Source organism: Mucilaginibacter celer, assembly GCF_003576455.2.
Lineage (GTDB): Bacteria > Bacteroidota > Bacteroidia > Sphingobacteriales > Sphingobacteriaceae > Mucilaginibacter > Mucilaginibacter celer.
The window spans coordinates 576,714-634,384 of sequence record NZ_CP032869.1 but is presented as its reverse complement, the minus strand read 5'-3'; the positions used below and the strand labels follow the sequence as shown (position 1 = coordinate 634,384).

Below are 57,671 nucleotides of genomic sequence, written 5' to 3'. Positions count from 1 at the left end.
CAGATATATATTAAACCCAAAAGCCTCTAAAATCCGTTTATAGCTCCTAAGGGTAACTTTACTGAAGAACGGCAGATTAAGCGGTTTGGTTGATGTTGTAATGATGCCAAACACGATACTGTATTCAGATGCAGTAGGCCTTTGCTTTGGGAACAATAAATCATAAGGCGCTTTTAGGGAAAATTTCTTTCTTACTGCCTCTCGGAAACCCTCGTCCGTTATAAATAATTCACCGGATACATATCCCTGTGCAAACAAATGGCTCAGGTTCGCGGAGCCGCCATACTTTTTTACATGAAAAAAGACAGCATCATCGCTGAGTACATCACAGACTTCTATTTTGCTCGCACCTCCTCCATACTGAATTGTTTTCGCATCCAGGCATAAAGCATTCAGCGTTCGGGCTAAATGATTATTGTAATCATTTTCATCCTGATGGACAAAATCAGGGAGTTTTTTAGGGTAATGTTTGACAGACCGGGTTTCCTCTTCTACCTGTTTAACAAACGAACTTTCAATTCTATACCATTTTCCCTTATCTAAAAAATACAATTCCTTATTATATCGAACCTCTGCATTTAAACATTGAAAAACACTCCAGCTATGGTTATAGTTATTTTTGGATTCCTTCCAACAACTGATCACGTCGTTCTCCAGCTGTTCGATGGTAACCGGGGTTCCGGCTTTCTCGGCAAGGTAATCTTCAATATCAAGATCTTCTATGAGGTCGTCTTTTTTCCTGGCAGAATACTTAAACCCGTTAAAATCGGCCCAATCGATGATCTCGGGGATAGCCAGCCAGGCATCAACACGGGTAGTTCCATTCAAACCACTGATCAGCAAACCGTTTAAAATCGAAAGTATCTGCTGATCTTTAACTTCCCGGATCTGATCGATCCATTTGAATTCTTTGGTATAGTCCTTCTTATTGTAAATATCAAATACCTTTTTTAAAAAATCCCCGATGTTCCTTACATCTGCTTTTGCCGTAACGCTCAGCGCGTCTTTCCCGGAAATTACCTTTCCAAAATCCTGATAAGCGCTCGCGCCGGCAATTGATTCTATCAGGTCCCGCTCAATATTTATTTGAAAATCATCTGTCCCGCTTGCCCTTGAAATCTGTTCAATGCTGATCTTAGGATTGGATGATATTGTTCGCTTACCTACGCTCCTGATCGCGCTTGCCTCTATCACATTTAACGTGGTGATAAGCCCAAACCGGCTTTCTACCGCCAGTTCCTTCATTAAATGTCGTCCCATTCCGAATGGAATACCGAAGATGCGGTCTGTTTTGCCAGCTTTGAGTTTGACCAATAAAACAGCTTGTGTATTCGCAACCTTAAATGCACTGGGATTTATAGCCTCGTGGTTGCAGAAAAAGTCACCGATCCAGGCAGGTGTTTGGGCATATGAATCTTTGTAATACAGGGTTCCCACTCCTGGAATAACCGCCCGGTGTAAGCCTGGTGAACTGGGATCTTTTACAACTGTATCAAACTCGTTATATTCATCTTTAATAAGATATAATTTGAGTTTGTTGGATACTTCTTCCGATCGTTTTGCCATGCCGGTATGTTCTATTTCTCAAATCCACAAAGTGTCCGGCCATCCTTTTCAGCATCGGATAAGCTCATTTTTAAAACGCGGTGCTGACAATGGCTCAAGCCCCGGCAATCATTCCGCAAATGGTATTTTTTACCCTTAGCTCCGCTACAGATGTAAACAGTGGTCGGAGGGTTAGGGATTGTATTCAACAGTAAAATCAGGGATAATAGTAGTGTTTTCATGTACTTTTAATAATTGATAAGTATTCAAAACTAATAGATAGTAATCGCCAATATTTCCGGGTAACCGTAAACTGGTCAGATCAGGCCCAAATCCTTGCAAAACCCAATCAACTGTTGATTTTTGGAAAAAGACATCGCCGTCCTCATGAATTTCAAACGCTTTTCAACACTGCTTAAACCATAAGGTGGCATATTATTGAGTTCCAGCCAATCCGCGATCTCTTGTTGTGTATAGCCCTCATTCAACAAGCGAACGATCGCTTTATCATGTTCAGTAAATTGGTGCTGGTTTTCCTGGGTCCCAAGCGATCTATATTCACGGGGATAGAACCGACGGTTTAGGGAGAACTGTTCAAGCGCATCCTTCAGTTCTTTGGCGTCACCACGAGCTTTGCGAACGTAACCGTCGATGCCCAGTTCATCGTACAACCGCCGAATGACCATCACTTTACTTTCCGCAGAAAATACCAAGATCTTCAGCCATGGCTGCAATTCCTTTGCCTTGCGTATCAATTGCATACCGTCAGGCAATTGTTTCGCGGTACGTTCATCTTCAAAATACAGATCCGTGATCAATAAATCGAATGGTCGTTTATCCGTAATTGCTTTAGTCAACAGCGCAATAGCATGATCAATGTGATAACTATGCAAGGGACGTGGAAGCTGCAAGCTTTCGAGCGTTATTCTGAGTGATAAATTCGCGACGTCCTGATCTTCGACAATAAGAATATTTTCAAACTGCATATTAGTGTGTAATCGGTAACCGGATTGAAACATGAAGGCCTTTAACCTCCCCAGCGCCAAAACTAATAGAACCATGCAATGCCTCAATACGGGAAACCGTACCCGACATCCCTTTACCCTTTTTTTGCTTTTCGCCAAGACCGATGCCATCGTCCTGATATTCTATATACAAGCTATCATCGACAGCAGAGAAATCAACATGCGCCTGTGTTGCCCGGCTATGTTTACTCATATTGACCATCAGTTCCTGTAATACAAGAGAGAGCTGTTCCTTTACTTCCCAACCTGCTTTTTCCCACAACTCCGGTTCGTTTCCGGTTACAGCGAGACGTGTCATTGGCTTCTTGAAAGCGTATAACATGGTGTTGATCCGTTCCGTAAAATCAATGGCCAATTCTGGTTCATCATGGGCGATATTCCTGGATACATCATAAATCTTCTCTAATTGATCGAGCAGGCTCATCCGGTCCATATCAGGCTGGTGTTCGACCTCACTCATCGTTCGATAGATACCATTAGCTACTTTATCATGTACGATCTGCGATAATCGCAGTTTGCTATCCTGGATATTGCGTTCCGCTTCTATTTGTAATCGTTGCTTACGCCTCCTATAGAACCAAATTCCCACGATTGCTCCAAGTAATGAAAGCGTAATGACCGCTATTAACTGGTAACGCCTTTCGCTATTTTTCTGCAGCAGGTCCAGGGTCTCCGCTTTTGCTTTTTCGACTTCGTAACGAATAACGGCGAATTGATTTCTGGCTACATTCCGCCGGGCTTGAACACTATCGCTGGTTCTTTGATACTGGAGAAAATAAGCTTTCGCTTCCAGACCCGGTGTAAGCGAGATTAGCTTTCCCAAGGCGTACAACTGGTCATCTGCATTGTGAAGTTTGTTCGCCGCCGCAAGCATTTGCAAGGCATACATCAAAGCAGAATCCGGTCGGCTCTCAGTATAGTAATCAGTAAGATGCGCATAACTGGAATTCTGTCCCGGAAGATCATTTTCATGAAGCCGAATTCTCAGCGCCCCCCGCAGTTCCGGACCCGGATCATACCGCTTGTCCAGCAACCATTTCGTGCTTGCCAGATTAGTGATCACCCGGGCGTACGACAATCCCTCATATCCAACGATTTTCAGGGCTGCCCGGTAACTCTCAATTGCATCACTGAACTTCTTTAAGTCCTTATAAGAGTTACCCTGATTGTTCAAGAAATACTGTTTAAGTTGAGAATCTTCGGTGTATTGCAGTGCGATCTTATAATAATCGATCGCGCGCTTATGATCATTCAGATTCGAAAATGTCATACCAAGCTGGTTATAATCCGTTGCCAGATAACTCTGATGTTTAGGATTATGTTCATCCAGGGATTTTAAAGATAATGTCAGACTTTCCTGCGCGCCATAGTTATCACCTGCGTCAACCTGTATGAAAGCCATATTCTGATAGGCCAGTGCGACTTGAAATTTATCGGTGGCATTAGTTGCGGAACGGTTAAAGTAGAAAAAAGCCGAATCCTGATTTTTACTTAACCAGTTGTATCCCTTACGGTAATCCGCCCAGGGATCAGCCAGCTGTTTTGATTTAGGCTGCTGGCACGCGGTAAAGGCAAGTAATAACAAAAGATAAAGTGATAGATTTTTCAAGGTTTTTTACCCCTAAAATAAAAAAAATAAGGCAAACCTGGTTTGCCTTATTTTTTTCATACTAACTTCCCGGAGGAGGGGGCGGCGGGGGCGGATGGCCGTTATCGCCGGTGGGATCAGTATTTGAAGTTGTAACTGTTTGATTATTATTTCCGTTATTACATTTATGTTGCGCCGGGCCGACACAAGCCAGCCATAACGCCAAAAGAATTTTCAGCATTGTCAAAAAATTTTAAGAGTTGATAAATCCTGCAGCGCCCCGGAATCAAATTCTGGTGCGGGCCTGCAAACCGCGTAAGAGGCGCCTCTTACATTTTTGGGGAAGTGAGAGCTTAAACAGCGGAAGCAGGTACCCGCTTCCCTGGCCGGTTAGCTACTGCCGCTGTCTTTACTCACAGAAACCGTTCGAATCGATTTCCTGGACAAATATGCTGTCAACCAACCGGCTTAATATCAACCGTTTCCGGTATTTCCGATATTTCCGGTGTGTTTCCAGTATTGCGGATCGATTTCCAGAAAATGTTTTAGATTTATCCTTAAAAAATTTGAAATGTCTGAGTCAGAATATAAGCTTTTGGTCCTGGCGGACTACGATGAAAAAGCATTGAAACAGCCTTTGCCTGCTGAATTATTGGTACCGACCCCGGGTAATATCAAGGCCGAGATCGTTAAAATCTGCGAGCAGGGCCTGACCGTCGGCGATGAGAAAATATTACGCTCATTTGTCGGTGAGAAACTTGATGCAGCAGGCTATCGGAACGCATTTTTAAACCGTAAGGCAGACCCGTTCAGGCCACTCGTGGGCGCACTGGAAAATAGGTCTGTAAAAACCCATATTAGAAATATAGACCTGCTCGCCTTACTCATTGATTACAGGCCCCGCCCTTATCATCCCGGACTGGAAGTACCCGAAAAAAAAACAATAACTGATACAGCTGCAACCGGATCCCAAAATGAGTCCGAAACAGGAACCGTACCCCTAGCCGGGAGCCAGGATGTACCATCTTTAGAAGATAATGGAATAATTACCGAACCACCTCCGGCAGAGCTTTCTAAAGAGATAACTGAAAAGCAGGGTGATGAAAAAGAAGAATCTGATTCAGAGCAAGGCCATAAGTATTATAACAAACGTATGCTGTTCTTCGTGTCAGTGCTCTTTTTAGTATTAAGCGCCGGTGGGTATATATACTGGCATACAGGCACCAAAGAATATACGGGCCATGAAAAATGTATGGTATGGAATGATGACCGTTATGAACCTGTCGAATGCGATAAAACGACGGCTTTACAATCCTATCCGATTAACCAGCAATGGGTAGAACATTTCAGACGGATCACTACCCCCGATACTTTGACTCCTTATTCCGTTGGAAAAGTCTGGTATGCCAATTATAAAGGCAGAATGGAGTTCTTCAATGACAGTGCAGCTTTTCCCCTGGATACCAACCGCCGTTTACTCCCAATGACAGATCATATATTAAAAAAATACGTTTATCATATCAGCAATTAATTTCCTTTACGGTTTCCCGTAAAAAACTCCTTTGCCGTTCCCTTAATTTTGGCTAACAATCACTCATAATGGTCAAAATTTCAAGAGATGGAAGTCATAGTTACATACGATATCAAAAGGAACCACACCGAAATTAAAAAGGAGCTTTTATCACTCGGTTACGTAGAAACAATCACCGGCGTCAGCCGGGGTACCAATACTTCCGTAATACAACAATTACCAAATACTACTTTATTAAAATACCATGCGGTAAGCACGAATGCCGTATTAGATCAGGTAGTAGGCGTCATCAGCAAGCATAACGGTGGCCTTGAACGGATTTTTTGTGCTCAGCTTGCTGATCCTTTAACTTGGAGCGGCCAATAAACCTAAACCTTATCATTATTACAATATGGAAGTGATCGATCAACAAGTCATCAATGACAATAAAGAAATCTACGCTAAGATCCAGACGGAGCTTCTTAGTGCCGAATTCGAAATACTGATTGCCACCGCCTGGTTTACAGATGAAGAGCTATTCAACATTCTGCTCAGAAAGCTTGGGGAAGGTGTACGCATAGAGGTAATCATTGCGGACAACCAGGAAAATGAGAAGCTCGATTTCGCCCTGCTCTCCTCAAAAGGAGCCAATGTTCAAAAAATCAAGAACAGCGGCTACGGCATCATGAACCAAAAGTTCTGCGTGATAGACCGGCGGCTCGCCCTTCATGGTTCCTATAACTGGACGGTAAATGCTAAAAAGAATAACCAGGAAAGCATTATCAGTACCAATCACCAGGAAACCATTGATTCGCTTATTGAGAACTTCGGCGCAATCAAAACGCGGATACTCGGAGACCCGATACCATTGAAGACCGAAAAACCTAAAGGTATTCCGGTAGAAATTCCTGTCAAAGTCGGTACCGATTTTGAAAAAGTTCTCGACACGATGATTGCTGCCGAAATCGGGAGCTTCGACCGGCAACTTTTGCGGGAACAGGGATTTGAGCGTTGCAAAGCCAATAAGGGTGATCACCAGGTTCTTTATAAAGCGTTCGACACCGTTTATTCTGTTTTCATCAATGACATTGATGTAATAGAAGACAAGAAGAAACGACTTGTAGCCAGGATTGAAGAGCATCGCGTCAGAACGATCGATTTACTCAACAGTAATAGTCAACAACACCTGGACCATTTGGAACGCGAACACGAACTGAATAAAACCAAACTGCTGACCCGCCGTACTAATTTAGCCGCAGAAATCGACATCGTTTACAAGAATGTCTCTGACATCAGATCGGAAAAAGTACCGGCCGCGGTTAAAAACAAAGTTCTTGTTGAAGAACAAATAAAAGCAGCGGAGCGGGAGTTCATAACTCCCCGGGTCAAATGGTTTGAACTTATTCCGACCAGCGTATTTTGTCTGGCCTTGCTTATCTATTTGTTTGTCTTTTATTCTTCAGCCGCATACATCCTGCTTTTCAGTGTGGCAGACGCCAAAGCCGCCCAAATGGCCGGCTCCATGACGGGCGCTTCCGTCCAGGTATTTAACCCCGCTGCGCTCGGAAAAGCACTGCATAAAGGAGGAACTGCCTCTTTGTTCATATTCCTGTTCGTATTTATCCCGCTTGCATTCGCCGTCATTGAGGCTTTTGTCCGTGAAGTGTGGAAGCAGGTCGCCTGTTTTATTTTGGGTATAATAGTTTTGGACGGCGCGGTTGCCTTTAAAGTGACCGAAGCAGTACATGAAGTAAATTACCTCAGCGGTAACACCACAGAGAAATGGCATCCGGGTCTGGCCTTCACAGACACTAACTTTTACCTGGTGTTTGTCTTCGGGGCCTTTGGTTTATTTTTATTCAAGATCGTTTTCAAGAAATTGATGCAAGGGTTTGAAGACCGGAACCCGGACATCCTCATGCAACGCAATCAGGTACTGATCAAGCAACTGCGCGAAGAGACCGGACGCTATGAGCTTGATATTTCCCAACTCAAGCAGGAAGCCAGTGATTTAGAAAAACAGGCGATTCAACTCAAAGCTGACGATACGCATGCTGAAAATGAGCTAACAGATTTGCCGATCGCCCTGAACCGCGAGGTTAAACGAAATAAGGACCATTTGTCAACGGATATCAATACCATCGAAAAGACCGCCGCCATTTACACGGTGCATGTTCAGTCCGATAACCTGCCTATTTCTGTGGATGCATTAAAAGACCGGATCAACGTTTTTCTGGAGGGATGGAATGACTATTTATTCGCGGAATTCGCTGTAGCAAGGGCTACCCTGAAAACCACAGAAGCTTATGATACCGCCATGGCTTGGCAAAACGAAAAATTACAAACTAACAAAATTGATAAACGCGTAAAATTCAATACCGGTGTATAAGTTATTCATTGCAATTCTCCTGACCCTCATCGGTTCAACAACAGGCAGTCCTGTCCGTTTTTCAAAAGCCGAGGGAAAGTTAACCATTACCCATTTCAATATTACCTTCGCCCCTGATCTCTCCAACCGTGTGAATCCAAAACTGTATAAACGGCCGCTTAATGACCTGGAACTGTTGCAGATAATCAGTGGCAAGTTACACCCCGATATCTTAAATTACAGACGATCGCAAAACCAACATGACCGGTTATTGGTAGATTTTATCAATAAAGGTTTAATCAGCCAGTACGGGGTTCACACAGATAAGCTTCTCATTGATTTAGGTGATCCGGGCAAATTCCCTAACCAATTGGCCAGAATTAATTATATCATGATGGATAAGCCACCAAAGCGTACCCTTGCTCAGGATATAGCGGGTATGAACCGGGAATTTGACCGTGTTTATAACAAAGCGATTAAAGATAATGTCGGCGCGGATATCTGGACTTACCTGGATCAGGGAATTGACGATAAGAATGTATTCGCGGATGAAAAACCAGTTCAAGATGCGGACAACGACATCGTCTATGTCAATCATTTTCGCAATGTGTTGATCCTGCCTACAGACGGCTATATCGAGGCTGGCATTTTTGGAAAAGGGTTTGATCTTGGCCAACAAACCATCAATCGTTTCCGGAATGCGTTTCTCGCATCCGGCGGTACAGACCTCCAAAAGTTTTTCAGGAAGAACCCCTCCTATCATATTAAACCTGTTCATAATGAGCGGTTAAAACACCTGGAAATTCTTATACTGGAGATGTACGATCGTTCCCTTACGGCCGCAGGATCTGCGACAGTGCACCCCACGGATGTGGAAATTATGAAGTTATTCTGGAGCGATTGGTTACAACAATCCGGAGTTAAACACTTTGAGTTACACCCCTGCGCGAATTCAAAAGATGAGGCCCAGAAAACGGTTATCAACTTCTTAGGGGTTAACAAATAGAAACTTAACGTTTACACCCTATTATCTCTGTTTAACATTTACAATTTGTACAGAAAAAGTCAACACACACGCATTTGAAGCGTGTATGTTGACCTTGAAAAACAATTTTGATAGTTGAAACTTCGTAAGCTTTCCCTACTTAAACCGCGTTAAGGATTGTCGTGAAAAGCCCGCAGCGCGCGAAGCAAGCGAAGACTTGCAACAAAAGCCTGCGCCGGAGGCAACGTCATAAATACTTAGTATCTTCCTTATTTTCCATGAAATCATGAACATTTCCCCTCCTCCCACAAAATATCACCCAACAAACCTACCTACCCGATTACCATCCAATCATCAATATCCCCAAAAGAAAGTTTCCCATCTAAAAAAATACAACCCCATAATCTCTTAACCGTTCCATATCCTTCTTCTACCATATCCAAAACCCTTTAAAATTCTTCCCTACCCCCTGATTCCTTCCGCCAGGCGGCACTTAAAACAACATCAACAAAGCATTGTTCAAATCCCCGCTGATCACCGGACACCCGCTCAAAGAAATTCCCATATCATCAATCCGCAGGATTGATTCCCTGGAAGGCCCACAGCTGGAAGTCGTCCAGCAATTTTCTCGTGGCATTATCCAATTTGTAGATCTTCTGAACGTTGATAAAACACACGTAAAGGGATATCAGCATCAGGACGGATGACAGGACCAATAAGAAAAGGCGCATCCCGGAGATCGTGGAGATCTGGTGTACTTTCCCTGTAACGGTGGATTCGATAATGGTAAAGGTCAATATCCTGGTCAACAGAATGAATCCTAAAGAAATCAGCGGGGTCATGACCAGCACTTTGATCACCATACGGCGCGTGCGGTGTGCCCAGGTGAGCGAATTGATGCCCTGCATGGAGACCAACGGATTGCCTAAATGCGAGATTTGGGTATCATAGGGCACGACATTGAAAACCGTGTACCCTATCAAGTTATGATAAACCTCCTGGCAAAAAATGATGATCTTCGGATCCGTGGTTTCCCCCAAATTTTTCTGAGTATAATAGACATCACCCAACAGGCGCCCAACCGTGAAATGCTCCCTCCTGACCTCATAATACAGCCAGGTGGAAGCGACCATTAATATCAGCGGCCCGAAAACCTGTATATCACTGGCCATTACCTTGATGCCGACAATCGGCAGCTGGTACGTCTGGGTGGATATCCATTCTTTGATGATGCCGTCCCTGATCAGGTTGACATCCCCCTTATTCCTCATATACTGTAAGGCGAAGTCCCTGTTCCAGGAATAGAAATAGGAAAATAAGGACATGATGAAACCGGAGGAAACCAGGGCCAGGAAGATCAGGCTGTACCTTGACCTGCTGGAGGTATCGTTCGCTGTTTTTATACGGGTCCGAACAGACTCTTTCCAATTTGAAAATTCTTTTTCGATATAGATATAATCCCGTAAGTCCGCCATTACAGATAATATTGGTGAATTGCATTTTCAGATCATCAGTGTCCTTCAAACCATGACACCGCCTGTTAAATAAAAGATTGGCCGGCTCTCGAGGATATGATCATCACCGGGAAATATTTCAGCCATGATAGATTGTTACCAGAAGTTTAGCAAGCCTGATCCCCGACAAAACCACCCGTTTTTCACCAAGCGGCGAGGCATCCTTTAAATACTGGACATGTACTGTCGTTGGGTGGCTTTGTGTGCCGGCGACGGTCCCGTCCAGATAGGCGAACTGTTTGGCGGCCAGAAAACTTTCTTTCAGGATCCAGTCTGCTATTTTGGGGTTGGCGCTGAGCTCGGGCAGGTTGCTTTCCTTATACTTATCCATGGCCAGGAGCCGGCTGGCATTAGCCGGATAGGTTTTGACCTTGCCTTTCACCAGTTCATCCCACACGCCGTGCAATTCCCTCGGGCTTCCCGTATCGATCCTGATAAAAGTTTTCAGTCCGCCACTGTCCCCGCCAGGGTTATCCGCATCAAATAACTGGGCCGTATGCAAGGGCTGATGGATATCCTCGATCAGGTGGAACAGCCAGGCCAGATTTACCGCTTTGGCTGAAGAGTTGCCAGCTGCTGGCAGGTCACGGACCAGTTCATTTAGTTTTTCCTGCGCGTTCGGGCTTTTGGGCTGCTGTGGAATCGCCGATGAGCCCGGCGCAACGAAGGGGTAATCGATATAGTGCCATAGTTTATGCGTGCGGTCGCCATCAATGAAATGGGGTATTTTCTTGGCATCATCGGGATAGGTCGATGCCAACATAAACAGGCCTGCATCCTGTTCATCCGGCTTTAACAGGGCGAGCGTATCCTTCCAATGCTGCTGGTTATACCAGGGGTGCAGCCTGAGTGTCGCCAGTACTTTGCTCAGCACGGCAGGGTTATGTACTTTTAAATAATAATAGGCGATCGCCCCAGCAGTCATATGGCCGCTGCCGTCCCAGGCCCATACGCCGGAAGGCATCAGCAGGACAATAATAAATACAGTGATTCTCTTCATAACAAACAGACTTAAGTACTGAATGTCAAGTTATTAAAATAAATAAACATTCCAAATAGCTCTAAAAAAATATAATATTTAAAATGGATTCTATAGGGTTAACTTTCAAGCGAGCGCTATACACTTAGGAAGCCTCTGGCTTTTATATCCCTCGTATTGTCTCATAATATTGCCAACTTTTACAGGTGTTATAAAAAATGCAATTTTGGTTTACTTTTGATCTTTTTTATCCGGTATGCAGCGCATTTTCGTCGAAAAACTATAGTCCGGCCTGCTTTCTTCCTTGCCGAACCATTTCCAAAATTGGTACCAGTGGCTTTTTTGCTTAAAATTCACATCGATGGCTGCTAATACCGCAACGTTGGGATCATCGTTGGTGAAAAAATCGAAACCTTCATTTATTTCGCCATCCGGGTCATATGTGCTGGTAAGTGCCTGACTGCTTATGGTATCTATTGACGGCATCTTCAAATACTTTTCCCATTCAATATGTTTTTCATGGATCACCGAGTCGATTGGAATAAGCCACAACCTTACCATTGTGGGCCCATCTACCTCGAATTCAGATTTGCCCTTGTTTTTAATTGTTACAAAGTAATTAATATGAACTTTCTTGGCATCAACGGCTTCAATAGTCATTTCGCTATTTGTTGATGCCGTTCCTTTAAGTTCCGGGGCATCCTTTATGTAAAAGGTTAATATTGCCCAAACTGCTGCTATAAATAGCGCAATCGTTTCAAAAATATTCTTGACAGACTCTATTTCCTTTTCCTTGGTTTTTAAAAATTTGGCCATGATTTGAATGTGATAGGTTTGTTATAAATTTATAAAAACTTTTATCATATCCCATTACAAATGAGACATTTAAAAAAAGCATAAATTAGATAATAAATTAAAAAAATGATTTAACCCGTTAAGCATAGTACCTGATCATAGAACAAGCACGGTTCTAATTCTTTTTCAAAAAATATCAAAGGGGGCCAGCCTGCAAATGATCCGGGAGTCAGCTATAGCCTTTAATCCAATAAATTTTCCAACCGATGGTCTTTTGGAACGGCCATATGTAAAGTAAAACCTCAATTGTATCATAACGGGCTGTTTATCTATTTTTTTACCCGGTTCTAAATTCCATCGAGGGAACAGGTTCCCTCCTTCTCCCCGACTGTCCCTCGAATATGCATCTGCCAGGCTGGGTTATCAATGTAGGTTACTGCTGAAGACGTTTTATTTTCGGCAACCTCTATAATAATTAAAACCCCTGGACATAAAACCTCCAAATAGCCGGTTATTTAAGATTTCGATTTTTTTCCTCCAGCAGCCGATGTCGCTGCACCGGTTGTTGATGTAGCAGCTGAAGTGGATGCTGACGCGGCTGCAGCGGTGCTGGCCGGTTGAGTTGCTTTAGTGAGGCCAAATGTATAAGTCAAGCTAAAAAACTTCCCCCAAACAAATTTATTAGCGTAGGTAACAGCGGTAACAGATGCCGGCTGTTGAACAAATGTACCATCGTTATTTCTAAAAGCCATTGAGGGCGCCTTGATGCTTGTATAATTGACGCCGTAGGTAAGACCGATTTTATTCTGTCCTGACACATTGAATAATGCACTGATTCCGCCCAAAACTGTGTAATTCAAATCAAGTGATTTACCGACCCCAAAGCTTAGCGCGGGAGTAAAGCCATCGGCAAACCGGTAGTAAGCGTGCATCAGTCCATTTACACCAATTGTTCCGCCGTTATAATTATCCTCCATGATAATACTGCTCTTTGTGGTATCACCGCTACCAGCCTGGTTTTTCCGCAAAGTATAGGTTTGATTTTTCTTCGAAGTATAAAAGAACCCGGCGCTAAAGTCGAACTTCCATCCGCCGAGAATAGGTAAAGTTATCGGCCCGTTAATATTGAGGCCACCAGTTTTTACACCAGAAAACGCATTTGCCGTAGGAGCTACGGTCAGGTTAAATTGAAGCTGGTCGGCATTCTGAAGTTGAGGGACATCGTATTCATACGAAAATGGAGATAGTTGTAATGCACTTATTAACTTGAGCGTCTCTTTTACCAGCGAGTCAGGTGTAACTGTAAGCCTGTAGTCTTCTTTTAGGACGGTGTTGGCCTCCTTATTTGTATAGGGTTTAGTGGTTGCCGGATTAATTGTTGTCAAAAAAGTAGTCATCGCGGTGTTATAGGATTGTTGCAGGTCCCCGCCAAAATTGGCTGTCAGGTAGGTATTGACTTTATTTTTTGCATCATAAAAATTCCCGCAATCATGATTCAGCAAAGTTTTTAAAGAGGCGTTTAACTTTGCTAGCTCTGCCATTTTAAAGCCCCCCAAGGTGCTTGCGGGCGCTCCAACCGTCATAAGAGTTCCCACAGAAGAAAATACATCCGGTATAGCATAAGTGTTGTCTATAAATGAACTGGTAACCGTAACATCATATTTTACAGTATTGAAATTGTCTATCAAAAACACTACCCCTTGCAGTCCGGCATAAGGGGCACCGTGGAACCAAAGTGTATTTTTCTTTATCCCGTTTCGGTAAATTGTATAGGTTTTATTACAAGGGTCGAAGATGACCAGGTTTTTATATTTTTTGTTGATGATATCTGTTTGATCGTGTGGTGTGTTTGAAAAAAGTGCGTTATTGTCGATAGCATTTGCAGAAACTATTGGCGTATCGTTTTGGTAGGTCATGCCGCCGTCAGTACCGATTATAACCTTAAAGTGCTTTCCCGTCCGCAGTAAAGTGAAAGACATTGTGAAGCCCGTATTAGCGGCTACCAAAACGAATCCTGAACCTGGAGTGAGTGTAATGCCATCGATAACTGTAAATGTCTTTTGAGGCTGATTATAAACGTTATTGAAGTCAAAACTTAGACGGACATTTTTTTCCGTTCCTGCATTTATGAGACTTATTTTAAACGGTTTGGTTGGGTCAAGTTTTGCTGACTGGTTTTGCAGGTTTTCTGCTGCAACATCTACTATTACAGAATTCTGTGCTTTAGAAGCAAGGCAGATCGTCATCAGTATTGCTGTAAATAAACATGTTTTCATATCCAGGAGATTTGGGTTAAGTTTTTCTTTAATTGGGAGACAGGTATGCCGTAGGTTATTAAATCATCATCGATCAACACGACCATTCCAAGCACTGAACCTCCCATGTCTAAAATCAATGACCCTGAATCACCTCCATCTGCAAACAGGCCGCCGTCTCCATCAATTACCAGCAATTTATCAAAATGATGAATAAGGAGGTTTGGGGGATACGGGCATCCTTGCGTCGTGGAAATAGTCTGGAAGGTACCTTTCCGATATTCCGTGGTCAATCCATACTTCTGAACAGGCAATAAGCTACCATAAGTGTTTTCCAACCTGATATTGCCCGGCTTCCTCTGAAAAACCGGAATTTCAGGGATAATGTTAAAATTTGAGTCTACTTCCACCAGCGCAGCGTCCACTTCATGATTGATCTGCCCATAAATAATGGTCCCAAATTCTACCGGATGTCCCTCTGGATCAAAAGTACTCACCCGGTCTTTAGTTACTCCAGGTTTAAACTCATCATGCCCTTCCGTAGCCTGATAAACGCAATGATAGCAGGTTAGCAAATACTGTACATTATCTTTTCCTGTAAAAAAGCCCCCTATCGAACCGAGCGCAATTTCCCCGTCTTTTTTTGGCGGATCGGCAGAATTAAAGATTGGCATTCCTGGTTTGATATCCATATCATGCAAGCCTTATGTTTGACGAAAGGATGTTAAATGTCCCCATCCCAAGCGTGGCGGAAAGCGTTGCTTTATCGGCATCTGTTATCGGCGTATCTTTATCAAAAAAAATGCTTACCGTACCTCCTGAAGGATCTATACGATAGCCACTGAAGCCGGGTAATGTCCTTAACCAAGCTGACATTGCGTCAAGTTTGGCGACTGTACTTGCCTGCGTGTCCGAAGCCTGTTGTTGGACTGACTGCATAGCCTGGTCGGACTGGGATTTTTTCAAATTGGAAAACTGGAGTACGATATCGAGCATATCGTGCCAGAATTTAGATCCTAAGCTGATAAAGAACGCTGTTAAGATTGCCCCGCAAACATGCTGAGTGATGGATTCACCAGTGCTTGCAATAAACAGCCCAGAAAAAAACAACAATTGATTATGGTAGTTGATCATGTGGAACAGGTCCGCCCCCGCTACGAATGAAGTAATCATGCCTCCTAAAATAGCAATCCACAACACGTTGTTTTCGTGAGTTTTGCGTTGCTTTAAGGTTCCTACTGACATTTCTGCTTTTGTCCACCAAAGTTTAAAAACATTTGAAATCCGTTCGGAGATTAAACTTAGCGCGAATAAAATGGTGACGATCGCCTGCCAGGCGTCGGTTCCGGTTGCTGGTGCAATCGTAGGTGCTGTTGCTAACATAAGCTTGGTTTTTAATGAGATATTGGTCAATTTCAGACCTGTCAGCTTATTTAAGCTATCAAGCGGCTTCTGCCAATAGGTGTATTTATGCCCTTTCGAGGTGGGACTATTCGGCATTATCCATGCTGTCCATCGGCCATCTTTCCGAATTACTTTCCAAATAAACTTCGGAATATTTTCTCCGGCAGGCAGCTTTCCTAAGCTCCCGCTACCACCTGCAATGATGTGCAAAGACGAAGTTTTCGCCCATTTTTGTTCTTCGATCTCAAGGGACTTCCAATCACCTTTGTTAAAGGAGTCAAATTGCGGAAGCATATTTGAAAGATAAAAGCACTCAATCCTATCCGTTGAATCACACTGTGCTTCCTCAAAATTAAACAAGTGGCCTAAATCAATTTTTAATGATTGAGGTTTACCGGCGTTTACTTCATAGTCAGATTTAACCGCGCAATGCTCTATTTTAGGATCGGGACCAAAAAGATCAACACGAGTTTGTTTTCCGCAGGCGACCATCTTCGGCGTAAGGTTCCAAATAACGGAGTCCGGTTCTTTAATACGAGGGTTATAATAAGTAATATAGGCGTGATGGACAACTTTTTGGCCAAAGGAAGACAGACTCAGAAGAGAAAACAGAATTAAGGTAATATTCAGTTTCATTTCTATGGGTGATAAAGGTTGAACTAAAATAATAATTCACATCATAATATACAAATATTTAATAATCAAAATTTTACAATTAAAATAAGACTATTTCCTATAAGTTCATTTATAATATATCATTCCGAAAAAGGGATCTGAATCAATAATTTTGGATGCAAGATTAATTGACATTATTAAAGCGAGAATATCAGCTCATACATGAGTCCAAAGTATTTACAGCGATGTTGTGATGAATTACCTATAGGTATAGTATGAAAGAATCTAAAGATTGTAATAGCTTTGAGGAAGCTGTTAATAGAGCGGTCAACGCAAGACCAATACCCAAAAGAGACCTAAACAAAATTGAAATATGTTCCCTTACTTAAAACATCAAACTGAACTTTTTGTATTTGAAAATCATTTAGTTTATAACTATAAATCAGATGATAACGCAACTAACTTTTTGATGTGGAAATTTGATTTTAAAAAACACAATGATACTATAACTTTTGCCATATTGGGGATATACGAGATTTTCACTCAAGATACCGATGGTAAAAAAATTGAAACTCTTTATGTAATAAATGCAGGAAGAGTATTTGAAATTGAATTTCACAACCCTGATGAACCAACATCTTTTAAATTATTCGAGGATTGTTTAAATTTAGTTTATAACGATTTAAAAAGGTGTTCAAAAGAAGCGCTAACGGATAGCCATTTAAATCGATTCAACTTTCCGGGCGTTGACATTGAAGCTTTTCGTGGAAACCTTCATCTCTATCTATCTCAACTTGATTTGTAATTTTCTATCAATCTTTATTGTTTTTATAATGTATGGAATACTAAAATCACAGATTTTCCTTCTAACATTTCACGTAGCCATTTTTTCTTTTCGTTATCATTCATAGATAGTATCTTTTACCATAAATACTTTAATAAATCAAAATGACGCTAATCGGAACTTTCTCAAATAAAGCAAATAAGATAAAGATTACACTTAATGCTGATAAATCATATTCGATTACCGGATTGGAGGGGTTTAATACCGATTCTGGTGCATATTGGTTTGAAGAATCAAGGGTTATAGGCTACCCTATTTATTTAGTGTTAAAACATTAGCACTAAGCTTGAAATGCAATTATCATCAGGCATTTATAGATTACCAATAAAAGTTTTGAATAAAAATACTTTTGTAGCTATGGATAATTATTTCTGCGAGTATGATTTTAATGAAAATATCGTTGAAGCTACCTTTACTAAAACAATCGAGTAGATTAACTAAACTTTATATGACCACAGATTTTGAACAAGCCTAAATTCAATTTTCAGTACAAATTACATCACTGCATGCTAAAGTAAAAGCATTAAAAAATCTTTTAACAAAAGAACGATTAGAACTTTTTGAGGAAAGTGTTTTAAAAGACAAGGGAAGATTTCTGACTATTCATAAGGATATAACAGATGAAACTAAAGAAAAAATTGATAAAGCTTTTTCATAAAAATTAAAAAGAAGAGTCTGACAAAATATCAGACTCTTTTTTTTCAGGAATTTACCCCAACTGCTATATTGTTACCTATTTTCTATGCACCACGGGCATGACGCCTTTACCGGTAAAAAATCTCTTTACCCACCGCGTTAAGGATTGGCGTGAAAAGCCCGCAGCGCGAGAAGCGAGCGAGGTCTTGCAACAAAAGCCTGGGCCGGAGGCAACGCCATAAAGAATTAGACCGTCTCAATTTTAATGTACAATCATCCTCACCCAGAACACCCCATTTCCGTTTTTGACTACCCCCAAACCAAAGAACAATCCTCAACGGCCCATCAAAGAAAACATTACCTATACCCCATCTCTACCAAGACCAATGAAAATACAACCTTTCATATTTTTTTCGATTTGATCCCCCCTTTTATCTTCCCCCCCTCACCACCAAAACCAATAGAAATCCCCCCCACATATTTTTTCGATTTGATTCCCCCTTTACCTCCCCCTCCCCACCAAAACCAACAAAAACACAACCCCTCTTATTTTTTTCGATTCCCACTTATACTTTCCCCTTGTCTCCCCCTTCCCATCTTCTCCACAAACCCGCTCAAATCCGGCCCGTTTTTTAACTTTGGCCCGATGAATATGATCCGTACTTTTCTACTCCTATCCGTACTTACACTTTCCGCATGGCATAAACCGCAAACCGACGAGCTCCGGGAAGATTTCGGCAAGGGCAGTAAAACAGCTTATGCCCCCGGTGCCGTGACCTTCTCCAGCGGAACATGGTACCTGGCAGATGCGCTGACCGACAAAAACGCCGTCCGTATCAGGAACAACGGCAGACTTTCCATGACCTTTGATTTCAATGGCGAGGCCCGGACGCTTGAAGTAAGCTACGCGGCTTACGGGACCGATGAAAACTCCGGCTTCCAGGTCTGGTATTCCACAGATCAGGGTAAGAGCTACAGACAAACCGGTACCCTTCGGAGCACACAGGGCAGCACGAAGCGATCCACCACCTTTTCCACGAACATCAAAGGGCCGGTCAGGTTTGAATTACGCAAAGTTTCCGGCGGCAAGAACAGGATCCTGATCAGCAAATTCGCCATCAACGCGCATGCGCAGACCTCCGCACAAGCTTCAAGCAGCACCCTCCCGCTTAAAGGCAATTATAATTACGATAACAGCAACCTGCTGCTTGGCAACCCAAGCCATGCAAATACCGACTTAAATACCCCCGATAATTACCTCATCGACAGAAGCTACTATATCAGCAGCTACAACAAGAGCCGGGGCTGCCCGAATTGGGTGAGCTGGCATATCGGCAAAAATGATTTCGGCAGTGCAGACCGGCAGAACGATTTCCGCGCGGATGCCACCCTTCCCGCAGGCTGGTACCATGTGGATGATACGGACTATAAGAACTCCGGCTTTGACAAAGGGCACAACTGCCCCAGCGCCGACCGGACCAGCACAACAGCAGCCAACTCCGCCACCTTTTTAATGGACAACATGATGCCGCAGGCACCCAATAACAACCAGAAGACCTGGGAGCACCTGGAAGCCTATTGCCGCGACCAGGTCAAAGCTGGTATGGAGGTTTATGTCATCGCCGGGAGCTACGGCTCGGGCGGCTATGGCCGGAACGGCTATTTTAAAACGATCGCAGGCGGCAAGGTGACGGTACCTTCGAATATCTGGAAGGTCGTGGTGATTATCCCAGAAGGCGATCATGACCTGCAGCGCATCAATACGAAAACCAGGGTGATCGCCGTCAATACACCCAACGACAATATCATTACGCCGAACTGGATGAACTATACCTGTACTGTCAGGGACATCGAAAAAGCCACGGGTTATGACCTGCTGTCCGCCCTGCCCAAACCGGTACAGGACGTGGTGGAAACTGTAAAGTTTAAGGGCGGCAATTGATCTGCTGTCCCTTTGATTTATGGTTTGATGTGATCAGCTGATCCTATCAAACTTACCGGTCATCGATCAGCTTTCATGCCTGCGATACGGTTTCCCGTATTTACCGGCGTTGCCCAAACCCGATATTTGTAGCTTAAGCTCAAAAATAAAACAAGATGGAACACATTGAAATGATCAAACCCGGCCCAAAGCGTAAAACAGACGACGGAAAAGACGACAGGCGATGGCATGTAGACCCGCCAAATAAGCCTAAGCACCCCACGCTACCTACGCATAATCCGCCAAAACCCAAAAGTAAATAAGCCTTTTCCCATAGCCTGTCCGAAAATTATCGGACAGGCTGTAGATTTCGACATTACATGCTGTGAAATGGCATTGTTAAAGATGCTGCCTAACTCACTAACCGGTGAAATTGCACATATGAACTTCTTAGCAATGGCTTTTACAATGGCTATAAAGTTACTACTGTATCCCTAGATGTGCTATCATTACCCCTACTACATTGAGTTCAATGTGCCTGAACAAAGCCGTATATGCTACATGATTTAAGAGATCCTGAAGTCAAATCTAAGTTTGGTAAACATTTCGAACCAGTTAAAGCAACACAACTAATCAATGGTGTCCAAGGAAGCTTATTTAAATAAGCTTTATTATATTTGATGACTTAATAACTTAAACATATCATGAACCCATACCTAAATGCCGGAGTTGGCCGAAGCCGGAACTCCTTATCATTGTTAAAATCATTGGCTTTAACAATCTCTTTAACAGCTCTTTCATCAATCAGTAAAGCGCAAGTAGACACAATATTTTCCAACAATACAAAAATAGCCTGCACAGTTAAGGAAATAACTCCCGATGCAGTTAAATACTCCTACCCTGGCGAGGACTTGCTTAACTCTGTGTACAAAGGCACGATTCAAAAGATAGTCTTTAAGAGCGGCCGTGTACAAACATTTGCCGAAGCAACATCATATAAAACCGTTAGTGGAGTAATGGATTACGATAAAGTTACTATCACTGTTGTTGAAAGTGAAGTTAAGGGCTTGTATAAATTAACCGACGTAAGTTCTAAAGCTAAAGGCACGACAGTTTTCTCAAATCAAGAGAGAGTAAAAGACCGTGCATATCATAAAATGAAAATACAGGCGGCTATGTTTGGAGCAAATATCGTTTATCTCACTAATCAACGCACAGAGGGCAATAAGTATGGTGGCTATTGGCAAAGTGGTTCGACTGCCGAAACAAATCTAACCGGAGTAGGCTACTCGAATATACTGCCTGATTATGAAAAGTTTAAACAATTGATTGGTACGAAAACAGATTTCGTCGCTACAAAGAAGTTCGAGTTAGGTGCGAGCGATACCGACGTATCACAAGATATAATTGATAAGCCCTTTACGATTTCTAATGTGAATATTGAAAGTGGCATTGTGTTAATCACGGCTCAATTGAAGGGTGAAAATAACAACAGCATATTTCAATTGGCAAATTTCACGGATAACTCTTTCAGTGTGGCATATAAGCACAAAGGGACTGCATACAATATTGAGGTTAAAGTCAAGTAATGACTTATAAACCAAAGAGGGTAACAACAAACGCCAGGTTTAATCAGCCTGGCGTTTTGTTTATAGTGAGCGTTGCCATATGTTTGCTTAATGGATAAACAAACACAACGCGAAAACTTGCTACGAGAAGAAGGAAAGCTTTTGAAAGTCATAGAAGAGTACCAACAAGAAATAGATGGCTTTACCTCTGACCTCAACCATGTGCGAAGGCTATTGACAGAATTGGATGGCGGTGTAAACGACAATGCGTGGAAGGAATACACAAAGATCATACAAGCTGAAAGCGATGATTAGGATAAGCCCTGTTAAAGGTTATTGATTCCAATGCTTGCTAATAACGACGACATTTCTTCAACGCCCATTAATTGAGTAACGGATACCGACTCAATATCGAATCAAGTTGTAAAACAAGTTCATTGACATCAGATAACTGAATACTCATCTTAAATGTCAGCTCAGAACCTATGCCGGGAACATCGCAAGCTCTAACTTTTATTTCAGCGAAGCCTTCATACTTAACCTCAAATTCTAATTTCAGATAGCCCATGACACCATCAAAGGCTGCTGTCTTGTCGAGGCCATACATTAATGAAACAAGTTGCTGCCTAAAGCTATGGAAGCTTATTGGTAAAAATTCAGCATGGTAACTGCCACCCAAGGTACAGCCCTTAACTGTAATGTCTATATCTAACCATCCTTTATTGTTAACGACTTTGGTAGACTTTTTTGTAGGGCCTTTTACAGTTACACGCACAATGTCATAAGCATCTGTAATCTCAAAGTATAAAGGGCTCTTCTTCTTCATTATTGCAATATCAGTCAAAATATTTAAATTCACGGCACACTGGATAAGCGAATAGCTTGTTCAACTGTGATAAGGTTTAAAGTCTCTTGACAGCGAGTGTTGAGGGATTTTTTCAATATATCGTATTCAGTGAGCTTTTAAGGAGAATGGTTAAAGTTTGATTTTCCAAATTACTTTTTAAAGCTAGCTGATAGATTCTTTTTAATTTTATTCATATCGTTCGCCAGGATATCGTAAACAGTGTCATACTGACCGCATAAATCGAATATCGCTAAACTGTATTGACCAAACAGATGCTACTTATCTTCATCATTAGCAGCATTCTTTACCTTATCCTCAATATCTAACACGTTAAGATACAACTCATGCGATTTGTTATTAGCTACAATCAGTTCATCATAGGATAAGGCGACATCGAAATAGAGCCCAATCAAATTATGCCTCTTCATTTATCAATGTTCATTTGCTTTAACCGAGTATCGGCGTCTTTTAAACTATCTGACATTGATCTATAACTTGCTACGCTGTATATTTATACCTTTCCATAATTGCACACTTTTCTTAAGGATAGGCATCGTTTCGCCAGTCACATAATAATAGTTGTCTGCAATCTCGACCTTTTTAATCCTCTACTCTTTACTAAGTTCAATAGCTGCCTTTCGCTTATCTCCTATGTAAGCAAAGAAGCCGGTTAATGCTTGGGTGATTAAAGCGCCTGCAAGTCCAGAGAAAGCGCTACAATGAGAGTTGTGTTTTCGGCCATAAACTTATTATTATAACTACACTTCACACAATAAACGGTTTTAATATCATATTAAAGACCTCAGTTTTCGCACCCATCTTCACATCATAATTAAAAGTTAACCAAAATATTGTAATTTAACTATTAATGGGTGCTTAAACAGATTGTTATAACTAATAGGAATAATTACCTTGCGTTTTTATTTGCCGACCCTATCATGAACAACAACACCTCCCTCTCCTTTGTGCTGCTCATCAAGTCCCTTAGCGTAGGCTCACTGCTACAAAACATATTGTTTTACACCTTTATTTTATTACTCCTGTCGATTAACATCTTTTTAATAAGGCGAAAGCGTAGTGTATCAACCAATAAACTTTCAGATACTGATCATATTAAAACAGACCAAAATACTGCTGAAAAGGAACACCCCAGCTATGAAGATATATATGAGCGAAGTAAAGATTTAGAAGTGGAAAATGCTTTTTTAAAAGCCGAAGTGCTTGCTTTAGGCGAGGAGTTGGAATTATCATATCATAAATCTGACAAGCTCAATGAACAACTAGCCGACATATTAGGGTGCTTAGACTTAACCTTATCCTATGACGAACAATTGTGGGATTGGTCGATTGATCTTTCTACTAACGAACTTTGTTTATCTGAATATGGATTGCGAATTCGTGGATATAAACCTGGAACAAAGCTCACCTGGATTGAGGGCCTAAATATAGTCAGCGATGAACATAGAAAGCAGGTCGAAACAGCTTTAACTATATCGTTAAATACTGGAGCAGATTTCTCTATGGTCTATAAGATCAATCCAATCGATGGCGGCTATGAAAGATGGGTACGCTCATTCGGCAAAATAATATTCGGAACTGATGGAGCTCCACTAAGATTACAAGGTAAGTTCACATTTACATCGAATAATCAAATAAAAACTTGATTATTTACGCTTGAAGGTTCGTTGATGATATTTACCAATTAAACTATCCTTTAACGAGATAGCAGGACCAGGATCAACGCAACCGAAGCAGGAACAGATTGTATAAAAAATGTTTTCTTCAGACCTGTGGCAGCGCCATATATCCCTGCAATGATCACGCAACCCAAAAAGAATGACGCGATATTGGGATGCCATAAAGGATCACTGCTCAGGCACCAAATAAGCCTTGCGGCCAGGAAGCCGCTATAAAGCCCTTGATTAGCAGCGAATGCTTTGGTCTGGTAGAACACTTCCGGCGGAAAAATGCCGGCAAAGCTCTTTTTCCCTTTGGTCTCCAAACGAACATCTCGATCCACAATACGTAGAGACGGATAACGGCGACCAGGAAGATCAGGAAAAGCGAAATTGTTTTCATCTGGTTCTATCGAAGATCAATGCTGCGGTTGTATAGGGGATAGATCTTGATGAATGCGATCAGGGCTGGTAAGGCCTGGCCTGCAGCCAGTAAGTAGGCTTTGGTGGAACATGCGAGTACGATACCTGCACCCGTACCACAAAAGCAAAGAAATAAGATCAGCGCATAGCCTGAACTGTATTTACGCCGGGTGACCAGTGCCATTCCTGAGACACCCGCAAACATAATGAACAAGTTATAAAATCCCTGGTTGATGAAAAGGTTCCTGAGCGTGACCGCCTGCAACTCGAACGAGGAACTTACGGGGTTGTTCAATAACAATAACAGGGGCTCATTGACAAGGGGTTGCATCCATAACACCGCTTCCAGCAGAAAAAAAAGAAAGTGGACGATGATCACGATGGCGACAAGTATTTTGGTGGTTCTGTTCATGTGCATAGATCGGTTCATAGCAGTCTCGGGGGCTTACTTCAGCAGTTCATATCCTGAACAATTTTTCAGGGATCCGAACAAGCCAGTTTAAGCTCCAACCGACACTTGATATTCAAAGCTCGCGCCACAACGTAATACACTGTTTAAAAGCAAGATACAATTACAAAAATCGAAAACCAATGCGATATTTCGTAATAAAACTACCTCCTTACGATATAGCACAACGATCTTGACTATATCGGGGTGAGTTCTGGTTCCATCAATTTCAGGTCTCTTAACCGGATTAATATGGTCGTACCATCCCATTACAAATGCCAAGATCTCCCTGGATCTGCCCGGAAAGCCTCCGCATAAGACCCATCCCAAGTAAATTGTGGCCTCCAAGATCGAATTCTTCCGGCATTCCTATACCATTATTAGCGATCAGCAATGTATCATACGGGGCTGCATCCTCCGCCACAGTATGGTTCCGGAATGAAATTATCATCTGCCCCAAAAGGCTCGCAGCCTTTCGCCTCCAAAAAAAAGCCAGGAATAACGCCTGGCTTTTTCAATATCATCATTTTTTAATTGGTACCGGCAACGGAAACGCTAATGGTGTTCCCGGACCGGAGGCCACTTACGCCTCCGCCAACATATTTGACCGTATATTTACCGGTCTGGATGGAGTAGTTCTTTGCCAGGTTGACCGAGGTGTTAACGCTGTCATGTGCGGCAACCACGATATAGGCTTCTGCTGGTGGGGGCATGACCCTTCGGGCCATGGCTCCTTTAAAAGCAGCTTCATTGCCTTTATCGTCAGATACCTCGAAATATTTGCCAAGGCGGGGTTCAAATGGTGTTTCCCATTTACAAAAACGCACCGGGCTATCGGTGTTATTGGAGACAGTGAAGGAAACGCCTACGGAATCGGCAGTGTTCCGAACCGAAGTTGATCCCAGCCGGACGGATAGTATTTCAGCGCCGCTCAAGGCATTATTTCCGCTGTTGCCCTGAACAACAATCGGTTTTTGACTGTGGCAGCCGGCGGCCAGGACCGCTGCAGCTGTCATAAGCATATAAAATGAACGCATCATCGAATTTATTTTTAAGTAAGACATGCCAAGACCCCAAAGTTTAATCCTTGTTAATCATCAATTACGGGAGAAGCGGCACTTTCGTAACATCTCCGTCTACGCATCCAGCCTTGATCTTTTCAGGAAACAGGTTAAAACACTGACAGTCTTTGGTTTAAATGGATAAAAAAAAAAACGGATCGCTGATTGGCCGAAACGCTTACCGGCATGGTTATCGGGTAAGATGAGATCAAATTTTAAATGTCTGGCTCAGACAGATAGCATGGTCAAAGTGTTGCCGGAATAATTGCCCCCTAATTTATAAAATCAAAGGGCAGAGGCCTCGGTACCTTCCAGGACGACATCGAAAGCAAAAGACATTTATCGGCCAGCAGTAATCCGCGCATTCCACAATCTGACGCTATAGCATGGATATACTTATGGCTGTGGGTCAGTTCATCGTAAACCTGATTGATCAGCAGAATTTCAAAGTGGGGTATAATCATGGCGGGATCCGAGAGCGGAGAAATTACATTCAGCCGATCGCTGAAACAAAAATCTTCGGTGTAACCGTGCTCATGAAGATAAATGATCATCTTCGTCAACAAGCCGTTTTGATATTTGTCACTTATTTCTTCATCTCCACTTTTTTCTAAACTATCCATCTGAACCTCCTTTTCGATCTGGTTGATTTCAGCGCACCCCAGGGGTGCGCCGAAATCAGGCTATTTTTTGATCAGCAGTAATGATCACGCCGTGATGGGCGTTATTCACGGCACCCGCAAACGTCTCTTCATCTACATAAAGGTGCTCATTGTCGATAGAGATGTACCCCTCACCGACTTTAATATTTCCCTTGATGGTAAGGGCGATATCAGGATCTTGAACCATCAGCTCACTATTGATTATGGTACCGAAGCTCCCAAACTCATGGCGGTCCAGCTGAAAAATATCCAGCACGGGTACTTCGTGCCCGACATGGTATATTTTTACACGATCCGGCTCACAGACCATATTGACGTTGATCCCCGTGACGATCTTATTGTGAACGACCTTAACCGGCTCGTTGTTCGTCAGTGAAAAGTCCGCATCTACTATGAGCTCCCTGATACCATCCTTTTGTTGCGGATCGAAAAAAGACCGGATGACTAAAAACTCACGTAAATCGCCGTTACGGCCATAGCTGACCGTATTTTTTTCGCTGATATAAATATTGGTTCCAAAAATAAATGCGTGTTTCATGCTCTTGAATTTAATTCCCTTATTGCTTTTGAGGATACCAAACGAATACCAAACCATAATCAAATGATTAACAGAGTTTTAAACAAGAAACAGATCTGATGATGGTACTTTATTTCGTTGATACACCGCTGCTGAACGATTTTAAACAAGAATCAGGACACCGCTGTGAGTGCGAATCCTGACCATGACGACTTTTTTAAAACTTTACGCTCCCGCCCTTTGCCGATATCAAAAACGTGGATCAAATCAAACAAGCTCAGTGAGAACCGCTGATAAAGCAATCAAAAAAAGTATTGATTCTGCAATAAACGTTCAAGGGGCTGGTCAATTTAACTACCCGGCGATATAATGCTTAACTGCGATCTCACCCGTTCCCCGCTTCCGGTCATAAACGCGCTGATGATATATCCCCATAACAAACGGGAGACGCCCACGGTATTGTCGGACGGACAAGTACCGAAACTCCACCATATTACTCCCGCCGGTTGATGCCGACAGGTCCGGAATATAGGAGGTTAACAGCATTATTTCGTCGCCCAATAAAACGATTTACGAAATAAAATAAAAAACAAAACAGCCTGCACAACATAAACAATTGATTTAAAGCAAAATGCCACACGGCACAGGTCTTGATTCGCCATAAAAGCGCGGCTTGATAATTCCAGCGGGAAGCATCCCTGCTTTACCTCCGGATTAAAAGCACATTTCCGGACCGGGGACTCCCCGGTCAAAAACATGTTTTCATTTACAATTTAACATATCGCAACATGCCACAAAAAGTAGCAGAACAATTGGTAAAGATGCTGGTAGAAGCAGGAATTAAGCGTATTTATGCGGTTACCGGAGACAGCCTTAATGAATTGAATGACGCGGTCAGAAAAGAACCGGGTTTACAATGGATCCACGTTCGTCATGAAGAAGCCGGGGCATTTGCTGCGGCAGCTGAAGCAGAACTTACAGGTCTTGCATGCTGTGCAGGAAGCAGCGGTCCGGGCCATGTGCACCTGATCAATGGACTTTATGATGCGCACCGGTCCGGCTCTCCCGTCCTGGCCATAGCCTCCACCTGCGCTACGCATGAATTCGGCAGCGGCTATTTCCAGGAAACCAATACGATCCGGCTTTTTGACGATTGCAGTCATTACAATCAGATCGCCGCCACCCCTGGTCAACTGCCGAGGATGACGCAGGCCGCTATCCAGCATGCCGTGCATAAAAAGGGCGTTGCGGTATTAGGTTTGCCTGGGGACGTAAGCGCGATGCCTGCAGTACCCAATATATCCGCAGACACGAACTACTTTTCCAAATCAATGATCATCCCCGCGGCGGAAGAACTGGAACAACTGGCGCAATTAATCAACCGGCATCCGAAGATCTGCATTTTTTGTGGTATCGGTGCTGCGGAAGCACACGACGAAGTTATTGAACTTGCCGCAAAACTGAAGGCCCCTGTAGGCTACTCCTTCCGTGGTAAAATGGGTATACAATACGATAACCCCTATGAAGTAGGAATGACCGGCCTGCTGGGACTGCCTTCTGCCTATCACAGTATGCATGAGAGCGATGTTGTTCTTTTGCTGGGCACTGATTTCCCTTATGTTCCATTTATTCCGCAGGATAAGATCCTGGTGCAGATCGACACAAAGCCCGAAAAACTCGGCCGCAGGGCAAAACTAAAAACCGGTCTGCATGGCGACATCAGATCTTCGGTGAAGGCACTCCTTCCTCTCTTAAATACAAAAACCGATGCCAGCTTTCTGAATGCGCAGCTTCATATCTATGAAAAGGTAAAGGAGCATCTGGCGATCTACGTAAAGGACAAAGGTAAGCCAGACGCCATCCACCCTGAAGCGGTAGCAGCGGAACTTGACCGCCTGGCTGCAGAGGATGCTATATTTACCGTGGACACGGGTATGTGCTGTGTATGGGGCTCCCGATACATCAGGTCAACAGGAAAGCGGGATATGCTCGGCTCTTTTATCCACGGTTCAATGGCCAATGCATTACCGCATGCCATTGGTGCCGCGCTGTCCTGTCCGGAACGTCAGGTGATCGCTATGTGCGGTGATGGAGGGATATCCATGCTGCTTGGCGACCTGGCCACCATTAAGCAATATGAGTTACCCATAAAAATCATTGTTTTCAACAACCGCTCTCTTGGGATGGTGAAACTTGAAATGGAAGTACAGGGGCTGATGGATTTCCAAACGGACATGATCAACCCGGATTTTGCGATGGTAGCTGAGTCAATGGGAATCAAAAATATATCAGTACATGGCCCTGACCAGTTAACGGCCGGTCTTGAAGAAGCATTCAATTTCAAAGGCCCGGTGCTTGTCAATGTATTTACCGACCCGAATGCGCTGGCGATGCCGCCTAAAATAGAGTTAAAAATGGTGGAAGGTATGGTATTGTCCATGACTAAAATGATGCTCGGCGGAAAGCTGGTTGAAGTGCTTGACACCGTAAAATCCAATTATAAACACTTACAGGACCTAAGGGACTAAACCGGGATCTAAAAAGACGCTGCTAAAAAACATATCCATGAACACTACTCCTAATTCCACAGTTCAAAGATCAACCGAAAAGGCGTTTATAATCGCATGGGTATTCGGTTTGATATTTTATTTCCTCGAATATGTCATCAGGTCTTCGCCGGCAGTTATGATCGCTGAGCTCAGTAAAGCATTCGGGGTAAACGCGCTCGGGGTCAGTACCATTCTCGGGACCTATTACTATACCTACTCGGCGACCAGCCTGATCGCCGGTGTAGCGTTGGACCGTTACGGTGCGAAAGCCCCCATAGCGATCGGAATTGGGATTCTGGCAGTAGGCTGCACCTTATTTGCACTGCCTGTTATCATCGCCGGGGACGCCGGCAGGATGCTGCAGGGGGCAGGATCTGCTTTTGCCTTTACCGGTTGTGTATACCTCGCCTCGCACGGCTTTGCTGCAAAATATATCGCAACTGCTATCGGCCTGACACAATGCGTGGGTATGCTTGGCGGATCTGCAGGGCAATTTCTGGTAGGTCCGATCATCCATAACGGGTTGTCGGTCCACACATTCTGGGTGATCATGGGCATCACCTGTGCTGTCATCGCGCTCTTACTTTACTTTACAACTCCACATGAAGATAAAACGAAAGAGCGTCATTCCAGTATTCTCAGCATTGTTGATCCGTATAAGATTGTTTTCACCAACCTGCAATCTTATCTGAGCGGTGCGTTGTCGGGGCTGCTGTTTGCCCCTACAACAATTTTTGCCATGACCTGGGGAGTCGCCTTCTTACAGCAGGACCGTTCCTATAATTATCACGACGCGGTTTTAACCTGTTCCATGGTTCTGCTTGGTTGGGTTATCGGGTGCCCGCTGCTTGGCTGGGTTTCGGACAGGATCCGTCGCCGTAAACCTGTTCTCTCGGGGGGCATTCTGGTGATGATGCTCAGCTTTGCACAAATCGTTTTTTTTCCAGGCCTGCTACCCGCGACGATCACCATGTTCATTTTCGGAACAGCATCCGGTGCGGCAATGATTCCTTACACCATTATTAAGGAAGCCAACCCCGACCAGGTTAAGGGCAGCGCAACGGGCGCAATCAACTTCCTAACGTTCAGCGTCACCGCATTTCTGGGGCCGGTTTTCGCATCCAGGTATGGGAAAAACCTGATGGCTGCGCCGGATCCTGCGCAGCATTTCAGGAATGCCGGAGTTTTTCTGCTGATGATCACAGCTGCAGCCCTGGTCATCAGCCTGATCATTAAAGAAACAGGCCCGGCCTCCAAGGAAAAATGATCCGAGTAGGTCCTATAATTAATATTATCCAAAAGAAGCTGAAGTGAAAATATTTAAACGTTTTTTGTGCCCGCTGCTCCTGCTTTTATTTAGCTGCCGGCTGGCCTATGCCCAGGGCGGTTCACCGGAATATAAAGAGGGCATGACGATCAGGCTCGATTCATCAGGCAAAAAATACATCCGTTTTTTCACCTGGGCTACTTTCTGGGCGAGGCAAACGAATGCCAATCCGGGAACAGCCATTAACGGTGTTCAAAAAAACAACTGGACAGATTTCAACCTGCGGCAGTTCCGTTTTGTTACCTATAGTCAGCTTTCCCCGCGCTACCTGATATTAGCAGATATCGGCATTGACAACCAGTCCTATTCCAGCGGAGGGGCTGCAGGCGGGGCGAATACCGGCAATGGGGGACAGACCTTTGGAGGCACCCTTGGCAAAAAGCCTGAATTATATCTTCACGACCTCTGGAATGAATATGCTGTAATTCCGGATAAAGATCCGGATAACGGCAAACCGAACAAGGCGTCTCTATATATAGGGACCGGCCTTCATTACTGGAATGGTATCAGCAGGATGACCTCCGCCGGCTCAGCAAATTACCTTGCGATAGATGTACCGCTTTACAACTGGCCCTTAGTGGATTTACAAGACCAGTTCGCACGGCAGCTCGGCGTTTATTTTAAAGGCAATATAGGTCCGGTAAGCTACCGCTGGGCAGTGAACAAACCTTTCACCGTTCTATCCAGCCCTGTTGCTTTTCAGAAAGGAAGCAGGGACAGCAGTTTCGCAGTCGACAATAACGCCACGGGCAAGCTGGCGACAACAGCCTATGCCGCATGGCAATTTTTCAGCAGGGAAAATAATCTGCTGCCCTATTACACGGGAACCTACGTAGGAACAATGAAAGTCTTCAATATCGGGGCGGGATATTACAACAGCGGAGAGGGTACAGCGACCCAGGCGACCAACAGCGCGTCTTCCGTCCTCATCCGGCATTCGATCACACTTTGGGCCATCGACGCTTTTGCCGACCTCCCGTTCGGCGCGAAAGAAAAAAACTGGGCTTTTACGGGCTACGGCGTATTTTATCATTATGATTTCGGACCGAATTATCTCCGGTACGGATCGATCATGAATGAGAACGTCAGTGCCGCCCCCGATTATAACGGTAAAGTTTCCCAGGCGGGTTTTGGCAATGCTGCTCCCATCATTGGCACAGGAAGCTCCTGGTTCACCCAGGTTGGCGTATTACTTCCCAAAACGATCTTAAAAGGTAAAACAAGGTTTCAGCCATTCGGAGAATACAGCCTGCAGAAATTTGAGCGTTTTGGGAACGCAAGCTTTACCTATTGGAGTGCAGGCGGAAATATTTACCTGGACGGGCACCATGCGCGGATCTCGCTTAAATATCAGACCAGGCCCATCGTTGTTAATGACAGGCAGGAATCATCGAAGGGCACATTTATCATCGCAACGCAGGTTTATCTTTAAACAGGTGGTACTGCAGCTTTAACTATACCTGATCCGGAATCAACTTAATTCCCGGGACCACTATCCTGAAACGCGATATTAATTATTGGGAGACTCAGCTACAGGCCTTGAAACGGCAGTAACGCTCGCGGTCATGGATAGCCGTTTCATGACCGCAGGACGGAGATCAGTTTAGACCGGGCTTCAGGGCGCTATGGGACCAGGCTGCCGGTTTCCTGCGGCATCAACTCTCGTCAAAAGACCTGTCTGAGCATGTTCAACTTTTCGGGGCATACAAAAGAAAGTAAGATAAGTTCAGGTGCATTGTTATAAAAACAAAAAGCGGTAGTATGGTATCCGGGAAGGTCAATCATCATGAACAGGGCGGCCGGACATAACGCCCATAAGTATCTTGTTTTTTTCAAAAAAAGGTAATGGCACTGTTGTTATTTTACTTGTTTCTTCAGCCAGGCCTCGATCGCGGCCACCGTATCATCAAAGAAAACCTTGTAAGTATCATTGGTAACATAGCCGATGTGTGGGGTAGCCAAAACATTATCCATGGTTCTGAACGGGTGCCCGGCCGGTAAGGGTTCAGTATCGAATACATCCAGGGCGGCGCCGGCAATCCTGCCTTCCGAGAGGACTTTGACCAATGCTTCCTCATTTATCAAAGGGCCCCTTGAAGTATTAATTAAAAAAGCGCCCGGTTTCATCAGCGACAGTTCCTTATCGCTGATGACTCCCCGGCTTCGCTCACTCAGCACAAGATGTACGGTAAGAAAATCCGATTCGCGAAAAAGGTCCGCCTTACTGACATAAGTTACACCATACCGGGCAGCTTCTTCAGCCGTAAGACTATCACTCCAGGCAATCACACGCATATCGAATACCTGTCCGATCTGAGCAATTTTTCTCCCTATATTGCCCAAGCCAACAATGCCAAGGGTCTTTCCGCTGAGGTCGGAACCGACTCCGATTTGCCACCCTCCGTTCCTGAGTGACTGGTTCTCGTTGACAATTCCGCGGCCTGCCGCCATGATCAGCGCCCAGGTCAGCTCAGGTGCGCCGGAACCGACGTAACCTGTATTTGCCAACTCAATACCGTGCGCCTTCACAGCCTCCAGATCAATTGCGGCATTACGCGGCCCCGTTGAAACGATCAGCTTTAAATTGGGTAACGAACCCAGTAGTCCTGCCGTAATAAGGGTTCTCTCCCTCATGATACAAACAATTGAAAAAGGCTTTAAAGCTTCGGAGAGGGTCTTTTCATCACCGATGTACTCCGAAAAAACAGTCACTTCCGCATCTTGCCTTATAACAGACCAGTCGCCGAATGTTGAAGAGGCCTGCTGGTAATCATCTAAAATAGCGATTTTAATATCTTTCATACCGGGATTTTATCCAAATCCATACCATCAAACAATGCAATGACAATCAACGAATTAACATTTTTCATATTCTTATTTCATTACTTTAAATCATAAATCCACTCCTGATTTGGATTTCTGAATGTTATGATTACCCTGCTTTGATCAGATCCTGCTGAATGCAGGATATCGGGAAAGATCATCGACACTCCATTTTGCGGCTCTGATTGAAAAAATGATAATGATGGTCAATATCCGGAAAGATTTAAGACTTCCGCCATGCGCTTTCTCTCATAACCATCAAATACAGTGATTATAACTGACCAAATATGACTTTTAAGATTACGCATTCTGCAAACCACCTGCCAGGATGCTTTCTTTACCAATTCAAACCCATCCATCCTGCGGATCCTGCTGCCGTCCTCTTCAGACAAAACTCACTCCATGACGTATCGCAGCAGATGATTTACGAAATAACGAAAAAAACCAACTTAAGATCAAGACTTAATTTACTAAATACCAATAACTTATAACAATGGCATATAATTAGATATTGATATACAGGGACCAAACCCCGGATCTTCGCAACACTGTGTTTTATAAAAAGTGATTGCGCCGTTTTGGTGTCTGGCTCTATAAATTATTCTGAAAGTATCTTACCTATGAAAAACGCCGTACTTAATTACCCCGACTCTTATCATTACACCGCGATTGAGCATAAAAGTGACGATCATATTGGTTATTGGAAAATCGATACCGAAACAGAAAAACTGACCATTTGTCCCAGCCTTCGTAGAATACTGGAACTACAAAATAATCAACCCGTGGATATGGTTGATGTTATTTCTATCCTGCGCTTTCCTCAGTTACTTAACCTGTCCCGCGAATACCAGAAAGCGTTGATCTGCGGTCAGCAATTCGACATACGCCTGAAAGTATGCACACGGAAAGGTGAGGTTAAATGGTTCAGGGTAACCGGAACTCCTTATCACAGGCGATGGGGTAAACCAGACAAGATCATAGGGACGGCTGAAGATGTGACCCAGCAGGTTGTAGCAGAAAGGCTCGGTTTCGCGGTCATGAACCACGAACTTCGGAGCCCGCTTACGCTTATTAAACTGAACACACAATCAGCTATGAATATGCTGCCGTTTGAATTCAACAAACGTGTTTCCCAAACACTCAGCATTTTAGACATGCAAACGGACAGCATGATCCGGCTATTGGAGGAGTATAGGATAAGCACTCAGGATCAGTCATCCAGGCATAGGCTTACTGAATTCGAGCTCACAAAAATAATCGACGTAATTATCGGCGAGATACGGACGACCTATCCGTCACATAAATTTGAGCAATCCATTGACGGGCCGGCCTGGGTAAAAGCAGACAAACATCAAATCATCAGGGCGCTCATTAGCTATCTTATTAATTCTTTAAATCTTTCAGCACCGGCGTCAAAAATAACCATTGGCCTGATAAAAAAGGAGACCATGGTTGAGGTTGCCGTTTCAGGCACCGGTTCCATATTTGCACAGGATAAAGAGGGGGATCTTTTCAAACTGGCTGAGGCCCGGTGTGCGAGACTGGGAAAAGGATCAGCGTCTGGTTTGTCGCAGGCAAGAAATATAATTGAATCTCAAGGGGGGCAAGTTAAGGCAGGCTGTTATGAAAATCGCGGGTTCGTACTTTATTTTACCCTACCAATTCACCGAACTGCCGGGAAAAATCTTCAATAAAGCTACGTCCAGGCTTGCCCAGGCCTTTTGGGCCGTTCCGGATGAACCGGTACAATTATCGAACATTAATAAAATAACCCGTGACACTACCAAAAGGAAAAACAGCTCTTGTTACAGGTGGCAGCCCTGGGATCGGAGCATCAATTTTCATGTCCAACGATACTCTTCAAATTTTTGCATATTGTTTATCAAATCCGATGCTCCTCAGAAATAACTTCTATCGGTTTAAAATGGATACTTATTTGCGTACCATTGTTGTTTTCTATACGAATATCTCCGTTCAGCTGATAGGAAAGTCCTTTCATCAGGTTCATCCCTAATGTATTAGCCGACGTCAAATGAAAGCCAGCAGGCAAACCAACCCCGTCGTCAGTCATTAGGAGGTGATATTGATGATCTGCATCCTGATGGAACGATATGGCTATACTACCTCTTCTTCCATCTGGAAATGCATATTTCACGGCATTAGTGACGGCTTCATTGATGATCAATCCGACAGGAACAGCCTGGCTCACATCAATTTCCGCAGATTGTACATTTAAAACATAAGCAATGTTACTGTGCCCACTATAACTTTCTTTTAAGTAATTCATTAACTCATAAATGTAATCTGTGGAATTTATAAAAGTCATGCCTTGTGACTGATACAGTTTTTGATGAATTAATGACATTGAGTGCATACGCATTTGACTGTTTCGGATCGCCTCCAACGCGGATTCATTACTAATGTAGGCCGATTGAAGATTAAGTAAGCTTATCGTAATTTGAAGATTATTTTTGACCCTATGATGAATTTCACGGATCAACCACTCTTTTTCAGTGATTAAACTATCCTTCTCTGCAAGCAAGGCATCCTTTTCACTGATCAGGTTAATCAAAACCTTATTTTTACCATTAATTTCTTCACGACTGGTTCGCAGTTGATCGGTAAGCCGCTGTTTGAATTTAGATCGACCATAAAGTCCGCCAAGTAATAACAAGAGCACGACGATTGCTGCTACCGTGAGCTTCCTCGACGATTTAACATTCTGCAATTGTGTCTCCTTCAAAAGGGCCTGTTTTTTAAGCAATGCAATATCTTTCGCTTTTATCAAAATGTCTTTGTCTTTTCCCTTCACATTATACCTTAACTGAATGTCCGTGATCTGCTTGCTTTTGGCAATGTTGAATATTGAATCATTCAATATTTTATAATCCTGAAAATATTGCAGGGCACCTTTGAAATTTCCCGAAGCGGAATCAGCTACTGAAAGCAGATAGTTTATATTTCTCAGAAATACAACAGGCACAATTCCCTTATCCATTTTTAACACCTTATTCAAATATATTCTTCCTTTATCGTACCGCCCGGTGTGAACATAAAATTCCCCTAATGTATAATTGGCATTGTAAAAATGTTCCCTGTTATACGGGTCCATTTTTTGGTATTTAAGCATTTCCAGATAATAAAATTCTGCTTTTTCATATTGCTTAAGTGCGGTGTAGCAATCACCATATATCCTTGCTGCCAAACGATTATAATCTCCGGCAGTATCAGTAAAATTATAATGTGTTGCCTTAAAAAGGCGGAGAGCTTCGCCAGGCTTGTTTGTCTTTAATAACAAATTAGTGATAAGGCTGTGAAGAATGAAAAGCATTTCCTTATCGTGACATACCAACAATGCTTTTTTTGCCCAGAACAAACTGTTTTTATATTGGCTCAGATCCCTATAAATCATAGCCATTCGGTGATAGTAAAAATCCGCCCAGCCGGGATCGTATACTTCCTGAAAACTTTTTAGCATTTGTAAACCGCAGTCAAGCTCTTTGTCAGGATCCCCGTTCACCGCATGTAATGAAGCCAGCTTTTCGTAGGCGATATATTTCTTGTGTATTCCGTTGGCTTCATAAAACTCGATCAGCTTGTAAAGTTCTTTCTCAGAAAAATCAAGGTGACCTGTTGCGCTGCTGTTATCGATGATCTTGATCCGCAATTCCTCCTGCAGGTTCTTGTTCTTCGTTTTTTCAAATAACGAAAGCACATGCTGAAAATTCTTTAAATTTTCCTCATAGGGGATACTGTGATCTGCCCTGTCAGCATAATCATAAGCTACAAGAGCAGCTTTGTCTGGTCTCCCTGATTTCGTATATAGCTTAAAGACTTCATCATAAATCGTCTTTGCTTTTAAAACACGGCCGTATCTGAGATCAATCTTACCTTCGAGTAATTTCAAATCCGTATGGTCCTGAAAAGTGCCCGACTCTTTGACAGCATTCCTGGTTAAATTAAAATAAATACCTGTGCTATCCGGGGTACTTTCATTTCCTTCTGACTCGTCCAGATAGAAGGTGGTTAAAGATATCAGCGCTGCAATTCTGACTTCAGCTGTCTTGCATATTTTTAAACTATATAACAAAGAATCTTTTCTGCTCATTTGTCCGTGCACCCTTTCGGACAACCCACTCAAGATAATAACTGCATAAATTAATAAAACCCGGTTAAACATCACAGAATCAATAAGTTCTCAGCTTTTAATAATTATCTTTCTTACAATGGTGATTTCGTGCTAAAGCGTTTATCTGTGCTGTCATCGAACAAAAGTCAGGCTACGCATAGGCAAGCACAATGCCCACGAATCCTAATGAAATATAAACCCCAAAAAGCTTTGCGCACAAATTGATGAGTGCAGGAACAACAAAGATTTGGAAATCTTTTATTTAAACGTCAATGAACAGTCACTGCAGATGCCCGCTGAAATCATGAACTGTTAAATTAACACAAGAAGTATTTTACTAATTCTATACCAAATAACACCATATTGATTATCAGTATTTTAATAAAAAAATAACAAAATTCAGTTGCGAAATTTAGTAATAAAACAACCCATTGACGATATAGCGTAAGCCTATCAACAATCAAATGTATAAGTCAATCTGCCATTTTTTCGGATCACTGCTTCGCCCGTCAAGGTTGCTAACTTCAATCCTATGCTTCAGTTTTTTAAATAAAATCCAGCCTTTTTCAGGCGGCAGATTAGCAATTACTACATGCCTTACAATTTGCATCGAGAAAAAAACAGCGCCCCCTTCCAGTAGAGGGAACTAAAGCCTGGCCGTAGGCAATGCCATAAGTAATAATACCATCTTAATTTCAGCATATAGCCTCTATTTTCATTGTCCGAAAAAGACAACTTATTTCCTGTACTCGGTAAAACAGACCAAAGACCGTCTTCAAATATTTACCTCCATCCCCACTCTAACACCGTAAAAATACAGTACCGCTATATTTTTTTCATTTTCCTCTTATGGTTCCTATTCCCTTTCCCGTCATATCTTAAACCCGCTAAGAAACGGCTATGGAAAAGAAACAACTCAAAGGGCTGTTTAAAAAATATCACGAGGGCACCTGCACCGAGGAAGAAAAAACCTTGCTGGAGAACTGGTATTTGCAGTATAATGAACATGAGACAGGACTCTCCACCCGGAAAATTGGGGCTGTCGGCAGACGGATCTTTCGTGAACTTCCCGGGAATGAATCTTCCTTTTTAAGGATTGGCGTGGTGATCACCCTTGCTGCAGTACTGATCGGCCTGTTGATTTCCGTTACCGTAAAACTTATTTTCGATGATCCGTCCAAAAAAGGGATAGCCGCCGTCCATGATATATCACCTGGTTCGAACAAAGCAGTACTGACCTTAGCTGATGGTGAAAGGATCGACCTCAAAAAGGCGGTAAACGGAGAAATAGCCAGCCAGGGCAATATCCGGATCGTCAAAAATGCAGACGGGGAATTAACCTACAGGAACGGACGAAACATGCCACCGGGCGAAACCCTGTTCAATACGATCTCCACCCCGAACAGCGGGCAATGGTTCGTAGTGCTGCCCGACGGCACTAGGGTCTGGCTCAATAACACCTCCTCCTTTACCTACCCTGCTTCCTTTGTCGATCAGAAAGAGCGCGTCGTACAGTTGAGCGGTGAAGCCTACTTCGAGGTAGCCAAAGACAAAGCGCATCCCTTTATCGTCAGGACCAGCCAGCAGGAGATCAGGGTTTTGGGCACCCATTTTAACATCAACAGCTTTGCCGATGAACTGTCCGTAAAAACCACACTGCTGGAAGGCAGCGTCAAAGTCATGCTTTCAGCCAGACAGGTCACCAAAATATTACGACCCGGCCAGCAATCCGTTCTATCGGATAATAACCTCACCATACGAGCCGTGGACCCGCAGCAGGCGGTTGCCTGGAAAAACGGTTATTTCCGGTTCAACAACGAAACCATCAGGGGCATTATGCGGCAGCTGGCCCGGTGGTACGATATCGAGGTCGGTTATGAGGGGCCCGTTTCAACGGAAGGGCTGAACGGAAAAGTTTCACGCTATAAAAATATAAGCCAGGTGCTGAAGGCACTGGAGGCTACCGGAACAGTCCGCTTTAAAGTGGCAGGAAGGAGGGTAACCGTCATGAAGTAAGATAACGATCAGTTAGTTAATTAAAGCCAGGAAACCGGGTGCAACCGGTGACCTGGCTTAAGCTGACTCCCTAATTTATCAAATTAAGAAACCGCGGTGCACCTCACCCATCTCGACAATGTACAGGTGCAACGCATAACCATGCTCGAACGAATGTACAATTTTTACATTAAAAAATTGGTTCGGCCGCCCGGCCGCACCTCAAAACTATGGCAGATCATGCGCATAACAACCTTTTTATTGTTAACCGTGATCATGCAGGTCAGTGCAAGGACTCTCGCACAACAGATTACCCTTTCCGAAAAAAACGCCAGCCTGCTGGCTGTATTTGAAAAAATAAGCAACCAAACCGGCTACGATTTTATTTTACCGAGCGGAATATCTGACATGGCGCGTCCCGTGACCATCGAGGCGAGAAATGAAGATTTCAGAACAGTCATCCACCGTGTACTTGCCGGCCAGCCCTTCGATTATACCATTGAAAATAAGATCATCGTTATTTCCAGGAAAGTGCCTACAGGTACGCCGGCTCCCCAAAACGCTGTGCCCCTGACCAGGGTAAGCGGCAGGGTCACCGGCCAGAATGGCATCCCCCTGGCGGGTGCCACAGTAAGTATAAAAGATACCCGGCAGACCGCTGTTACCAATGAAAGAGGTGAATTTGTACTGGACAACATGACGCTCCCCTGTGTGATCAGGGTTTCGTTTATCGGTTATAAAAGCACAGAGATCCCCCTCGTCAAGGACACACCCTATTTAACGATCTCTCTGGCAGCGGCCGATTCCAGGCTGGAGGAAGTCCGGGTCGTCTCCACCGGCTACCAGTCTCTCCCCAAAGAACGGGCAACGGGTGCTTTTGTACAGCTGGACAGCACCCTGGTCAACAGGCGGATCAGCACTGACGTGCTGAGCAGGCTTGAGGGGATCGTTCCCGGCCTGCTGGTCAACAGGAACACGCTGAATTCAGTGACAGGCGGGACCGATATCAGCATCCGCGGGCACAGCACCCTATACGCCAACGACCAGCCGCTGATCGTCGTCGATAACTTCCCCTACGACGGGGATATCAACAATATCAACCCCAACGATGTCGCCGGCATAACAATATTGAAAGATGCGGCTGCCGCCTCCATATGGGGCGTCCGCTCCGGTAATGGCGTCATCGTCATTACGACCAAAAAAGGAAGGACGAACCGGCAGCTTTTAATCGACCTGACGGCGAACTTCACCTCGGGTAACCTCCCCGATGCGTTTTACAACCCGGCATTCCTGGACAGCAAGGATTTTATCGGCGTTGAAAAGACATTATTCGCCAGCGGTTTTTACAACACGCAGCTGACCAGCCAGCGGCGTCTGCCGGTATCGCCCGTCGTCCAGCTGCTCGCAGACCAGCGCGCGGGCAAGATCGATGCGGACCAGGTTAACAGCCAGATCGGGATCCTTGAAAAAACGGACATCAGGAACGATATCGAAAAATACCTGTACAGGAGAAGCCTGAACCAGCAATACAGCCTGAGCCTGAACGGTGGTGGCGAAAGGAACACTTATTATTTTTCCGCAGGATATGACCATAATACAGCGAACCTGACCGGGAACAAAAACGACCGCCTCACACTGACCAGCCAACAGACGTTCCGGCCTTTCCGGGATCTGGAAGTTACAGCCGGGATCAATTACGTGCAGGGTAATGCAATCAATAATGGAATCAGCAGCCTCGTTACCGGCGGAACCTACGGCAAAATATACCCTTATGCCCGGCTGGCGGACGCGGACGGCAACGCCCTTGCCATTGTAAAAGACTACAACTATTCCTGGGTCACCGATCCTGTAGCGCAGCGGGGCCTGTTGAACTGGCAATATAAACCCCTTGACGAAATCAGGAATTCCGATAACAGTACACGTTCCGAGGACATCCGGCTCAATGCCGGCCTGAACTACAGTTTCCTGCGGGCTTTTAACGCGGAAATCAAATACCAGTACCAGAACTCAGCTTCCGACGTCAACAATTATTACAGCAGGGACAGTTATTATACACGTAACCTGATCAACCAGTTCACCCTCGTTAACGGGAGCAGCATAACCCATAACATACCGCTCGGCGGAATCTTGCAAAAGTCCGACAGCCGACTGGTTTCGCAGCGTGTACGCGGGCAGCTTAATTTTAATAAAGCCTGGTCGGCGGACCATTCAGTGACCGTCCTCGCCGGGGCGGAGCTCAACGACGCCGTCACCAGCGCGAACAGCAATACGGTATATGGTTACGACAAAGACTTGCAGACCTCCCAGTTTGTCGACAATATCTCCTACTTTAAACAAAACCCTTCCGGAATATTCACCAGAATCCCGGGACAACTCGGCTTCAGCAAGCTGACTGACCGTTATATCTCCTATTTCGGCAATGCGGGCTATATTTATAAAAACCGGTATACTTTCTCGCTGAGCGGACGGATCGACAGGTCGAACCTTTTTGGTGTCAATACCAACCAGAAAGCCGTCCCGCTTTATTCTGCCGGGCTGGGATGGACCGCGAGCAAAGAACCCTTTTACAAAATTCCCTGGCTCCCCTACCTGAAGCTGCGGGCCACATTCGGGTACAACGGCAATGTTGATAAGAATGTGGTGGCCGTCACTACCATCCGGCAAAATACGAACAACTATTACAGCAACGGCCTGCTGTTCTCCAACATCGACAACCCGGCCAACCCGGACCTAAGGTGGGAAAAAATACGCATGGTCAATATGGGTATCGACTTCTCCACCGGGAACCGCAGGATATGGGGCAGCTTCGACTTTTACCTGAAAAAAGGGATCGATCTTTTCGGCGATTCTCCGCTGGCCCCTTCGGTAGGCTTCATTTCCTTCCGGGGCAACACCGCGAATACCTCAGGCAAAGGCCTGGATCTCGTCCTGAACTCACGTAATATAGCCGTCGGAAACTTCGGCTGGCAAAGCGTTTTCCAGTTGAGCTACGCGTTGGACAGGATCACGAAATACGATGTAAAGCAGACCGCCGCCGGAGCGCTGGCAGGGGGCGCCAACATAGTACCTGTTACCGGCAACCCGCTGTTCGCGGTTTACAGTTACAGCTTTGCGGGGCTCAGCCACGATAAAGGCGATCCGCAGGGCATCCTGAACGGGGTGGTCAGCACGGATTATACGGCGATCATCAACAGCACCGCTTTGAAGGACCTGGTCTTTAACGGGCCGTCCAGGCCGACGACATTCGGATCGTTGAACAACACGTTCAGTTACCGTGACTTCTCGTTGTCTGTCAATATCATCTACAAGCTGAATTATTATTTCAGGCGTTCGTCCATATCTTACAGCGGCCTGTATAACGGCTGGTACGGCCATGAGGATTATACGAAAAGATGGCAGAATCCAGGTGATGAATCAAAGACCACCGTACCATCGGCGCAGCTACCCCCAGTCGACAATAACCGGGAAACTTTTTACAGTTACTCATCCGTACTCGTGGACAAAGGTGATCATATACGCCTGCAGGACGTCAATGTCGCCTACGATATCAAAAAGCAGGCCTGGAAAAAAATGCCTTTCCGTTATCTCCAGGTTTACGGGTATGTCAACAACATCGCGATCCTTTGGCGCGCGAACCACGACCAACTCGACCCGGACCTGTATTCGGCCTCAGCTTATCCTTTACCAAGAACGTTTGCATTCGGCTTAAAAGCCGGGCTTTAAAATTTGATGAAATGAAAAACAGATATTACCGCCAGCCGGCCTTTGGCCGGAAAAATACGCCCCTGGTTCCCGCAGGGTCAAAGCGGCTACACTATGGCCTGTTACTGGCAATTCTGATGGCTTGCCTCGGCTGTAAAAAGCAGGATGATTTCCTGGATGCTAAAACAAACGCCGCATTGAGCGTCCCGAAGACGCTGGAGGATTACCAGTCCCTGCTGCATAATGAAGGTGTCTTTAATGCCCAGGACCCGGCGCTGGGTCAGATCGCATCGGATGACTATTACGTTTCCTCTGCTGACTGGGCCAGCCTGTATACGACACAGGAAATAAACGGCTACATCTGGGCGAAAAAGGTTTATGACGCCGGTGCCAACATCCTGGACTGGTCGAACCCGTATATCCAGGTATATTATGCGAACACCGTTCTCGATGCTCTGGCAAAAATGAAGGTTAACGCCACCGACCAGGCAAAGTTCAACACGGTCAGAGGGAACGCCCTTTTCTACCGCGCCAATGCCTTCTACAATCTTGTCCAGACCTTTGCGTTGCCATATGATCCCCAAACGTCGGCCACCGACCCGGGTATCCCGCTCCGTTTAAATTCGGACCTTACCGTTAAATCCACCCGGGCGACGGTCCGGGCCTGTTATGACCAGGTGATCACCGACCTGCAGGCAGCGGCCGCACTATTGCCGGACAAACCACTATACAGGACAGAAGCTTCAAAGGCTGCGGCATGCGGCATGCTGGCCAGGGTATATCTGGCCGTCACCGACTACCGGCAGGCTTATAAGTATGCAGACCAGAGCCTTGCCATACATGCAGACCTTGTCGATTACAATACGCTGAAGCCGAATGATTATACGATCAGCAACGATTTCCTGGCGGAAGACATCTATCATTCGGCACTGATCAGTTATAGTATTATATCGGTTAACTACAAAGCAGTCACCGACTCTGTTTTGTATGCTTCATACAATGATAACGACCTAAGAAAATCCGCATTCTTTATCCTGAACAAGGGGCTACCCTATTTCCGTGGCTCCTACGACTTTAAAGGGAACCTGTTCAGCGGGATCGCTACCGACGAGATGTACCTTATCCGTGCGGAATGCAGCGCGAGGCTGGGCGACAAAAACGCCGCGCTCACCGACCTGAACACGCTGATGGCCAAACGGTGGAAGACGGGTACTTTCATCCCTTTTGAGGCAGGGAGTTCCGCCGACGCACTGAACATCATCCTGACAGAACGCAGGAAGGAGCTGTTGTTCCGGGGCCTTCGCTGGACCGACCTGAGAAGGTTGAATAAAGAACCTGGTTTAGAGGTAACGCCGGTCAGGAACATCGAAGGCACGCAGTACAACCTTCCCCCGAACGATAAACGTTACGCCTGGCCTATTCCGGACAATGAAATTCAGGTCAGCGGAATCCCTCAAAACCCACGCTAATGAACTTTTCCATAAAAATAAAATTTTTGATGACCTGCCTGGCCCTGCTGGTCTGTCAGCTTGCGGAGGCCAGGCATTTTACCGTGAAGCAGAAAAACGAAGTGACCGTATCAGGCTATGCCGAGAGGCTCAACGATGGAGACACGATCGTGCTAAATCTTTATAAGTTTGGCGAGTTCGCACAACACCCTTTATCTAAAACTACGTTTACAACTGTCGCATCCCATCGCCGTTTTCATATTAGCTTTCCTGTAAGCGCCCGGGCGCGGTACGTTGATCTGATCCTACCGGCTGGGACGGGTTGCTATTTCGCGGGGTACCTTGTAACGGCCGGGGACCAGGTGAACATCAGCATGAAACAGCAGCAGGTGTTTTTTACCGGCCAAGGAAGTGCTTGCTGGAAAGTAAAGTTTAAAAGCGACAGTTTACAAAAAGTTTTTTTTAGGGAGCAAAAGGGTATACCTACATTGGAGAGCAAGACCCGTTTGATCAACGCACTAACCCAAGCGAGGCTGGCCACACTGAAAGCTGACAGTATCCGTTTACCTCCGGTAATCTATCATATCCTGAAGGCCGATATCCTGGGAGAGGAAATGTTACTGGCTTACAACTATACTAAGACGTTTTACCAGAACGGAGGTACCAGCCGGCCGGCTGCTTTCAACCAGTCGGTTAAATACGCGGAAGAGGCAATCGGTGAATCAGCAGTTTATGCCAACGATTTTATTGCCGGGCAGATTGCCCGGTACAAACTGGACTCCTGTATAATACCTGATCAACCTTTTTCATTGCCCAAGGCCTATGCCTTCTTTAAAACCGGAACGGGCTTCAGTAAATCGCTAAAAGAAAAGCTGATAACCTATCTTTTATTTATGGAACGGACCAGTAAAGAGATCGTGCCTTTGCTTGCTGATGCATCCGCTTTTGTGACCGGTGGCGATATGGCCAAAGTACTTGAAGAACTCAGCACATCAGTAATGCCGGGCGCCCGGGCTTACGATTTCAGCCTACCGGATACCGCGGGTAAGCTTGTACATTCCGGGGATTTTAAAGACAAGGTGGTGCTGATGGATTTTTGGTTTACCGGTTGCGGCGCCTGTCTGAAGATCAAGCCGGAGTTGGAAAAAATTGAAAAATTGTACCAGGGGAAAGATGTTGTGTTTATCAGTGTTGGACTGGACAAATCCAAAACACAGTGGCTGAGTTCGGTGCGGCAAAACAAATATAGCACGCGCCAGAGTAAGAATCTGTTTACGGAATCACAAGCCTTTAACCATCCCATAGCCAGGCATTACAATATTACGGGCTGCCCGACGCTAATCCTCGTCGACAGGAACGGCAACATTTTGCGGATCCCGGAAAGTCCCTTAGATGATGGCGGTAACGGATTGGTGAATGCTATCAACGAAACGCTCCGATAAGATCAGGGTAAGCTTCCATAGGAAGCTTACCCTTTTCAATTAATTGTGCAATTTTCCTGTTGAGGCGTTCTGCACGTTAGCACCAGGAGGAAGCTGATCAGCGTAAGCGCCGCCGGTTACATCATAGGTCGATGTAATGGTACAGGCAGCATTAGGTGTTGTAGTCGCATTACAACCCGGAGGAGCTGAAGTAAACCAGTCGAAGTGACCGGCACTGGTGATCCTGCCATAATAAAGTAAGCCCTGAGTTTTTTTAGGATGGTTAATCGCGTATGCGCTTCCCATACCGCTTAGTGCAGCAATGGCCATCAGGCCGATTCTGATCTTTTTCATGTTACGAAATTTAAGTTTAATAAATTGGCCAATTTTTTCAGGCATTGGCTTTGGCCTGCTTTCCCGCGCGTGAAATATTTTTGATGCCGGAGCTTTATCTGCCGTCTCCCGGCCTGCTTTCCGTTCCGGACTGTTTTATTAGAAAAATGAATGCGAGCGCTAGGCCGGTAAAGCATAAATTAAACAGGAGATGCTGGCCCCAGCTAAGTGCCTGGATTACCCCTCCGCAGGAGCAGGGTACCCTTGGAAACAGGTGCAATAAAATTGCGGCAATGTATAAAGAGAACAAACCCATCAGTATTAAATAAGCGTACGCTGCGTATTTCCTGGTTCTGTCGAAAAACAAGCCCAACGCGAATATGATTTCTGCCGGAGGTATCGTCCAGATCAGTGCATCAGCGAACCAGGACGGAAAGGGCTGGTTGTGCATGGCCCTGGTAAAAGCCGGCATATTCACCAGTTTACTGAAACCTGCGTATAGGAACAACAGTGCCAGGAGAGCTGCAATGACCTCGGTTAAAATCTTTTTATTCATGTCTGTCGTTATTATTGATCAAAGGAAAAGGAAAACCCAGCCTGCCGGGATGAACCACTCTCATCAGGAAATGAATAATACCGCAATTTCCGGACAGGTAACCTGCAGCCGGCTTCGAAAAATGATGGTGCAGCCAGTAAACACTCCCGTCGGCATTGGTATTAAAACAATGAACCAGGAAATCAGCGATGTGGCGCGCCCGCTCCGCCCATTCTTCTTCCCCAAAGACCCGGTACGCTTCGAGATAGACCTCCCCCAACCCGCTCATTCCGTCAGCGGAATCGACGGCATTGGCCGAAAGGGATTTCGGGTAAACTGATAAAGCCGTCCCGGCTATGGTTTTATATCCCGGTTCCCCGTATACCTCGAAGGCCTTAATAAATGTCAATGCGATACCGGCAGCGCCGTTTTCCAGCCATGGATCTCCCACCTGTCCATTATTGTTCGCCAACCACATTTGTTTTCCGTCGACCTGCCTGTACTGGCTGCTTAAATAACGGAGCCCCCTGATGATGCTATCATCCAGCCGGTGCGCATCGAAACGCAAACGGTAGGTCAGCAGAAAATAAAGGATGCCGCTGACACCACTGGCGAACCCGTTGATCTTGAAATCGCTGCGATAGCCCGGAGTCCCTTCGGTCTGCCAGGAACCGTCCGGTTCCTGTTCGCGGAGGAGAAAGGCCACGATGCCGGAGAGCTGCTTTTCCACTTCTCCGGACAGGACACTATAACAGGTGATCAGTGCCATTCCCTGACCTGTCAGCCCCGTGCAGAGGCTGAGATCAGTTGCAGCCGGCATTAACAGGCGCTGCATTAAACCCAACCTTGCGGCCTCCGCGTTCCAATGACCCGCTCCCTTCATTACCAACAGGGCCATCGCGATTCCGTAAGTACCATGCCAAAGGCCCGCGCCGACAGTTTCCGGATTTTCAACGGCCATCTCCAGCAGTACAACGTGACGATCTATGGTGCCCCGCAGCCCGCTAAGATCATATCCCAGGCCCCCGGCCTGTACAAGGCAGAGCAAGGTCCCTGCCGTACCTGAATACAGGCCGGGGTGCCATCCGTGCAAGACCAGTTCATTTGCCGTCAGGTTACCCTTCCCGTCGTGTTTAGCGCCCCAGCGCCCGTCCTGCTCCAGCATAACGGGGTTACCCAAAGCATTGAGAGCCCTTTGGGTAATACCAGCCAGGCCCTGCCTCGTGACCGCCGAAGGAACAGCATCCCGCTCACAGGCATCGCCGGTCAGTAGCAATGCGTCATAGACGTCCAAAGCTCTAAGGATGGTCTGTAAAGATGGCCTCCGGTCTTCATCAGCGTTTAAACAGTCACAGATCAGATCGGTTAGTGAGCCACTGCACAGATGATAGTACAGGTTTTGGTGTAACCACGCCCTGTCCCCCGTATCAAATTTTTTAGGCGAAAGCCCGGTAAATGCCTTAAGCAATAAGGCCCCCAGCGCATAAATATCGTCTCCGAATGACGGAGGCCTTTGATCCAACTGCCGGGGCGACATATAACCCGGGGTTCCCAGAATAAATGCAGGAGCCGGCTCGCCGGTTCTTATATCACAGCATAATTCTATATCAATTGCTATTACCTCTCCTGTTTGGGTTACCAGGAAATTTCCGGGGGTCACATCCCTGTGCACGATACCGTACTTGTGAAAAGTACCCACTACCGTTACCGTCTTCTTCAGACAGCTTATAATTTCACGCCTGATATCCGCCCTCAGGGACGGCCACATGACCCCCTGCTGTGTTGCGGCAAGTTTCTCGTTGAGCGTTAATCCTTCAATATGCTGCAGGACGAGATATGCATTGTCGTCCTTCCTGAAAATTTCGTAGGCTTGGGGCAAGATACATTCCGGGGCCAATAACCTGTGTATCTGGTATTGCCATTGCAGCCTGTCCCTGATATCCCTGCCGGCCTCGTCATGGCACTGAAACATCAGGCCCTGTTTTGCCACACAGAGCCGCAAATGATTTAGCGGGAACAGTTGTACACATTTCAGCACATTTCCCTTCGCATCACGCTTCAAAACCCCTGTCGGAACATATTTATGGTTCAACAACCGGCCCTGCCTTCTTTTTTTCAACTTTTTAAAAACCCCGAAAGGCCACCCGGTCCCCGTTTCACCCAGCCGTTCCAACAACCAGTCTTCCGCGCTAAATATTCCGGCGGGAGAAAAATGCCGGCTTCCGTTAAACAGGAGAGGTTCAGGAAAAATGCCGTACGACACATAGATACTGCCTGAAAGCAAAACAGCCGAAGGTATGGCGGGCCCTTTAATACCCGAGGTCCTGGTCAGGATTTCAGCTGCGATATCATATGCCGGCTGATCCGCGGGTAAATAAATGTGCAGCACTTTGCCTGTATAAGAAAACCCCGCCCTGCCATCGAGGATGATATTATGAGCACACTCATCAACCGGGATGGCGAACGGAATAGCTAACGCCGCTAGGTAATCCAAAATCCAGCTCAATAATCCGGACATTTGTTGCCTGATCACGGAAATATAAATGCTCCAGCAATTCTCTCCGGATAACCCGCCGGCCATTAGGTAGGGGTATCGGACTGTAAAGGGTAAATGACGTTCAAGCAAATAACTGCTGTAGCCGGTTTTAACATGCTGAGCGGCCAGGGCAACCCTGTTGGGATCTTCGTATAAACCTGTTAGCTTATGATTATTTGCCTGTTGATTTTCCATAGGTTAGTTGGTGACCATCACCCTGATTACAAGCAAAGTAACCGCAATTCAAAAAGGAAAAACAGTGGCAAATGGGTAGTAGAATTCTATCAATAAAACAATTTAAAACTTTTAGGAATATTTATTAAATCACAGTAATAAGCCTATGCGGGGATATTTTTGGTCATTATTACCAGTAATATCCCCTACAGATCTTTATTACCCTTTATCCGGTATCTGCCACAGAAAATATGATATAAACTTCAATATACCCAAAGAGCCTTCTGATAAAAATGGATAGTGTGATAGCTGCGTTGCTGATTGTTTTCTGCGGGTCTTTGATTATGTTCAGCTACCGCCTCTTTTCAGCTGTTTTGACGGGGCAGGGCGATACTGCGTCAGGCCGGTCCTATCACCAACCATTAATTGATTGGTCAGACCCTGCAGCAACATGGAAATATTTCATAGTTTTGGAGCCTAAAAAAATGAATATGGAAAACTTTCAGAAATTAAAAGAATTGATCGCTGCCGCGGAAGCGGACGCGGCAAGTTTTTACGAAAAAGGCAACAAAGCTGCCGGCACCCGCCTTAGAAATGCGATGCAATCGTTAAAAATGTTGGCGACGGACATCCGCAAAGAAGTAACAGAAAAAAAGAACGCACAATAATTAAAAAACTGTTTTGGGTTAGCCCTGGTCAAAAATGGCCCGGGCTATTTTGTTTCTATTCCGTATTGCTCAGCTCCCTCTGGACGATCAGTTCGATGTCCCTTTTGATCGCGAGGTAATTTTCCATAAGCGCTTCCGGTTTGAGCTGCCTGATCTCCGGCAGTTTCTGGTATTTCTCCTCTTCCGCTTTGATCGCCTCGTGGTCATTGATGATCTCGTTATGAAAAACCTTCAGTTCGATCTTATTGCCCGGCTCGTCCGCAACCATACCCACGAACTCCCCGGAAGACAGGGTGGATATTTTCGAGGCCGGGATCGCGAAATCCAGCTGCATCGATTTGCTTACCGACGTATCCTGACTGTTGACCGTCATGCTTTGCCGTTCCTGCATGATCTTGCCGAATCGCTCGCTTAGCTGTTTTGCCGTATCCCCGAATACCTGCCCACAGATGACATTGCCCACAATATTCATGATCACTTCGGCCAGTTCCCTGCCGTAATCCTTTTTCAGCTGGCTGTAATCCTGTACGGCCAGGGTGGTAGCGACTTTGTTTGAGCGCGCCGTAGCGATCAGGCTGTCCATATTATTGAAGTAAATTGTGGGGAACTCGTCAAAGATCAGGTTACACTTCAACTTGTTTTTTTGATTAACCAGTTTAATTGTCCGGGAAATATAAAGGCTCAGCACCGCGCCGTATACCTGCTGTTTCAGCGGATTGTTGCCCATACAGATGATCTTCGGCGCTTCCGGGTTATTCAGGTCCAGCGTAAAATCGTTACCGGACAGCACATAATATAATGCCGGGGACACCAGACGGGCCATGCTGATCTTGGCGCTGGCCACCTGTCCCTCCAGCTGATCATAGGCCTCATTTTGCCAGGCAGAGATAAAAGGATTGATCAGCACCTCGATCTCCGGTTCCGTTCTCAGGAGCGCGAACAAGTATTTATAGTCCACCTGGGCCAACTCAATGACATGCGGCAGCGTACAATACCTGCCGCCTTCGTATTTCCGCAGGAACCAGATCAGGGCAGTTACAAAATTGACAGGTGATTCTACAAAAAAGTCGCCCTGCTTTTTGATCCATTCCCGGTTGAGGCCGAGCATAAAGGTCCGCGATGATTCCATCGCGTCGGTAATGTCGTCCATACTGCCTGGCTCAATAGGGTTACAGCGGTGCCTGATCTTGTCAAAATCGATGAACCAGATGGTCGGCTTGACTTTGTAATTGCCGGCATATTTCATCAGGGCGTTATAGGCGATCACCGAAAGGTCGTCGAACTTGAAATCATAGATCAGCATACCGAACCCCTTCCGGATATGTTGCGTGATGATATGGCGCACCACGAAATAGGATTTGCCCCCGCCAGGCCGGCCCGCGATCAGCGTCGAGGCGAAGGGCTGGATCAGGTTGATCCAGCTGCGCCTTTTCTTTCCTTTCAGCCGGTACTGTGCAGGCAGGTTGACGGAGTACTCGTTTTCAAGTTTGCGTTCCTCCTGCGGAAAGGTTTCGTTTTCCTTATTAAAAATATCTCCTGCCAGACTGATATGCAACAGGCGCGACAATAAAGAACCGGCGACCAGGATGAAACCATAGCCCAGAGCGGATAAACCCATATACATTATTGCAATGAGCATTAATTTCCCGGATAAATCGAACAACAGGTTACTCATAAAATAAAGCATCAGACCTGTCAACCCATAGCCCCAAATGCTCTGTTTACGGATCGTTTCATCCTTTTTTCCTTTACTGCCGATCAGGGAAACGAGCAACAGCAGCAGCGCTGCAAGCTTTGCGTAAAGCACTGTTTTAAAAATACCCATCCGGGATATCGGTAACAACACCTTATTGACCACGGGCGAGGTGAGTTGCCATTGTGCAAATGCAGGGTAACAGCACAAATAAAAATGAATGATTAAAATCGAAATGCTTAGCAGCCTGGTAAAATCGATGATCTTCCGTAAGGCCTGTTCGTTTTCTCCAGTTTGCATAATGACATCTTATAAATTCAACCTTTTACGTTTCTTTCTTTTCTTTTTTTGCAGGAACTGTCCTCCAACCTCTGTTTCCTGGTTTTCCTGCCGCAACAGCATCTCCAAAAACGAATCCCCCGCTGACACCTGCCCTGATTCGGTAAAACCAAGCCAGCTTACAGTCTTTTTTTCCGGAACCCCGGAAACATTTTCCCGCTGTTCATCGACACGCGGCTCCGCCTGCAGACGGCCGATAATCCCTGAGGCACTGTACTGTTTACCAAGGTCGCTTCCGTTAAACACGGCTTTAAGCTCATGGTCAACAAAGGTTACGCCGTATACCCGGCCATCGTCGTTGCTCCTGACCACCGCCTGAACACCAAAGGCCCGGAGTTGCTTCTGGAGTCCGGCAATGGAACCGCATCCCGGGGCGCAACGATCGATCTTTTCCCGGAGCTTATCCCTGACCAGCCGCCTTAGCGCTTCATTCAGCACAAATCGCTGCTCCAGCCTGCTCAGTGTCGGCTTACCGTAGATCGCGCTGGCCTTAATGGGTACGCTGATCTTTTCACCCCTGCTTCCCAGGATGTAATAATGGAGCCCGTTCCGGGCGAACATAACCGAGGTCTTGCCACCCCGGTCTGCTAGTACATTAAATTGATTAAGGACTGCGTTGAGTTCAGGCAAGCTGGTGAACTTGTAGTTCCGGATAACCTCGTTAACAACGTTCGTAACCGCTCTTTTAGACGCCGACTTTCCGTATTGTACAGGAACGAGATCGATCTTTTCCGGCTTCAGGTCTTTATTTTTTGAGCCGGCTTTCACTAAGCCAAACCTGTCCTCTATGTCTTGTCGTGCCTGTTCCGACTGATTTTTTCCGAGGTTATGCAAACTGATCCGCCTCCCGTCCGGCTCGATATTGGTAGACACAATATGGATATGGGGATGCCCTGCGTCGGTATGGCGGTAAACCAAGTAAGGCTGATCTTCAAAACCGATCCCTTTCATATAGGCGTCAGCTATGGAAACCAGGGTGTCCCCGTCAGGCTTTTCAAGGGGGTCAAAATTGAGCGAGATATGCACCGTATTGGTTTGTACCCGCAAGTTCTTCCCGGCCTGATCTTTCAGGCGGTACAGCTTGTCATCAAAGGAAAGGTCCTGCGCGTTTTTGAGGTATCCCCTGGCCACAAGCAGTTCCGCTTTCGCCTCCTTCACCTTATGCTCATTGTAGTTGAGCGCGCCGGTCAGGCTTTTTCCGCTTTTAATTTTTGCAACCATAAATCCGCGTAATTTTTCATCCGGTCCCGGATCTCACTCATGGCGGGCTCCAGTTTTCCATGGATAACTTCAAGCAATGTCGACCAGAGCCGGGGATCCGGGAAGCCATGCGCGGCATTTATATTCCTCACGGCCTGGTTGAGATTATTGCCAATAGGGTTCAATTCTTTCCGGAGCAGGACCAGCTCCTGAAGTACTTCGTCCATGGACTGGTCACGGGTCAGCACGGTTACCGGCTTGCCCATCAAAAGCGCCCTGTGGTATTCGCTCATGGTTTGAAAAGTTGTTTTTCCCAAGCGTGTTTCCAGTGTTTTGTATTCCTCGGGCTTTAGCCTTATGTTCAGCCAACGGCACCTGTTTTCTGCTTTCTCTTCCATAACAATCCATCATGATCAGACCGACTCTGGAGCGTTTGATACCCTTCCCCGGACTGACTCCGGAAGGAAGGGCAAGATCCGTTTGTGACACAAACGTACATCTTGCTAACCGCAGAAAAACAGCGGTTTAATTCCCTGCCCATATCTGTCAGCCATACACAAGTTCTCATTTTTCACTATCCTCAATTACCTACCGGAACCCTATAAAAGACATTTACTTTTCAGGACGCGGTGATTTGGCATCAAGAAAATACGTCAGGGCCAAGATATTGATCGCCTTTAAAGAGAGGTCCTGGTCTACGCCATAGGACCTCATCCGCTTCAGCAGGCTTTTAGGGATCCAGGTATTCAATTGCGCTTCCTCCTCTTTATCAGCCGGCAGTTCCTTTACCGGCCGGACTTCCTGCACGGGTGTTTTCGCCGGTTCTCTTTTCAATTTATCAGCGAGGCTGCCCAGCTTATTTTTGTAATCTTCCATGTTGCCAATTCCCTTCTATATCATTACAGCAATGCATCAGACAGTGACCAACACTGTAATTACATCATTACATAATTCTGTAAACGCATAATCCTGTAAATACATAATCCTGCATTTACAGGATTGCCAATCCCTCAAAATACATCTTACTGCAAGTGCATAACTGCATAAATCCACGAATACATAATTACTGATTTATGTACTGATCAGGTCAACGATTTCCCCGGCCAGCGCGGTAAGCTCATTTTTGGCTTTCAAATCGGTCCCGTTAATTACCCCGGTCGTAATCGCGGACCTGGTGATGCTCACACGGTCATGTATCATCGTGGCTAACAACGGGGTGCCAAGGCTTTCCAGCAACGCTGTTACATCTCTGGTAACACCGGACCGGGGCTTGACCATATTCAAAACAATCCCGGCTTTCAGGGCTGTGTTTTTAGCCTTCGCGAATCTGACCAGCGCAAGGGTCGCCCGGATCGCCATCACATCAAAAAAGCCCGCCTTGGTCGGCACCAGCACAAAATCCGAAATCAAAAAAAGATCAGCCAGCTTATTGGATAAATAAGGCGGGGTATCGACAATAATGAGGTCATAATCCAGCGTCGGAATAACACTGACCTGCTCCGCTAATAAAATATCCAAACCCGGAAAATCGTCCCTGACATGATATATACTGCCCTGTAAATCCGAATCGACGAGGGCAACCTTCAATTGGTCCCGAAAACACAAGGCAAGGTTGATGGCCATTGTGCTCTTTCCTACCCCACCCTTCTGGTGGGCAATCGTGATGATCTTTCCCATGTTACATAATTCTAAATTGCTGTAAAAACATATTGATGTAATTCTGCATCTGGAGAATTACATAACAAAGGTGGCTATCCGGAGCGGCAGAAAACTCCGATATGATCCGAGGCGGATCAGGATTTTATTTAATGAATATTTCTTGATTCCGGGAAATGTGAATTGCAGGTATTGATACTCAGGCGTTATCCCGCCTCGATGTTCTTCAGATAAGCGTAACCGCTGCCGATCAGTTAAGAGGTATTGTTTGATCAGACCATCCTTTTGGCGCTCTGCCGTCTTTAACGACAGGGGGATTAAAAAAAGACCCGTAACGGGACTTTTTTATAATAAATAGAAAATCACCGGTTATAGTGCAGATGTTGCTGCTTAACCAAAAAACAGACTGAACAGGCACAACAGGGTAAATCCGGCTATATCATCCCGGTCAAAGGGCTGAACCTACTGTTTGCGCAGACGGGGAACGGTTTCTTTCATAGTTCTCCGCAAACTGCGCTAGCAGTGAAACGGCCGCGCGGTCATAGGCCAAAGCATCTTCCCAGGTGTCACGCGGATTTAGTAATTCAGCGGGCACACCGGGACAGAACTGCGGCACCCAAAGCCCGAACAGCGGGTGACAGCTAAAAACGACGTCATCGAGTTCGCCGCCCAGCGCAGCAGAAAGCATGGCCCTTGTATAGGTTAGGGAAATCCGTTGACCCGTTCCATAGGGTCCGCCCGTCCAGCCGGTGTTGATCATCCAGACCGCCGCACCACTTTCTTCAATTTTAGCTCTGAACATTCCGGCGTAAAAATCGGGATGCAGGGGCAGGAATGGCGCGCCAAAACAGGAGCTGAAAGTTATCTGGGGCTCCATGACACCTACTTCGGTCCCGGCAACTTTAGCGGTATATCCATTGATATAATAAAACATCGCCTGTTCCGGCGTCAGTTTACTGATCGGTGGTAAAACGCCATAGGCATCACAGGTCAGAAAAAATATATTTTGCGGTATTCCTGTCACTGAAGGGATCCTGGCATTTGAGATAAAATTTAAAGGGTAACTGACGCGCGTATTTTCCGTGATTTCCCGGGATTTAAAGTCAATCCCATTCGTCCCAGGCAGGAATCCCGCGTTTTCCACAAGTGCCCCGGCCCTGACTGCCGAATAGATCTCCGGCTCCCGCTGCTCCGACAGGTCAATGATTTTTGCGTAACAGCCGCCTTCAAAATTAAAAACCCCGGCTTCGTCCCAGCCATGTTCGTCATCTCCGATGAGCTCCCTGGCGGGATCCGAACTCAGTGTCGTCTTACCTGTGCCGCTAAGCCCGAAAAACAAAGCCGTGTCACCCCGTTTTCCCACGTTCGCGCTGCAGTGCATCGGCAATACGCCATGACCTAAAGGCAGCAGGTAATTCAATATTGTAAACACCCCTTTTTTGATCTCACCTGTATAACCGGTGCCACCTATCAGGATTTTTTTGTGGCTGAAGGATACCACAGTAAAGTTGCCTTTCCTGGTGCCATGCCTCAGCGGATCCGCTTGAAAGCCTGGGGCGTGAATGACCTGCCATTCAGGTTTCATCCCCAAAAGTTCTTCTGGCTGCGGGCAGATAAACATGTTTGCGGCGAAATGACTGGATGCTGGCAGTTCATTGATCATTCGAATAGATAACCGGTATTTTTCGTCGGCACAGGCGAAAACATCGCGCATCCATACCTCTTCCTTAGACCCGAGGTAGGCCAAAAGATCTTTTTCCAGCGCAAGGAAGCATGCTGTCGGCATAGCGTTATTAAACCTGTTCCAGTGTACAGTATCTTCCGTTACGGCATCCCGGACGATAAACTTATCATCGGGTGAACGACCTGTAAATTCCCCGGTACGGATGAGCAGTGCCCCCGTATTGCTTAATGCCCCCTCGCCTCTTTCCAGGATTTGCAGAACTAACTGATCGGC

At 45.3% G+C, this 57,671-nt stretch carries 47 protein-coding genes (2 of these 47 cut by a window edge); 19 read left to right on the top strand and 28 right to left on the bottom strand.

The window, feature by feature from the left end; all coding sequences use genetic code 11:
• The 4 genes from HYN43_RS02595 to HYN43_RS02580 form a co-directional block, all read right to left on the bottom strand.
• Positions 1 to 1,566 carry the 5' portion of a TIGR04141 family sporadically distributed protein gene (locus HYN43_RS02595; protein WP_119407969.1) on the bottom strand. The gene continues 54 nt to the left of window position 1, outside the view, so only the first 1,566 of its 1,620 coding nucleotides appear in the window; it begins with the start codon at positions 1,564 to 1,566; the stop codon falls past the left edge of the window.
• An 11-nt stretch (positions 1,567 to 1,577) separates the two neighbouring features.
• Positions 1,578 to 1,787, bottom strand: coding sequence for a hypothetical protein (locus HYN43_RS02590; RefSeq protein WP_119407968.1), 210 nt, complete (start codon positions 1,785 to 1,787; stop codon positions 1,578 to 1,580).
• Positions 1,788 to 1,862: 75 nt separating this feature from the next.
• Positions 1,863 to 2,531, bottom strand: coding sequence for a DNA-binding response regulator (locus HYN43_RS02585; protein ID WP_162996272.1), 669 nt, complete (start codon positions 2,529 to 2,531; stop codon positions 1,863 to 1,865).
• Position 2,532: 1 nt separating this feature from the next.
• Positions 2,533 to 4,179 carry a tetratricopeptide repeat-containing sensor histidine kinase gene (locus tag HYN43_RS02580; protein ID WP_119407966.1) on the bottom strand — a complete coding sequence of 549 codons (1,647 nt, stop codon included), beginning with the start codon at positions 4,177 to 4,179 and terminating at the stop codon, positions 2,533 to 2,535.
• 550 nt (positions 4,180 to 4,729) lie between these two features.
• On the opposite strand from HYN43_RS02580, the gene HYN43_RS02575 reads away from it, so the two are divergent.
• The 4 genes from HYN43_RS02575 (at position 4,730) to HYN43_RS02560 (ending at position 9,042) form a co-directional block, all read left to right on the top strand.
• On the top strand, positions 4,730 to 5,689 hold the full coding sequence (locus HYN43_RS02575) for a hypothetical protein (RefSeq protein ID WP_119407965.1): 960 nt from the start codon (positions 4,730 to 4,732) through the stop codon (positions 5,687 to 5,689).
• 87 nt (positions 5,690 to 5,776) lie between these two features.
• A complete protein-coding gene (locus tag HYN43_RS02570) occupies positions 5,777 to 6,055 on the top strand; it encodes a hypothetical protein (protein WP_119407964.1) in 279 nt (92 codons plus the stop codon).
• Between the two features lie 25 nt (positions 6,056 to 6,080).
• A complete protein-coding gene (locus HYN43_RS02565) occupies positions 6,081 to 8,057 on the top strand; it encodes a phospholipase D-like domain-containing protein (RefSeq protein WP_119407963.1) in 1,977 nt (658 codons plus the stop codon).
• Positions 8,050 to 9,042 (top strand): hypothetical protein, encoded by a 993-nt coding sequence (locus HYN43_RS02560; protein WP_119407962.1) that lies wholly within the window; start codon positions 8,050 to 8,052, stop codon positions 9,040 to 9,042. Before HYN43_RS02565 ends, HYN43_RS02560 begins: the two co-directional genes overlap by 8 nt.
• A gap of 548 nt (positions 9,043 to 9,590) precedes the next feature.
• Here the strand turns inward: HYN43_RS02560 and HYN43_RS02555 are convergent.
• From HYN43_RS02555 to HYN43_RS02525, 6 genes are all read right to left on the bottom strand, one after another.
• Positions 9,591 to 10,496: a hypothetical protein gene (locus HYN43_RS02555; protein ID WP_162996271.1), complete on the bottom strand. Its 906-nt coding sequence runs from the start codon at positions 10,494 to 10,496 to the stop codon at positions 9,591 to 9,593.
• Positions 10,497 to 10,614: 118 nt separating this feature from the next.
• Positions 10,615 to 11,535, bottom strand: coding sequence for a S1/P1 nuclease (locus HYN43_RS02545; protein WP_119407959.1), 921 nt, complete (start codon positions 11,533 to 11,535; stop codon positions 10,615 to 10,617).
• A 210-nt stretch (positions 11,536 to 11,745) separates the two neighbouring features.
• A complete protein-coding gene (locus HYN43_RS02540; RefSeq protein ID WP_119407958.1) occupies positions 11,746 to 12,330 on the bottom strand; it encodes a hypothetical protein in 585 nt (194 codons plus the stop codon).
• 494 nt (positions 12,331 to 12,824) lie between these two features.
• A complete protein-coding gene (locus HYN43_RS02535) occupies positions 12,825 to 14,585 on the bottom strand; it encodes a hypothetical protein (protein ID WP_162996270.1) in 1,761 nt (586 codons plus the stop codon).
• A complete protein-coding gene (locus HYN43_RS02530; protein WP_119407956.1) occupies positions 14,582 to 15,256 on the bottom strand; it encodes a hypothetical protein in 675 nt (224 codons plus the stop codon). Before HYN43_RS02530 ends, HYN43_RS02535 begins: the two co-directional genes overlap by 4 nt.
• 1 nt (position 15,257) lies before the next feature.
• A complete protein-coding gene (locus tag HYN43_RS02525; RefSeq protein WP_119407955.1) occupies positions 15,258 to 16,604 on the bottom strand; it encodes a DNA/RNA non-specific endonuclease in 1,347 nt (448 codons plus the stop codon).
• Positions 16,605 to 16,956: 352 nt separating this feature from the next.
• Between HYN43_RS02525 and HYN43_RS02520 the strand changes: the two genes are divergently transcribed.
• The 5 genes from HYN43_RS02520 to HYN43_RS02505 all read left to right on the top strand — a co-directional run bounded on the left by HYN43_RS02520 (position 16,957) and on the right by HYN43_RS02505 (position 21,867).
• Entirely contained in the window at positions 16,957 to 17,388 is a 432-nt protein-coding gene (locus HYN43_RS02520) for a hypothetical protein (protein ID WP_119407954.1), read from the top strand.
• 1,321 nt (positions 17,389 to 18,709) lie between these two features.
• On the top strand, positions 18,710 to 20,005 hold the full coding sequence (locus tag HYN43_RS02515) for a DNA/RNA non-specific endonuclease (protein ID WP_245447128.1): 1,296 nt from the start codon (positions 18,710 to 18,712) through the stop codon (positions 20,003 to 20,005).
• Between the two features lie 155 nt (positions 20,006 to 20,160).
• Positions 20,161 to 20,307 carry a hypothetical protein gene (locus HYN43_RS30115; RefSeq protein ID WP_162996269.1) on the top strand — a complete coding sequence of 49 codons (147 nt, stop codon included), beginning with the start codon at positions 20,161 to 20,163 and terminating at the stop codon, positions 20,305 to 20,307.
• Positions 20,308 to 20,688: 381 nt separating this feature from the next.
• Complete coding sequence (locus HYN43_RS02510; RefSeq protein WP_245447127.1) at positions 20,689 to 21,573, top strand: hypothetical protein; 885 nt, start codon at positions 20,689 to 20,691, stop codon at positions 21,571 to 21,573.
• A 90-nt stretch (positions 21,574 to 21,663) separates the two neighbouring features.
• Positions 21,664 to 21,867 carry a hypothetical protein gene (locus HYN43_RS02505; protein ID WP_119407952.1) on the top strand — a complete coding sequence of 68 codons (204 nt, stop codon included), beginning with the start codon at positions 21,664 to 21,666 and terminating at the stop codon, positions 21,865 to 21,867.
• 67 nt (positions 21,868 to 21,934) lie between these two features.
• Here the strand turns inward: HYN43_RS02505 and HYN43_RS02500 are convergent, their stop codons facing one another.
• A complete protein-coding gene (locus HYN43_RS02500; protein ID WP_119407951.1) occupies positions 21,935 to 22,378 on the bottom strand; it encodes a WapI family immunity protein in 444 nt (147 codons plus the stop codon).
• Positions 22,379 to 22,674: 296 nt separating this feature from the next.
• On the bottom strand, positions 22,675 to 22,827 hold the full coding sequence (locus HYN43_RS30110) for a hypothetical protein (RefSeq protein ID WP_162996268.1): 153 nt from the start codon (positions 22,825 to 22,827) through the stop codon (positions 22,675 to 22,677).
• A gap of 510 nt (positions 22,828 to 23,337) precedes the next feature.
• On the opposite strand from HYN43_RS30110, the gene HYN43_RS02495 reads away from it, so the two are divergent.
• The gene (locus HYN43_RS02495; protein ID WP_119407950.1) at positions 23,338 to 24,063 is read left to right on the top strand and encodes a PAS domain-containing protein; all 726 of its coding nucleotides are present in this window, start codon (positions 23,338 to 23,340) and stop codon (positions 24,061 to 24,063) included.
• A gap of 50 nt (positions 24,064 to 24,113) precedes the next feature.
• Here the strand turns inward: HYN43_RS02495 and HYN43_RS02490 are convergent, their stop codons facing one another.
• The 5 genes from HYN43_RS02490 to HYN43_RS02465 form a co-directional block, all read right to left on the bottom strand.
• Positions 24,114 to 24,419 (bottom strand): DUF1304 domain-containing protein, encoded by a 306-nt coding sequence (locus tag HYN43_RS02490; RefSeq protein ID WP_245447125.1) that lies wholly within the window; start codon positions 24,417 to 24,419, stop codon positions 24,114 to 24,116.
• 65 nt (positions 24,420 to 24,484) lie between these two features.
• Complete coding sequence (locus tag HYN43_RS02485; RefSeq protein ID WP_162996267.1) at positions 24,485 to 24,910, bottom strand: DUF1304 family protein; 426 nt, start codon at positions 24,908 to 24,910, stop codon at positions 24,485 to 24,487.
• Positions 24,911 to 25,476: 566 nt separating this feature from the next.
• Positions 25,477 to 26,010 (bottom strand): hypothetical protein, encoded by a 534-nt coding sequence (locus HYN43_RS02475; protein ID WP_162996266.1) that lies wholly within the window; start codon positions 26,008 to 26,010, stop codon positions 25,477 to 25,479.
• A 269-nt stretch (positions 26,011 to 26,279) separates the two neighbouring features.
• Positions 26,280 to 26,630 carry a hypothetical protein gene (locus HYN43_RS30105; RefSeq protein ID WP_162996265.1) on the bottom strand — a complete coding sequence of 117 codons (351 nt, stop codon included), beginning with the start codon at positions 26,628 to 26,630 and terminating at the stop codon, positions 26,280 to 26,282.
• A 55-nt stretch (positions 26,631 to 26,685) separates the two neighbouring features.
• Positions 26,686 to 27,207, bottom strand: a complete 522-nt coding sequence (locus HYN43_RS02465; RefSeq protein ID WP_162996264.1) for a hypothetical protein — start codon at positions 27,205 to 27,207, stop codon at positions 26,686 to 26,688.
• 767 nt (positions 27,208 to 27,974) lie between these two features.
• On the opposite strand from HYN43_RS02465, the gene HYN43_RS02450 reads away from it, so the two are divergent.
• Genes HYN43_RS02450 through HYN43_RS02440 form a run of 3 tightly spaced genes read left to right on the top strand, consistent with a single transcriptional unit; the run spans position 27,975 to position 32,494 of the window.
• Positions 27,975 to 29,714 carry a thiamine pyrophosphate-dependent enzyme gene (locus HYN43_RS02450; protein ID WP_119407942.1) on the top strand — a complete coding sequence of 580 codons (1,740 nt, stop codon included), beginning with the start codon at positions 27,975 to 27,977 and terminating at the stop codon, positions 29,712 to 29,714.
• 37 nt (positions 29,715 to 29,751) lie between these two features.
• Positions 29,752 to 31,002 (top strand): MFS transporter, encoded by a 1,251-nt coding sequence (locus HYN43_RS02445; RefSeq protein WP_119407941.1) that lies wholly within the window; start codon positions 29,752 to 29,754, stop codon positions 31,000 to 31,002.
• Positions 31,003 to 31,045: 43 nt separating this feature from the next.
• A complete protein-coding gene (locus tag HYN43_RS02440; protein ID WP_119407940.1) occupies positions 31,046 to 32,494 on the top strand; it encodes a porin in 1,449 nt (482 codons plus the stop codon).
• Positions 32,495 to 32,919: 425 nt separating this feature from the next.
• Here the strand turns inward: HYN43_RS02440 and HYN43_RS02435 are convergent, their stop codons facing one another.
• On the bottom strand, positions 32,920 to 33,864 hold the full coding sequence (locus tag HYN43_RS02435; protein WP_119407939.1) for a D-2-hydroxyacid dehydrogenase family protein: 945 nt from the start codon (positions 33,862 to 33,864) through the stop codon (positions 32,920 to 32,922).
• A gap of 641 nt (positions 33,865 to 34,505) precedes the next feature.
• On the opposite strand from HYN43_RS02435, the gene HYN43_RS02430 reads away from it, so the two are divergent.
• A complete protein-coding gene (locus tag HYN43_RS02430; protein ID WP_119407938.1) occupies positions 34,506 to 35,579 on the top strand; it encodes a PAS domain-containing protein in 1,074 nt (357 codons plus the stop codon).
• A 188-nt stretch (positions 35,580 to 35,767) separates the two neighbouring features.
• Here the strand turns inward: HYN43_RS02430 and HYN43_RS02425 are convergent, their stop codons facing one another.
• The gene (locus HYN43_RS02425; protein ID WP_162996263.1) at positions 35,768 to 37,993 is read right to left on the bottom strand and encodes a tetratricopeptide repeat-containing sensor histidine kinase; all 2,226 of its coding nucleotides are present in this window, start codon (positions 37,991 to 37,993) and stop codon (positions 35,768 to 35,770) included.
• A gap of 921 nt (positions 37,994 to 38,914) precedes the next feature.
• Here HYN43_RS02425 and HYN43_RS02420 point away from each other — a divergent pair.
• The 4 genes from HYN43_RS02420 to HYN43_RS02405 all read left to right on the top strand — a co-directional run bounded on the left by HYN43_RS02420 (position 38,915) and on the right by HYN43_RS02405 (position 46,601).
• Positions 38,915 to 40,030: a FecR family protein gene (locus tag HYN43_RS02420; RefSeq protein WP_119407936.1), complete on the top strand. Its 1,116-nt coding sequence runs from the start codon at positions 38,915 to 38,917 to the stop codon at positions 40,028 to 40,030.
• A 141-nt stretch (positions 40,031 to 40,171) separates the two neighbouring features.
• Complete coding sequence (locus HYN43_RS02415) at positions 40,172 to 43,732, top strand: SusC/RagA family TonB-linked outer membrane protein (protein WP_162996262.1); 3,561 nt, start codon at positions 40,172 to 40,174, stop codon at positions 43,730 to 43,732.
• An 11-nt stretch (positions 43,733 to 43,743) separates the two neighbouring features.
• On the top strand, positions 43,744 to 45,180 hold the full coding sequence (locus tag HYN43_RS02410) for a RagB/SusD family nutrient uptake outer membrane protein (protein WP_119407934.1): 1,437 nt from the start codon (positions 43,744 to 43,746) through the stop codon (positions 45,178 to 45,180).
• Positions 45,180 to 46,601 (top strand): TlpA family protein disulfide reductase, encoded by a 1,422-nt coding sequence (locus tag HYN43_RS02405; RefSeq protein ID WP_119407933.1) that lies wholly within the window; start codon positions 45,180 to 45,182, stop codon positions 46,599 to 46,601. Before HYN43_RS02410 ends, HYN43_RS02405 begins: the two co-directional genes overlap by 1 nt.
• Positions 46,602 to 46,640: 39 nt before the next feature.
• Here the strand turns inward: HYN43_RS02405 and HYN43_RS02400 are convergent, their stop codons facing one another.
• From HYN43_RS02400 to HYN43_RS02390, 3 genes are all read right to left on the bottom strand, one after another.
• Entirely contained in the window at positions 46,641 to 46,934 is a 294-nt protein-coding gene (locus tag HYN43_RS02400) for a hypothetical protein (protein ID WP_162996261.1), read from the bottom strand.
• A gap of 94 nt (positions 46,935 to 47,028) precedes the next feature.
• Positions 47,029 to 47,469: a MauE/DoxX family redox-associated membrane protein gene (locus HYN43_RS02395; RefSeq protein ID WP_119407931.1), complete on the bottom strand. Its 441-nt coding sequence runs from the start codon at positions 47,467 to 47,469 to the stop codon at positions 47,029 to 47,031.
• Positions 47,462 to 50,179, bottom strand: coding sequence for a lanthionine synthetase LanC family protein (locus tag HYN43_RS02390; protein ID WP_119407930.1), 2,718 nt, complete (start codon positions 50,177 to 50,179; stop codon positions 47,462 to 47,464). Before HYN43_RS02390 ends, HYN43_RS02395 begins: the two co-directional genes overlap by 8 nt.
• 470 nt (positions 50,180 to 50,649) lie before the next feature.
• Between HYN43_RS02390 and HYN43_RS02385 the strand changes: the two genes are divergently transcribed.
• Positions 50,650 to 50,826: a histone H1 gene (locus HYN43_RS02385; RefSeq protein WP_119409226.1), complete on the top strand. Its 177-nt coding sequence runs from the start codon at positions 50,650 to 50,652 to the stop codon at positions 50,824 to 50,826.
• Positions 50,827 to 50,881: 55 nt separating this feature from the next.
• Here HYN43_RS02385 and mobC read toward each other — a convergent pair whose 3' ends face one another.
• The 6 genes from mobC to pckA all read right to left on the bottom strand — a co-directional run.
• A complete protein-coding gene (gene mobC / locus HYN43_RS02380) occupies positions 50,882 to 52,819 on the bottom strand; it encodes a conjugal transfer protein MobC (RefSeq protein ID WP_119407929.1) in 1,938 nt (645 codons plus the stop codon).
• A gap of 9 nt (positions 52,820 to 52,828) precedes the next feature.
• A complete protein-coding gene (locus HYN43_RS02375) occupies positions 52,829 to 54,079 on the bottom strand; it encodes a relaxase/mobilization nuclease domain-containing protein (RefSeq protein ID WP_119407928.1) in 1,251 nt (416 codons plus the stop codon).
• Positions 54,046 to 54,456: a plasmid mobilization protein gene (locus HYN43_RS02370; RefSeq protein ID WP_119407927.1), complete on the bottom strand. Its 411-nt coding sequence runs from the start codon at positions 54,454 to 54,456 to the stop codon at positions 54,046 to 54,048. The genes HYN43_RS02375 and HYN43_RS02370 overlap by 34 nt, the downstream gene beginning before the upstream one ends.
• 214 nt (positions 54,457 to 54,670) lie before the next feature.
• A complete protein-coding gene (locus tag HYN43_RS02365) occupies positions 54,671 to 54,934 on the bottom strand; it encodes a hypothetical protein (protein WP_119407926.1) in 264 nt (87 codons plus the stop codon).
• Positions 54,935 to 55,129: 195 nt separating this feature from the next.
• The gene (locus HYN43_RS02360; protein ID WP_119407925.1) at positions 55,130 to 55,735 is read right to left on the bottom strand and encodes a ParA family protein; all 606 of its coding nucleotides are present in this window, start codon (positions 55,733 to 55,735) and stop codon (positions 55,130 to 55,132) included.
• Positions 55,736 to 56,162: 427 nt separating this feature from the next.
• Positions 56,163 to 57,671, bottom strand: partial view of a phosphoenolpyruvate carboxykinase (ATP) gene (pckA, locus tag HYN43_RS02355; protein WP_119409225.1) — the 3' portion only. 45 nt of this gene lie beyond the right edge of the window; 1,509 of the gene's 1,554 nt are visible here — the last part of the coding sequence; its start codon lies beyond the right edge, outside the window — the gene reads right to left on this strand; its stop codon occupies positions 56,163 to 56,165.

Coding starts and splice junctions, on each gene's coding strand:
- HYN43_RS02495 (WP_119407950.1), top strand. CDS start 23,338: ATGAACAACAACACCTCCCTCTCCTTTGTGCTGCTCATCAAGTCCCTT.
- HYN43_RS02375 (WP_119407928.1), bottom strand. CDS start 54,079: ATGGTTGCAAAAATTAAAAGCGGAAAAAGCCTGACCGGCGCGCTCAAC.
- HYN43_RS30115 (WP_162996269.1), top strand. CDS start 20,161: ATGGAACACATTGAAATGATCAAACCCGGCCCAAAGCGTAAAACAGAC.
- HYN43_RS02475 (WP_162996266.1), bottom strand. CDS start 26,010: ATGTCTTACTTAAAAATAAATTCGATGATGCGTTCATTTTATATGCTT.
- HYN43_RS02570 (WP_119407964.1), top strand. CDS start 5,777: ATGGAAGTCATAGTTACATACGATATCAAAAGGAACCACACCGAAATT.
- HYN43_RS02505 (WP_119407952.1), top strand. CDS start 21,664: ATGGATAAACAAACACAACGCGAAAACTTGCTACGAGAAGAAGGAAAG.
- HYN43_RS02535 (WP_162996270.1), bottom strand. CDS start 14,585: ATGAAAACATGTTTATTTACAGCAATACTGATGACGATCTGCCTTGCT.
- HYN43_RS30105 (WP_162996265.1), bottom strand. CDS start 26,630: ATGGATAGTTTAGAAAAAAGTGGAGATGAAGAAATAAGTGACAAATAT.
- HYN43_RS02450 (WP_119407942.1), top strand. CDS start 27,975: ATGCCACAAAAAGTAGCAGAACAATTGGTAAAGATGCTGGTAGAAGCA.
- HYN43_RS02485 (WP_162996267.1), bottom strand. CDS start 24,910: ATGAACAGAACCACCAAAATACTTGTCGCCATCGTGATCATCGTCCAC.
- HYN43_RS02500 (WP_119407951.1), bottom strand. CDS start 22,378: ATGAAGAAGAAGAGCCCTTTATACTTTGAGATTACAGATGCTTATGAC.
- HYN43_RS02515 (WP_245447128.1), top strand. CDS start 18,710: ATGAATATGATCCGTACTTTTCTACTCCTATCCGTACTTACACTTTCC.
- HYN43_RS02520 (WP_119407954.1), top strand. CDS start 16,957: ATGTTCCCTTACTTAAAACATCAAACTGAACTTTTTGTATTTGAAAAT.
- HYN43_RS02365 (WP_119407926.1), bottom strand. CDS start 54,934: ATGGAAGATTACAAAAATAAGCTGGGCAGCCTCGCTGATAAATTGAAA.
- HYN43_RS02555 (WP_162996271.1), bottom strand. CDS start 10,496: ATGGCGGACTTACGGGATTATATCTATATCGAAAAAGAATTTTCAAAT.
- HYN43_RS02415 (WP_162996262.1), top strand. CDS start 40,172: ATGCTCGAACGAATGTACAATTTTTACATTAAAAAATTGGTTCGGCCG.
- HYN43_RS02575 (WP_119407965.1), top strand. CDS start 4,730: ATGTCTGAGTCAGAATATAAGCTTTTGGTCCTGGCGGACTACGATGAA.
- HYN43_RS02370 (WP_119407927.1), bottom strand. CDS start 54,456: ATGGAAGAGAAAGCAGAAAACAGGTGCCGTTGGCTGAACATAAGGCTA.
- HYN43_RS02420 (WP_119407936.1), top strand. CDS start 38,915: ATGGAAAAGAAACAACTCAAAGGGCTGTTTAAAAAATATCACGAGGGC.
- HYN43_RS02565 (WP_119407963.1), top strand. CDS start 6,081: ATGGAAGTGATCGATCAACAAGTCATCAATGACAATAAAGAAATCTAC.
- HYN43_RS02510 (WP_245447127.1), top strand. CDS start 20,689: ATGAACCCATACCTAAATGCCGGAGTTGGCCGAAGCCGGAACTCCTTA.
- HYN43_RS02430 (WP_119407938.1), top strand. CDS start 34,506: ATGAAAAACGCCGTACTTAATTACCCCGACTCTTATCATTACACCGCG.
- HYN43_RS02395 (WP_119407931.1), bottom strand. CDS start 47,469: ATGAATAAAAAGATTTTAACCGAGGTCATTGCAGCTCTCCTGGCACTG.
- HYN43_RS02390 (WP_119407930.1), bottom strand. CDS start 50,179: ATGGAAAATCAACAGGCAAATAATCATAAGCTAACAGGTTTATACGAA.
- HYN43_RS02445 (WP_119407941.1), top strand. CDS start 29,752: ATGAACACTACTCCTAATTCCACAGTTCAAAGATCAACCGAAAAGGCG.
- HYN43_RS02585 (WP_162996272.1), bottom strand. CDS start 2,531: ATGCAGTTTGAAAATATTCTTATTGTCGAAGATCAGGACGTCGCGAAT.
- HYN43_RS02545 (WP_119407959.1), bottom strand. CDS start 11,535: ATGAAGAGAATCACTGTATTTATTATTGTCCTGCTGATGCCTTCCGGC.
- HYN43_RS02360 (WP_119407925.1), bottom strand. CDS start 55,735: ATGGGAAAGATCATCACGATTGCCCACCAGAAGGGTGGGGTAGGAAAG.
- HYN43_RS02410 (WP_119407934.1), top strand. CDS start 43,744: ATGAAAAACAGATATTACCGCCAGCCGGCCTTTGGCCGGAAAAATACG.
- HYN43_RS02405 (WP_119407933.1), top strand. CDS start 45,180: ATGAACTTTTCCATAAAAATAAAATTTTTGATGACCTGCCTGGCCCTG.
- HYN43_RS30110 (WP_162996268.1), bottom strand. CDS start 22,827: ATGAAGAGGCATAATTTGATTGGGCTCTATTTCGATGTCGCCTTATCC.
- HYN43_RS02525 (WP_119407955.1), bottom strand. CDS start 16,604: ATGAAACTGAATATTACCTTAATTCTGTTTTCTCTTCTGAGTCTGTCT.
- mobC (WP_119407929.1), bottom strand. CDS start 52,819: ATGCAAACTGGAGAAAACGAACAGGCCTTACGGAAGATCATCGATTTT.
- HYN43_RS02465 (WP_162996264.1), bottom strand. CDS start 27,207: ATGAAACACGCATTTATTTTTGGAACCAATATTTATATCAGCGAAAAA.
- HYN43_RS02530 (WP_119407956.1), bottom strand. CDS start 15,256: ATGGATATCAAACCAGGAATGCCAATCTTTAATTCTGCCGATCCGCCA.
- HYN43_RS02435 (WP_119407939.1), bottom strand. CDS start 33,864: ATGAAAGATATTAAAATCGCTATTTTAGATGATTACCAGCAGGCCTCT.
- HYN43_RS02425 (WP_162996263.1), bottom strand. CDS start 37,993: ATGAGCAGAAAAGATTCTTTGTTATATAGTTTAAAAATATGCAAGACA.
- HYN43_RS02400 (WP_162996261.1), bottom strand. CDS start 46,934: ATGAAAAAGATCAGAATCGGCCTGATGGCCATTGCTGCACTAAGCGGT.
- HYN43_RS02385 (WP_119409226.1), top strand. CDS start 50,650: ATGGAAAACTTTCAGAAATTAAAAGAATTGATCGCTGCCGCGGAAGCG.
- HYN43_RS02540 (WP_119407958.1), bottom strand. CDS start 12,330: ATGGCCAAATTTTTAAAAACCAAGGAAAAGGAAATAGAGTCTGTCAAG.
- HYN43_RS02590 (WP_119407968.1), bottom strand. CDS start 1,787: ATGAAAACACTACTATTATCCCTGATTTTACTGTTGAATACAATCCCT.